This window comes from Nonomuraea sp. B19D2 (assembly GCF_040137845.1).
Lineage (GTDB): Bacteria > Actinomycetota > Actinomycetes > Streptosporangiales > Streptosporangiaceae > Nonomuraea.
In genome coordinates this window covers 1-56,108 of the sequence record NZ_JBEFAK010000004.1, presented here as the reverse complement: position 1 = coordinate 56,108, position 56,108 = coordinate 1, and the positions used below count along the sequence as shown (strand labels likewise).

The 56,108-nt window shown below is 69.8% G+C and carries 53 protein-coding genes and 1 pseudogene (1 of these 54 running past the window's edge); 21 read left to right on the top strand and 33 right to left on the bottom strand.

The features are described from left to right. A protein-coding gene (pip, locus tag ABN273_RS09565) for a prolyl aminopeptidase (protein ID WP_349448314.1) crosses the window boundary here: on the bottom strand, positions 1-661 show its 5' portion. Its footprint begins 299 nt before the window's first position; 661 of the gene's 960 nt are visible here — the first part of the coding sequence; it begins with the start codon at positions 659-661; the stop codon falls past the left edge of the window. Positions 662-718: 57 nt separating this feature from the next. After that, entirely contained in the window at positions 719-1,474 is a 756-nt protein-coding gene (locus tag ABN273_RS09560) for a neutral zinc metallopeptidase (protein ID WP_349448313.1), read from the bottom strand. Positions 1,475-1,611: 137 nt separating this feature from the next. Here ABN273_RS09560 and ABN273_RS09555 point away from each other — a divergent pair, with 137 nt between their 5' ends. Continuing rightward, complete coding sequence (locus ABN273_RS09555) at positions 1,612-2,085, top strand: hypothetical protein (protein WP_349448312.1); 474 nt, start codon at positions 1,612-1,614, stop codon at positions 2,083-2,085. A 75-nt stretch (positions 2,086-2,160) separates the two neighbouring features. Here the strand turns inward: ABN273_RS09555 and ABN273_RS09550 are convergent, their stop codons facing one another. Beyond that, positions 2,161-3,393, bottom strand: a complete 1,233-nt coding sequence (locus ABN273_RS09550) for a cytochrome P450 family protein (RefSeq protein ID WP_349448311.1) — start codon at positions 3,391-3,393, stop codon at positions 2,161-2,163. Between the two features lie 116 nt (positions 3,394-3,509). After that, positions 3,510-4,349 carry an NAD(P)H-binding protein gene (locus ABN273_RS09545; protein ID WP_349448310.1) on the bottom strand — a complete coding sequence of 280 codons (840 nt, stop codon included), beginning with the start codon at positions 4,347-4,349 and terminating at the stop codon, positions 3,510-3,512. Between the two features lie 95 nt (positions 4,350-4,444). On the opposite strand from ABN273_RS09545, the gene ABN273_RS09540 reads away from it, so the two are divergent. After that, positions 4,445-4,921, top strand: coding sequence for a GNAT family N-acetyltransferase (locus ABN273_RS09540; RefSeq protein ID WP_349448309.1), 477 nt, complete (start codon positions 4,445-4,447; stop codon positions 4,919-4,921). Between the two features lie 51 nt (positions 4,922-4,972). On the opposite strand, the gene ABN273_RS09535 is transcribed toward ABN273_RS09540, so the two are convergent. Continuing rightward, complete coding sequence (locus ABN273_RS09535) at positions 4,973-5,608, bottom strand: TetR/AcrR family transcriptional regulator (RefSeq protein WP_349448308.1); 636 nt, start codon at positions 5,606-5,608, stop codon at positions 4,973-4,975. A gap of 58 nt (positions 5,609-5,666) precedes the next feature. Here ABN273_RS09535 and ABN273_RS09530 point away from each other — a divergent pair, with 58 nt between their 5' ends. Together ABN273_RS09530 and ABN273_RS09525 are read left to right on the top strand one after the other, a co-directional pair. Beyond that, a complete protein-coding gene (locus ABN273_RS09530) occupies positions 5,667-6,299 on the top strand; it encodes an NAD(P)-dependent oxidoreductase (protein WP_349448307.1) in 633 nt (210 codons plus the stop codon). Positions 6,300-6,301: 2 nt separating this feature from the next. Beyond that, positions 6,302-7,141, top strand: a complete 840-nt coding sequence (locus ABN273_RS09525; protein ID WP_349448306.1) for an SGNH/GDSL hydrolase family protein — start codon at positions 6,302-6,304, stop codon at positions 7,139-7,141. A gap of 43 nt (positions 7,142-7,184) precedes the next feature. On the opposite strand, the gene ABN273_RS09520 is transcribed toward ABN273_RS09525, so the two are convergent. Then, positions 7,185-8,129 (bottom strand): GlxA family transcriptional regulator, encoded by a 945-nt coding sequence (locus tag ABN273_RS09520; RefSeq protein WP_349448305.1) that lies wholly within the window; start codon positions 8,127-8,129, stop codon positions 7,185-7,187. A gap of 53 nt (positions 8,130-8,182) precedes the next feature. Here ABN273_RS09520 and ABN273_RS09515 point away from each other — a divergent pair, with 53 nt between their 5' ends. After that, positions 8,183-8,770, top strand: a complete 588-nt coding sequence (locus tag ABN273_RS09515) for a DJ-1/PfpI family protein (protein WP_349448304.1) — start codon at positions 8,183-8,185, stop codon at positions 8,768-8,770. A 36-nt stretch (positions 8,771-8,806) separates the two neighbouring features. On the opposite strand, the gene ABN273_RS09510 is transcribed toward ABN273_RS09515, so the two are convergent. After that, entirely contained in the window at positions 8,807-9,316 is a 510-nt protein-coding gene (locus ABN273_RS09510; RefSeq protein ID WP_349448303.1) for an NUDIX hydrolase, read from the bottom strand. A 220-nt stretch (positions 9,317-9,536) separates the two neighbouring features. Here ABN273_RS09510 and ABN273_RS09505 point away from each other — a divergent pair, with 220 nt between their 5' ends. Next, a complete protein-coding gene (locus ABN273_RS09505) occupies positions 9,537-11,111 on the top strand; it encodes a right-handed parallel beta-helix repeat-containing protein (protein ID WP_349448618.1) in 1,575 nt (524 codons plus the stop codon). A gap of 120 nt (positions 11,112-11,231) precedes the next feature. Here the strand turns inward: ABN273_RS09505 and ABN273_RS09500 are convergent, their stop codons facing one another. Further along, positions 11,232-12,407, bottom strand: a complete 1,176-nt coding sequence (locus ABN273_RS09500; RefSeq protein WP_349448302.1) for an MFS transporter — start codon at positions 12,405-12,407, stop codon at positions 11,232-11,234. Between the two features lie 135 nt (positions 12,408-12,542). On the opposite strand from ABN273_RS09500, the gene ABN273_RS09495 reads away from it, so the two are divergent. Continuing rightward, positions 12,543-13,223 carry a Pr6Pr family membrane protein gene (locus tag ABN273_RS09495; protein WP_349448301.1) on the top strand — a complete coding sequence of 227 codons (681 nt, stop codon included), beginning with the start codon at positions 12,543-12,545 and terminating at the stop codon, positions 13,221-13,223. Positions 13,224-13,239: 16 nt separating this feature from the next. Here the strand turns inward: ABN273_RS09495 and ABN273_RS09490 are convergent, their stop codons facing one another. The 6 genes and pseudogenes from ABN273_RS09490 to ABN273_RS09465 form a co-directional block, all read right to left on the bottom strand. Beyond that, positions 13,240-14,427 carry a S8 family serine peptidase gene (locus tag ABN273_RS09490; RefSeq protein ID WP_349448300.1) on the bottom strand — a complete coding sequence of 396 codons (1,188 nt, stop codon included), beginning with the start codon at positions 14,425-14,427 and terminating at the stop codon, positions 13,240-13,242. Then, entirely contained in the window at positions 14,424-15,323 is a 900-nt protein-coding gene (locus tag ABN273_RS09485) for a hypothetical protein (RefSeq protein ID WP_349448299.1), read from the bottom strand. The genes ABN273_RS09490 and ABN273_RS09485 overlap by 4 nt, the downstream gene beginning before the upstream one ends. Before the next feature lie 138 nt (positions 15,324-15,461). Further along, the gene (locus ABN273_RS09480; RefSeq protein WP_349448298.1) at positions 15,462-15,938 is read right to left on the bottom strand and encodes an iron chaperone; all 477 of its coding nucleotides are present in this window, start codon (positions 15,936-15,938) and stop codon (positions 15,462-15,464) included. A 53-nt stretch (positions 15,939-15,991) separates the two neighbouring features. Then, on the bottom strand, positions 15,992-16,615 hold the full coding sequence (locus ABN273_RS09475; RefSeq protein WP_349448297.1) for a glyoxalase: 624 nt from the start codon (positions 16,613-16,615) through the stop codon (positions 15,992-15,994). Then, positions 16,612-17,084, bottom strand: a pseudogene (locus ABN273_RS09470) (helix-turn-helix transcriptional regulator). The gene ABN273_RS09475 and the pseudogene ABN273_RS09470 overlap by 4 nt, the downstream one beginning before the upstream one ends. A 29-nt stretch (positions 17,085-17,113) precedes the next feature. Further along, on the bottom strand, positions 17,114-17,524 hold the full coding sequence (locus ABN273_RS09465) for a VOC family protein (protein WP_349448296.1): 411 nt from the start codon (positions 17,522-17,524) through the stop codon (positions 17,114-17,116). 189 nt (positions 17,525-17,713) lie between these two features. Here ABN273_RS09465 and ABN273_RS09460 point away from each other — a divergent pair, with 189 nt between their 5' ends. After that, positions 17,714-20,293, top strand: a complete 2,580-nt coding sequence (locus ABN273_RS09460; protein ID WP_349448295.1) for an amino acid adenylation domain-containing protein — start codon at positions 17,714-17,716, stop codon at positions 20,291-20,293. 179 nt (positions 20,294-20,472) lie between these two features. On the opposite strand, the gene ABN273_RS09455 is transcribed toward ABN273_RS09460, so the two are convergent. Next, positions 20,473-21,090, bottom strand: coding sequence for a LysE family translocator (locus ABN273_RS09455; RefSeq protein ID WP_349448294.1), 618 nt, complete (start codon positions 21,088-21,090; stop codon positions 20,473-20,475). Then, positions 21,087-21,836, bottom strand: a complete 750-nt coding sequence (locus ABN273_RS09450) for a metallophosphoesterase (protein WP_349448293.1) — start codon at positions 21,834-21,836, stop codon at positions 21,087-21,089. Before ABN273_RS09450 ends, ABN273_RS09455 begins: the two co-directional genes overlap by 4 nt. Before the next feature lie 98 nt (positions 21,837-21,934). On the opposite strand from ABN273_RS09450, the gene ABN273_RS09445 reads away from it, so the two are divergent. Then, positions 21,935-22,552, top strand: a complete 618-nt coding sequence (locus ABN273_RS09445; protein WP_349448292.1) for a CGNR zinc finger domain-containing protein — start codon at positions 21,935-21,937, stop codon at positions 22,550-22,552. Between the two features lie 238 nt (positions 22,553-22,790). Here the strand turns inward: ABN273_RS09445 and ABN273_RS09440 are convergent, their stop codons facing one another. The 3 genes from ABN273_RS09440 to ABN273_RS09430 are packed head-to-tail and all read right to left on the bottom strand — an operon-like array spanning position 22,791 to position 26,392. Next, a complete protein-coding gene (locus tag ABN273_RS09440) occupies positions 22,791-23,798 on the bottom strand; it encodes an ABC transporter permease (RefSeq protein WP_349448291.1) in 1,008 nt (335 codons plus the stop codon). A gap of 3 nt (positions 23,799-23,801) precedes the next feature. After that, on the bottom strand, positions 23,802-25,283 hold the full coding sequence (locus ABN273_RS09435; protein ID WP_349448290.1) for a sugar ABC transporter ATP-binding protein: 1,482 nt from the start codon (positions 25,281-25,283) through the stop codon (positions 23,802-23,804). Then, positions 25,280-26,392: a sugar ABC transporter substrate-binding protein gene (locus ABN273_RS09430; protein ID WP_349448289.1), complete on the bottom strand. Its 1,113-nt coding sequence runs from the start codon at positions 26,390-26,392 to the stop codon at positions 25,280-25,282. The genes ABN273_RS09435 and ABN273_RS09430 overlap by 4 nt, the downstream gene beginning before the upstream one ends. Positions 26,393-26,703: 311 nt before the next feature. On the opposite strand from ABN273_RS09430, the gene ABN273_RS09425 reads away from it, so the two are divergent. The 4 genes from ABN273_RS09425 to ABN273_RS09410 all read left to right on the top strand — a co-directional run bounded on the left by ABN273_RS09425 (position 26,704) and on the right by ABN273_RS09410 (position 32,076). Next, complete coding sequence (locus tag ABN273_RS09425; RefSeq protein ID WP_349448288.1) at positions 26,704-27,633, top strand: alpha/beta hydrolase; 930 nt, start codon at positions 26,704-26,706, stop codon at positions 27,631-27,633. A 62-nt stretch (positions 27,634-27,695) separates the two neighbouring features. Beyond that, complete coding sequence (locus ABN273_RS09420) at positions 27,696-28,487, top strand: DeoR/GlpR family DNA-binding transcription regulator (RefSeq protein ID WP_349448287.1); 792 nt, start codon at positions 27,696-27,698, stop codon at positions 28,485-28,487. A gap of 101 nt (positions 28,488-28,588) precedes the next feature. Continuing rightward, positions 28,589-30,322: an ATP-binding cassette domain-containing protein gene (locus ABN273_RS09415; RefSeq protein ID WP_349448286.1), complete on the top strand. Its 1,734-nt coding sequence runs from the start codon at positions 28,589-28,591 to the stop codon at positions 30,320-30,322. Continuing rightward, positions 30,319-32,076: an ABC transporter ATP-binding protein gene (locus tag ABN273_RS09410; RefSeq protein WP_349448285.1), complete on the top strand. Its 1,758-nt coding sequence runs from the start codon at positions 30,319-30,321 to the stop codon at positions 32,074-32,076. The genes ABN273_RS09415 and ABN273_RS09410 overlap by 4 nt, the downstream gene beginning before the upstream one ends. A gap of 22 nt (positions 32,077-32,098) precedes the next feature. Here the strand turns inward: ABN273_RS09410 and ABN273_RS09405 are convergent, their stop codons facing one another. The 7 genes from ABN273_RS09405 to ABN273_RS09375 all read right to left on the bottom strand — a co-directional run bounded on the left by ABN273_RS09405 (position 32,099) and on the right by ABN273_RS09375 (position 39,525). After that, positions 32,099-34,294, bottom strand: coding sequence for a polyprenyl synthetase family protein (locus ABN273_RS09405; RefSeq protein ID WP_349448284.1), 2,196 nt, complete (start codon positions 34,292-34,294; stop codon positions 32,099-32,101). Between the two features lie 9 nt (positions 34,295-34,303). Beyond that, on the bottom strand, positions 34,304-35,215 hold the full coding sequence (locus tag ABN273_RS09400; RefSeq protein WP_349448283.1) for a DUF6114 domain-containing protein: 912 nt from the start codon (positions 35,213-35,215) through the stop codon (positions 34,304-34,306). Beyond that, entirely contained in the window at positions 35,206-35,802 is a 597-nt protein-coding gene (locus ABN273_RS09395; RefSeq protein ID WP_349448282.1) for a DUF6230 family protein, read from the bottom strand. Before ABN273_RS09395 ends, ABN273_RS09400 begins: the two co-directional genes overlap by 10 nt. Positions 35,803-35,905: 103 nt before the next feature. Further along, positions 35,906-37,114: an MFS transporter gene (locus ABN273_RS09390; protein WP_349448281.1), complete on the bottom strand. Its 1,209-nt coding sequence runs from the start codon at positions 37,112-37,114 to the stop codon at positions 35,906-35,908. A 266-nt stretch (positions 37,115-37,380) separates the two neighbouring features. Continuing rightward, positions 37,381-37,629, bottom strand: a complete 249-nt coding sequence (locus tag ABN273_RS09385; protein WP_349448280.1) for a hypothetical protein — start codon at positions 37,627-37,629, stop codon at positions 37,381-37,383. Between the two features lie 52 nt (positions 37,630-37,681). After that, positions 37,682-37,819 (bottom strand): hypothetical protein, encoded by a 138-nt coding sequence (locus ABN273_RS09380; RefSeq protein ID WP_349448279.1) that lies wholly within the window; start codon positions 37,817-37,819, stop codon positions 37,682-37,684. A 191-nt stretch (positions 37,820-38,010) separates the two neighbouring features. Further along, positions 38,011-39,525, bottom strand: a complete 1,515-nt coding sequence (locus ABN273_RS09375) for an MFS transporter (RefSeq protein ID WP_349448278.1) — start codon at positions 39,523-39,525, stop codon at positions 38,011-38,013. A 318-nt stretch (positions 39,526-39,843) separates the two neighbouring features. Here ABN273_RS09375 and ABN273_RS09370 point away from each other — a divergent pair, with 318 nt between their 5' ends. Continuing rightward, positions 39,844-40,200 carry a response regulator gene (locus ABN273_RS09370; protein ID WP_349448277.1) on the top strand — a complete coding sequence of 119 codons (357 nt, stop codon included), beginning with the start codon at positions 39,844-39,846 and terminating at the stop codon, positions 40,198-40,200. Here the strand turns inward: ABN273_RS09370 and ABN273_RS09365 are convergent. Continuing rightward, complete coding sequence (locus ABN273_RS09365; RefSeq protein ID WP_349448276.1) at positions 40,178-40,831, bottom strand: response regulator; 654 nt, start codon at positions 40,829-40,831, stop codon at positions 40,178-40,180. The genes ABN273_RS09370 and ABN273_RS09365 overlap by 23 nt on opposite strands. A gap of 45 nt (positions 40,832-40,876) precedes the next feature. Between ABN273_RS09365 and ABN273_RS09360 the strand changes: the two genes are divergently transcribed. After that, positions 40,877-42,307 carry a CHASE3 domain-containing protein gene (locus ABN273_RS09360; RefSeq protein ID WP_349448275.1) on the top strand — a complete coding sequence of 477 codons (1,431 nt, stop codon included), beginning with the start codon at positions 40,877-40,879 and terminating at the stop codon, positions 42,305-42,307. Positions 42,308-42,418: 111 nt separating this feature from the next. Next, complete coding sequence (locus tag ABN273_RS09355) at positions 42,419-43,387, top strand: PrsW family intramembrane metalloprotease (RefSeq protein ID WP_349448274.1); 969 nt, start codon at positions 42,419-42,421, stop codon at positions 43,385-43,387. Between the two features lie 56 nt (positions 43,388-43,443). Here the strand turns inward: ABN273_RS09355 and ABN273_RS09350 are convergent, their stop codons facing one another. The 5 genes from ABN273_RS09350 to ABN273_RS09330 all read right to left on the bottom strand — a co-directional run bounded on the left by ABN273_RS09350 (position 43,444) and on the right by ABN273_RS09330 (position 48,779). Beyond that, positions 43,444-44,307 (bottom strand): fumarylacetoacetate hydrolase family protein, encoded by an 864-nt coding sequence (locus tag ABN273_RS09350; protein WP_349448273.1) that lies wholly within the window; start codon positions 44,305-44,307, stop codon positions 43,444-43,446. 13 nt (positions 44,308-44,320) lie between these two features. Then, positions 44,321-45,499, bottom strand: coding sequence for an L-rhamnonate dehydratase (gene rhmD, locus ABN273_RS09345; protein WP_349448272.1), 1,179 nt, complete (start codon positions 45,497-45,499; stop codon positions 44,321-44,323). Continuing rightward, on the bottom strand, positions 45,496-46,536 hold the full coding sequence (locus ABN273_RS09340) for a zinc-dependent alcohol dehydrogenase (protein ID WP_349448271.1): 1,041 nt from the start codon (positions 46,534-46,536) through the stop codon (positions 45,496-45,498). The genes rhmD and ABN273_RS09340 overlap by 4 nt, the downstream gene beginning before the upstream one ends. Before the next feature lies 1 nt (position 46,537). Continuing rightward, entirely contained in the window at positions 46,538-47,878 is a 1,341-nt protein-coding gene (locus ABN273_RS09335) for an MFS transporter (protein ID WP_349448270.1), read from the bottom strand. Between the two features lie 139 nt (positions 47,879-48,017). Then, positions 48,018-48,779: an IclR family transcriptional regulator gene (locus ABN273_RS09330; protein WP_349448617.1), complete on the bottom strand. Its 762-nt coding sequence runs from the start codon at positions 48,777-48,779 to the stop codon at positions 48,018-48,020. 199 nt (positions 48,780-48,978) lie between these two features. Between ABN273_RS09330 and ABN273_RS09325 the strand changes: the two genes are divergently transcribed. The 5 genes from ABN273_RS09325 to ABN273_RS09305 all read left to right on the top strand — a co-directional run bounded on the left by ABN273_RS09325 (position 48,979) and on the right by ABN273_RS09305 (position 55,374). Beyond that, entirely contained in the window at positions 48,979-50,538 is a 1,560-nt protein-coding gene (locus ABN273_RS09325; RefSeq protein ID WP_349448269.1) for an MFS transporter, read from the top strand. Positions 50,539-50,605: 67 nt separating this feature from the next. Then, complete coding sequence (locus ABN273_RS09320; RefSeq protein ID WP_349448268.1) at positions 50,606-50,929, top strand: alcohol dehydrogenase catalytic domain-containing protein; 324 nt, start codon at positions 50,606-50,608, stop codon at positions 50,927-50,929. 190 nt (positions 50,930-51,119) lie between these two features. Continuing rightward, complete coding sequence (locus tag ABN273_RS09315; RefSeq protein WP_349448267.1) at positions 51,120-51,440, top strand: antibiotic biosynthesis monooxygenase family protein; 321 nt, start codon at positions 51,120-51,122, stop codon at positions 51,438-51,440. A 324-nt stretch (positions 51,441-51,764) separates the two neighbouring features. Next, a complete protein-coding gene (locus ABN273_RS09310) occupies positions 51,765-52,031 on the top strand; it encodes a hypothetical protein (RefSeq protein ID WP_349448266.1) in 267 nt (88 codons plus the stop codon). Positions 52,032-52,512: 481 nt separating this feature from the next. Further along, a complete protein-coding gene (locus ABN273_RS09305) occupies positions 52,513-55,374 on the top strand; it encodes an AfsR/SARP family transcriptional regulator (protein ID WP_349448616.1) in 2,862 nt (953 codons plus the stop codon). Positions 55,375-55,451: 77 nt separating this feature from the next. Here ABN273_RS09305 and ABN273_RS09300 read toward each other — a convergent pair. Continuing rightward, positions 55,452-56,108, bottom strand: a 657-nt coding sequence (locus tag ABN273_RS09300) for an MFS transporter (protein ID WP_349448265.1), incomplete at its 5' end; no start/stop codon positions are given.

Below are 56,108 nucleotides of genomic sequence, written 5' to 3'. Positions count from 1 at the left end.
AGGCGTTCTTCTTTCCGTTGGGCTCCGCGGAGATCACCGCGTCCTCCCAGTCCGTCCAGTCGTGGGCCGCCTTCGCGCGTACCTCCGGGTCGGGGTCGGCCATGAGCCGCGAGTACGCCGCCAGCAGCGCGAAGGTGTCGCCGTCGCGGTCGGCCTCGGGCACGCCCTGCCTGAACCGCTCCCGCGCCTCCGGGAAGAACCGGCCGACGCCGCGGTAGAGCCAGTCGATCTCGGAGCGGCGCGTGGTCGTGACCGCCACGATGACCATCTCCGACACCCGCTCCGGATGGGCCTCCGCGTAGGCCAGCATCAGCGTCGAGCCCCACGAGCCGCCGTACAGCAGCCACTTGTCGATGCCGAGGTGCTCGCGCAACTGCTCCATGTCGGCGATCAGGTGCTGGGTGGTGTTGGTGCTGAGGTCGGTGGCGGGGTCACTGGCGTGCGGCAGGCTGCGGCCGCAGTTGCGCTGATCGAACAGGACGATCCGGTAGCGCTCCGGGTCGAACGTCTTGCGCACCGAAGTCGAGCACCCCGCCCCGGGCCCGCCGTGGACGACGAGCGCGGGCTTGCCCTCCGGGTTGCCGCAGACCTCCCAGTAGACGAGGTTGCCGTCGCCGGTGTCGAGCATGCCGTGGTCGTACGGCTCGATGGGGGGATACATGGAGACGATCTTATCGAGGCGGCCGCGGTGGCCCCGCGGAGCACCGCGGCCGCCGCGCTACGCCACCTTGGACGAGGGAGCCGTCCAGGTGTTGCACGATCCGGGGTCGCCGGTGGCGAAACCGCGCTTGGCCCAGGCGCGCCTGGTGGCCGCCTTGCCCTCGTGGCGGTCCGCACCGCGGGCGTCACCGACGATCATGCTCAGGTAGTATTCCCAGTCCTTGGTGGTCCGCCCCTCCATCGGCCAGACGCTCTTCAGGAAGGCGCCGGCAAGGCAATCCTTCTGGAGCCGGTAGCGGCGATCCTGCTCGAAATACTCGGCGTCGTTGCGGTACCGCACGGCGTCATAGGCGCCCTCGATGCCGGTCAAACTCTGAACGTGATAGCCGTACATATAGGCGGTCAGCTCGAACAGCCAGAAGTCCTCGGGATCGACGAGCCAGCTCTTCCCGATCTGGAGGAACAGCGTGCGGTTCTTCACGCAATACCACGCCTGCGACTCTTCTTTCGTCGGCTTGAAACCGCAGGTCTTGGGGATTTTGGCGACGTGCCGCAGCTTGATCTTGGAGTAAGACAGGCCGGCACCGGTGAGATGCTGTTCCCAGGTGGTTTCCAGGCAGGCGACGATCGCGTCGACGTAGGCGCGGGCCAGCTTGCGGTCGCCCGTCTTGACCTTCGGCTCCGCGCAGGTCGTCGTGGGCAGCGGCCCCGCTTCGTAAAGCGAGTTGGCGATGAGCTTGGGGTGCTTGACGGGATATGCGGCGGCCGTACCGGATAAAGGCACCATGAGGGCGGCCGTCAGCGCCGCGGTCATGAGAAGTTTCACGAGGCGTGAGAATAGGGCCTCCCGCTGAGGGGGGCCAGATCCGGATGAGAAGTAATTAAATCGCCACTTTACGTGCGGCCGGCCACCGGTAGTGTCGCCGTCAGGACGCCAGAAGGGACTTCGACATGGATGGCAGGCATCCCGCACTCGCCCGGCTCGACCTCCTGGTCGGCCGGTGGACGGTGCAGCCCAAGGTGGACGGCCTCGGCAGCGCGTGGACCGAGTTCGCCTGGCAGGACGACGGCCTGTTCCTCCGCCAGTTCACCGACGCCGAGCCGCCGCCGCCCACCGCCCCGCAGGCGTGGCGGGACCACGCGCCGTTCCCCACCGTCTCCCTGTTCGGGCTCGACGACGCCACCGAGGAGTTCACCATGTTGTACGCCGACGCGCGCGGCGTGCACCGGGTCTACCGGATGACGCTGGCGGACGGCGAGTGGCGGATCTGGCGGCACGCGCCGGGCTTCAATCAGCGTTTCCACGGCACGTTCAGCGCCGACGGCGACACCGTGAACGCGCGGTGGGAGAGGTCGGAGGACGGCCGGACCTGGGACCTCGACTTCGAGATCACGTACGTGCGGGCGGCTCAGGCAGGCATGTAGTCGAGCAGGCGGAGGTGCTCGTCCAGGTCCGGGTCGGGGCTGGCGGTCCAGGCGCCCGCCGGCGGCCCGGGGTCGTCATCCCCCGATCTTGGCGGGTCCCAGCGCCACGGGCAATGCGACCGGCCCCTCGGTGATGATCGACGAGCTGTAGACGATCTCGTCCTCCGCGACCGCCAGCCGCAGCCCGGGGAACCGGCCGAACAGCGAGCTCAGCGCGATGCGGGACTCAAGCCGGGCCAGGGGCGCACCCAGGCAGAAGTGCGGCCCGCGGCCGAACGCGAAATGCATCTCCTGGCCGCGCGAGATGTCGAACCGCGCCGCTTCCCCGCCGAACTTGGCCGGATCCGTCCCCGCGCCCGCCACCCCGACCAGGACCGGGACCCCGGCCGGGATCGTCACCCCACCGAGCCGCACGTCCGCCACCGGATAGCGGAACATGATGCTGACCACCGAGCTCCGCGTGCGCAACGACTGCTCGACCACCTGATCCCAGGCGTCATCCCGAAGGGCGAGGGCGAGTTGCTCGGGGTGGGTGCACAGGGCGATGACCGCGTTGGCGATCAGGTGCAGGGTGCTCTCGTGGCCGGCGATCAGCACCAGCCACAGGATCCACAACATCTCCTCGTCCGACAGCCGGTCGCCGTTGTCCTCCTGCGCGCGGATGAGCCCGGTGGTGAGGTCGTCCCCCGGTTCGTCGCGTTTGCGCTGGATGAACGCGCCGAGATAGCCGAGGATGCCGCCCCCGGCCGCGGCGGCCTCCTCGGGGGTGGCGGTGTGCGAGAGGATCACGTTGCTCCACTCGCGGAGCTGCTGCCGTTCCTGTTCGGGCACGCCGAACAACTCGCAGATCACGTTGACCGGCAGCGGCTCGGTGAAGTGGCGGACCAGGTCCACCACGTCCCCCTCGGCCGCCAGCCGGTCGAGCAGCTCGTCCGTCATCTCCTTGATCCGGCAGGCGAGGGCCCGGACGTGTCCTGGGGTGAAGGCGCGGTTGATGAGGCCGCGTAGCCGCCGGTGATCCGCGCCGTCCTTGGTCAGCAGGTGGTCACCCCCGATGAGCTGGCGCAGGGGCCAGTCAGGGGGGATGGTGCCGTCGTTCAGTGCGGTGAAGTTCCGCGGGTTCTTGCTGTAGAGCGTGCCGTCGTTGGCGAGGACCTCGTTCACCAGGTCGTACGAGGTCACGATCCAGGCGTCGACCTTGCCTGGCAGTTCGATGGGCACCACCGGCCCGTTCTCATCGCGGTATCGGCGGATCGTCTCGGATGTCCGCTCGCCGGGGATCGGGATCTGCAGGGGAGGGATGGCCATTTAAGACCTCCGATACATGAGTTTCCTTCTCAACTGTCCGTGATGAGTCGCTTACCAGCCAAGACAGGTCAGTTGTCACCCGAGGCCTTCAATCCCTGCCGATCACGCCACCCCTGTCATCGGAAGTCGTCGGCGTGGTCGGCGGCCCATTGGCGGAACGTACGCGCCGGCGTACCGGTGATCTCCGCCACCACAGAGGTGATCAATCCAGCGTGAGGCCGCTTCTCCGCGCTGGCCAGCAGGGCTTCCACCAGGGCCGGCGGCCTCCCGTCCGCGAGCATCTGCTCGCGTGCGGTCTCCACGGGCACCTCCTCGAAGCGCAGCGGTCGCCCGACGGCCTCCCCGATCGCGCGTACCTGCTGGGCCCTGCTCACCACCTCCGGCCCGGTCAGCACGTACGTCGCGCCCACGTGCCCGTCATCGACCAGCACGCGCGCCGCCACGGCCGCGACATCGCGCGGGTCGACCACGGCGGTGGCCGCGATGTCCGGCCCCCGTACTACCCCGGTGCCGCGGATCTGCGCGGCCCACCCGCGGGTGTTGGAGGCGATGGTGTCCGCCCGCAGGAAGGTCCATTCCAGACCCGACTTCTTGATCAGGCTCTCCATGTCGGCATGGAGTTGATTGATCGGATCGCTCTGCCGCTCGGCCTCGTCGTTCACTCCTGACGACGAGAGGTAGACGACCTGGCGGGCATGGCCTCGGATCACATCCAGGACGGCGGGGGCGCCTTCGGTGGTGAGAAAGGGCCAGACCAGGAACACCGTCTCGACGTCCACCAGGGCCTGCGCCAGCGTGTCCGGCCTGGACAGATCCCCTTCCGCCACCTCCACCCCCGCATCAAGCCGGCGAGCTGCCCTCACAAGCGCGCGCACGGGGCCGCCGACGGACACAAGCTGGGCCAGTACCTCCTGGCCGACATTTCCGGTCGCACCAGTCACAAGAATCTTGTTCATGCCCCATGTCAGCCTCGGGTGCCGACGGCGATATTCCCCGCAAACGTGGGGGGCAGTCGTCGGGGCGCAGAACGACCGCTGCGATACTCCAGCGCATGAGCACGACCAGGCGGCCAGGCGCCCCGACGCGGTGGACGCTGCGCGCCGCCGAGCCGGGAGACGTCGAGCTGATCGCGGAGTTGCGGGCCACGGTGCTACGCGCCGACCTGCAGCGATTGGGCCGTTTCGACGAGCACCGGGTCCGGCAGCGCCTGCGGGATTCCTACTCCTCCGAATACACGTCGATCATCGCAGCCGACGGCGATTTCGCGGGTTGCGTGACGTTGCGGCCCGGCGAGGACGGACGGTGGCTGGAACATTTCTATATCGCCCCGGAACTCCAGGGCCAAGGCCTCGGCTCGGCCGTCCTGCGGGCCCTGCTGGACCGGACCGACGCCGAGAACGTGACCGTCCGCCTGAACGTCCTGCAAGGCAGCGCCGCACGGCGCCTGTACGAACGCCACGGGTTCGTTGTGGAAACTCAGGACCCGGTCGACATCTTCATGGTGCGGCAACCGGCTTTCACGTCGTGAACATCGGTGGAGGCGCTTCGCCTCGCCTCGCCGAAGGCCGAGCTCCCACCCTCATGCGGCGAGCTGTTGGAGGAGGGTTCGGGCGAAGGACGCCGCCGCCTCGTCCTCGTCGCCGCGATCATCCGGCAGCGACATGTGGCTCAGGAACGCGTACTGGAAGCAGGAGCCGAGCAGCAGCCCGGCGGCCGCGGTGACGTCGGTTTCCGGCCGCAGCCGCCCGAGTGCCTGCTCGGCGCGCAGGTACGCGGCGACGGCTTCGTTGGCCTTGTGCGGGCCGGCACCGTGGTGCCGCAGTTCCTCCTTGTGCGCGGCGAGCGTGGCCGGATCGGCGAACATCGAGGCGAGCATCGGAAAACCCTCGCCGTAGAAGGCGATCGCGGCCCGCGCCACGGCGGTGAGGTTGGCCACGAGAGTTCCCGTGCCGGCCCTGCCGTTCACCGCCTGCGCCAGCAGCGTGAAGCCGGGTGAGCGCTCCCGCATCACCGCCACGAGCAGGTCGGCCTTGTTGGTGAAGTGCTTGTAGAGGGCCGCCTCGGTGAACCCGGCGGCCTGCGCGATCTGGCGTGTGGTCACGTTGGCCAGGCCGCGTTCGGCGATCACCCTCGCCGCCGCGTCGAGGATCACGTCCCTGGTGCCCATCTTCGTCCCCTCCTTGTTCGGATGGCGCTTGACAAGGTTAGTGGTCACTCACTAACCTCCCACACCAGTTAGTTAGTGTGCGTTTACTAACCTCTAGGGAGTGTAGATGAAGCTGACCGTCTTCGGTGCGACCGGCGCTACCGGGCAGCACGTCGTGGAGCAGGCTCTCGCCGCGGGCTGTCACGTCACCGCGGTCGTACGCGACCTCGCCCGGTTGCCCCAAGCCGGTCACCCACGGCTCGAACCGGTCGTCGCCGATGTGATGGGCGCCGAGGCCATCGTCGAGAGCGTGACCGGCCGGGACGCCGTCGTGTCGGCTCTGGGGCCGCGCCCCGGGAGTGGTGAATCGGTGTGCGCGGACGGCGCCCGTGCGATCATCACCGCGATGGGCACCGCCAGAGCGCGCCGCCTGATCGTCGTCACGGCCAGCGGCCACATCGTCGACCAGGGCGACGGACCGGCCAGCCGCCTGGTGGTCAAGCCGCTGCTGCGGCGCCTCCTCCGGGAGGGATTCGCCGACTTCGCCCGCGCCGACGAGGTGGTTCGCACCAGCGGTCTGGATTGGACGATCATGCGACCGCCTCGGCTCACCGACGGCGGGCGCCGGCCGTACCGTACCGCTGTCGACCGCAACGTCCGGGGCGGCATCACGATTGCCCGCGCGGACCTCGCCCACGCCATCCTCGCCGCGCTGACGGACCCGGCCGCGGTCGGCCGCAGCATCTCGCTGGGGTACTGACCATGAAGAGACGGATCATCATCGGTCTGTGCCTGCTGCTGGCCGCCGTGCTCGGCCTCACCGGCGCCGTCGGCTACCTCACCTTCCTGCGCCCGGCCGACAACCCGCCGGCCGACGCCTGCGCCGGCGGAGCAGGCAAACGCCCCCGGGTGGTCGCCGCCGGCGCCAGCATGACGCAGGGCGCGCTCGGCGCGAACTGGGTGGCCGCGCTGCGCGCCCGGCCCGAATTGCGCGGGTATGAGGTCGTCAACGCGGGCGTCAACGGCAACACCACCGCCGACCTGCGGCAACGGGTCGACACCGACATCGTGGCCTGCCGGCCGGCCGCGGTGACGATCCTCATCGGCACCAACGACGTCCGCAACGGCGTCCCGCTGGAGCAGTATCGCGCCAACCTGGACGCGATCGTCGACCGCGTCAGAACCCGCACCACCGCCCGGATCGCGCTGGTGTCCTTGCCCCCGCTCGGCGAGGACCTGAACACCGACCTCAACCGCCGGCTCAGGGCATACAACGCCGCGATCCAGCAGGCCGCCGCCCGAGCAGAGGTCGACTACCTGCCCTTGCACGAGCGCCTGATCGACGGCCTGCAAGGGACGGGCGGCCGCATGCCGTACGACTTCAGCTTCCCCCTCGCCCTCGCCGTCGCCGCCCAGCACTACCTGCTGGGGCGCAGCTGGGACGAGATCGCCCATGACGGCGGGCGTGAACTGCTGGTCGACCACGTCCACCTGAGTGACCGGGGCGGCGCGATCGTCGCGGACCTCGTCGGCCAGTGGCTCACCTCACGCCTCGACGACGCCGTTCGCGATCGGACAGCGCGGCTCGCCCCACCGGCCTGAGGCGCGGTGAGGTCTCAGGGGGCTGCGGTCACAGCGCCGGGCGTCAGGGAGCGAAGGCTCGACGGTAGGCGGTGGGAGTGGTGGCGAAGGCTCGGTGGAAGTGCGCTCGCAGATTGGTGGCGGTGCCCAGCCCGGTACGCCGGGCGACTTCGTCGACGGTGATGTCGCTGTCCTCCAGCAGGGTGCAGGCGGCGCGCAGACGCTGCTGGATCAACCAGGCTCGCGGACTCATGCCGAACCGGGTCTGGAAGTTGCGGTGCAGGGTGCGGGTGGACTGCATGCCCCTGCGGGCGAGATCGGTGACGGTGAGGGGCAGGTGCAGGTTGGCGTTGGCCCACGCGGTGACGTCGGCCAGCTCCGCGTCTTCGACGGACTCGCCGGACGGGATGAACTGCGCCTGACCGCCGGCCCGGTGCAGTGGTGTGACCATGTGACGGGCCCGCTGGATGGCCGCGGACTGACCGTGGTCCCGGCCGACCATGTAGAGGCACAGGTCCAGACCGGCGACGAGTCCCGCGCTGGTCAGCACCTGCCCCTCGTCGATGTACAGGGCATTCGCGTCGACCCGGACCAGAGGGTGCTCGCGGGCCAGCGCGTCGGCGTGCACCCAGTGGGTCGTCGCCCGCCGGCCGTCGAGCAGGCCCGCCTGCGCCAGCGCGAACGCGCCGGTACAGATCGATGCGATCCGAGCCCCGCGGCGATACGCGTGGGCCAGGGCGTCGAGTGCTCTCTCCGGGGCGCGCCCGCGGGCGAACCCGGGCACGATGACGGTGTCAGCGTCGTCGAGAGCGTCGATCCCGGCCTCGACAGTCAGGCCCAGGCCGGCAGTGGTGGTGGGAAGCGGGCCGCCGTCCAGCGAACAGACGGTCATCGCGTATCGGCCCTGCCCCTCATGCCCGAACACGTGTGTCGCGATCGTCAGGTCAAAGGCCACAGCCGATGGCAGAGCGAGTACGGCGACGCGATGCGTGGCCGATTTCTTACGCATGATGGCAAGCATGCCACTCGTTGCTGGCGACCACGCAACGGAATCCTGGCTGTATGCGAATTGAGATAGTGGTCTTCGACGGCTTCGACGAACTGGACGTGTTCGGGCCGTTCGAGGTGTTGTCCATGGCGGGGTTCACCGTTGAGCTGGTCGCCGCCGAGCGGCCTGGTCCGGTGACCAGCATGCGTGCCGTCAAGTTCGATGTGCCCGCCGTGCTGGGGCAGGCTGACGCGGTGATCGTTCCAGGTGGCGGATGGCTGGACCGGGCCCCGGCGGGCGCCTGGGCCGAGGCGCAGCGCGGTATGCTCCCGGCCCGGCTGACGGCGGTGGCGCCGTCGATCCGCTGGATGGCTTCGGTGTGCACCGGTGGGCTGCTGCTCGCCGCCGCCGGTTTGCTGGCTGACCGGCAGGCGACCACCAACCACGGCGCGTACGACGAGATGCGGTCCTACGGTGTGGATGTCGTGGAGGAACGTGTCGTCGACGCCGGTGACCGCATCACTGCCGGCGCCCTCAGCGCCGGGCTGGATCTGGGTCTGTGGATCACTGAACGAGAGTTGGGTACGGCGACCGCCGACCGCGTCGCCACCGCCATCGGGTACGCGCGCACGGCCCGGGTCTTCCACTCACGAGGACGGTGACGAACCGTGGGCAAGACGTACGAACGCGCATAGGACCTACGCGTACAGGGCTCGCGGTTCATCCGGCAGACGTTCTCCCGCGGCCAGCAGATCGGCCAGCAGCCCCGGGAGTCCGAGAGGTCGCAGCGTCTCCGTGGCCTCGGCTGCGACAAGCTCCGCCAGGGACCACCATCGATGCCCGGTGATTCCCTGCCGCTCCTCCGGCTCCAGGTGAGCGCGGCTGATGACCTCCGTGCCCCGAAAGCGCGCCAGAAAGTGCCGTTCGTGTACGTGCACGGGCTCGCCGCCCCACTGGACCTCCCCGTCGAGAGTCCACACACACGGCCCCCACTCGACGTCCGTCAGCCCGGTCTCCTCCAGCAGCTCCCGGCGGGCGGCCTGGCGGAAGTCCTCGCCTTCCGCCAGGCCCCCGCCAGGCGTTACCCAGAACAACTCCCGGACAGGAGAGCCGGGGACGACGATGACGCCGTCGTACCTGTGCTGGATCATCAGGATCCGGTCGTCCTGGTCCAGCAGCACGATCCGTGCGCCTCGTCGAATTCGCACCGCTGACTCCGCCCGCCTTGATAGGGAAACTCCCCATTTCATAGCGCAAATCATGAAAGTTTCACAGGCAGTCGAGCGAGCGGTTGATCCCTGGCCAGCGGCGATGCCGTCCAGCCCGATGGGCGAGCGTAGCTCACATTGACGCGGGGAAAGCGCTTTCCTACTGTGGCCGTCGGTTTCATCGGCAGCGCCGCCCGACCGACACCATTGGAGAAGGATGATGCGCCTGAAAGCCGTCCTCGCGTGCGCCGGCCTGTCAGCCGGTGCATTCGTCGCCCTGTCACAACCCGCCGCGCAGGCCGCGGCGACGCGGTATGAGGCGGAGAGCTCGCCCGCTGTCTGCAGCGGAACCATTGACAACAACTGGTCCGGGTACTCGGGCAGTGGGTTCTGCAACGGCAACAACGCCGCCGGCGCGTACGCCCAGTTCACCGTCAACGCCGGCACAGCCGGGACGGCGACGCTGGGCGTGCGGTTCGCCAACGGCACCACGAGCGCCCGGTCCGTCGATCTGGTCGTCAACGGCTCGACCGTGCAAAGTGTCTCGTTCGAGGCCACCGGCGCGTGGAACACCTGGGTCACCAAGACGCTCACCGTGTCGGTGAGCTCGGGCAGCAACACCATCCGGTTCAACCCGACCAGCTCGAACGGCCTGCCCAACATCGACTACATCGACGTCGAAGCGGGCGGCACCACGCCCCCGCCGTCAGGTGGCGCGCTGTACGTGGCGCCGAACGGCAGGGACGGCGCGGCCGGAACGCAGTCGGACCCGACGACGCTCACCTCGGCGATCACCCGCGTCACTGCCGGCGGGACGATCTACATGCGCGGCGGGACGTACAACTTCGCGCAGACGGTCACCATCGCGCCGGGCAACAACGGCACCTCCAGCGCCCGCAAGAAACTGTCCGCCTATCCAGGCGAGACTCCGATCCTGAACTTCTCGGCCCAGAGTGAGGACCCGGCCAACCGCGGGCTTGCCGTGAACGGGGCGTTCTGGCACGTCTACGGCATCGTCGTCGAGCGTGCCGGCGACAACGGGATCTTCGTCGGTGGCAGCAACAACATCTTCGAGCGCACGGTGACGCGGTTCAACCGTGACACCGGCCTGCAGCTCTCCCGGATCGCCTCTGACACCCCCCGCGACCAGTGGCCCGCCAACAACCTCGTCCTGAGCGCGCTGTCGCACGACAACGCCGACTCCGACGGCGAGGACGCCGACGGCTTCGCCGCGAAGCTCACCGTCGGCTCCGGCAACGTCTTCCGCTACGCCGTGTCCCGCAACAACATCGACGACGGCTGGGACCTCTACACCAAGACGGACACGGGGCCCATCGGCCCGGTGACCATCGAGGACTCCCTGTCCTACAACAACGGCACCCTCAGCGACGGCAGCCAAGCGGGCAACGGTGACCGCAACGGCTACAAGCTCGGTGGCGAGGACATCGCGGTCAACCACGTCATCCGGCGCAACATCGCCTACCGCAACGGCAAGCACGGGTTCACGTACAACCGCAACCCCGGCACGATGTCGATATCGAACAACGCCAGCATCGACAACGCCGAGCGCAACTACTCGTTCGACGCCGGCACCTCGGTGTTCCGCGGCAACGTCTCGTGCCGCAGCAGCAGCGGAACCAACGACCGGATCGTCGGTGACGCCGACAGCTCCAACCAGTTCTGGTCCGGCTCGAACGGGTCCCGGTGCTCCTCCTACACCGGCGCCCTGAACTGGTCCTTCGCCGCGGACGGCCGCCTCGTCGTGACCTTCGGCGGCAGCCCGGTAACGCCGTAACCGACCTCGCCGCCGGGCGTGGCGCCGCCCGACCGGCACCCGGCCGGACCATGCCGCCGAGCCCGCCCGGCGGCGTGGTCCGCACCGTACGGACGCCGAGGACGGCGGCCGGTCACGGGCTCAGCGGGGTTCGGCGAGTGACCACAGGGATGCCGCCATGAGGAGGGCGGTCAGCCCGCCACAGATCATCACGGTGGACACCGAGAAGGCGTCGACCACGCGGCCGCCGAGGAACGCCCCGAGGGCGAAAGTCGCCTGGAACGAGGAGGTGAAGACGACCGTGGCGGCTTCGGGCGCGTGGGGGGCGGCGGTGATGAACGATGCCTGTGAGCAGACGGGCACGGCGCCGTAGGCGAGGCCCCAGACCATGAGCAGCACCACGGCGCCGACGGTCGTTCCGCCGGCCGAGGGCAGCAGCAGGGTGGTGGCCGCGATCAGGCAGCCGCAGGTCACGAAGGCGCCTCGCAGGCGTGTGGCGGTGGCCTTGCCGGCCAGGAAGTTGCCGGCGATTCCGGCGATCCCGTACATCAGCAGGACGGCGCTGACGGCGGCGGGATGCAGGCCGGTGACGTCCTGGAGGAAAGGCGTGACGTAGGTGTAGGTGCCGAAGTGGGCCAGGACGATGAGAAAGGTGGCCAGCAGGGCGATCTTGCTGCCTCGGTTGCGCAGCAGGTCGAGCAGGACGCGAGGGCTGGTGACCTGGTGGGCGGGCAGCCGCGGCAGCAGCATCAGCAGGGCCGTCAGGACCAGGAGGGCCAGCGCGGCCAGGACCAGGAAGGCGGTTCGCCAGCCGGCGAGCTGGCCGATGAAGGTTCCGGCCGGCACGCCGAGCACGGAGCCGAGCGGCACGGCGGAGAAGATCACCGCGGTGGCCGTGCCGACGGCCTGCGGCGGTACCAGGCGGCCGGCCAGCCCGGCCCCGATCGACCAGAAGCCGCCGATCGTGAGGCCGACGAGCACCCTGGAGGCCAGCATCACCCAGTACGAGGTCGCCACGGCCGCCAGCACGTCGGCCACGGCGAGCACGGCCATGAGGACGCACAACATCACGCGGCGGTCCAGGCGCGCGGTGGTCAGCGTGACGGCGGGCGCGGCGACCGCGGCGACGATGCCGGGCAGTGTCATGGTCAGCCCCGTGGTGCCGTCGGAGATGCCGAAGTCGGCTCCGATGGCGGTCAGCAGGCCGATGGGCAGGATCTCGCTGGTGACGATGGCGAAGATGCCCAGCATGAGCGAGATGACCGCGAGCCAGCTGATCAGTGGCGAACGCGATGAAGTGAGCGTGGTCGTTGACATGGTTCCCGTTCGGGCGAGAGCGCGTGATCTATGGGCAACCAGCCAAGCAGCGATGAGGCGCCGGGCACCGGCAGGTTTCGGACCGTACCGTCGCTGCGACACCGCGCTCAGGCCCTCTGTGCGACCATGATCCCCATGATCCGGGTGACGGCGTACCGCTTGATGCTGATCCTGGCCGCGGTGGTCGGCCTGATCTACACGTGGCTGGCCCTGGCCGACCCGCTGAACCCGCTCGTGCTCTTCACCGTGCAGAGCAATCTGCTGCTCACGGCGTTCTACGCCTGGCAGGTGGCCGGCAGATGGCGCCCTCCCACCGAGCTCAAGGGGGCGGTGACGCTCTACATCGTGATCACTGGGCTGGTCTGGCACTTTCTGCGCATGCGCGGAGCCAACCCCTTCGAGCACCTCTCCCTTCACGGTCGCGGTCTGGGCAACTTCCTCCTCCACTACGTGACGCCCGTCATGGCTGTGATCGACTGGCTGTGCTTCGACCGGGTCGCCCCTCGGCCGAAATGGGCGGCCGCTCTCAGATGGCTGGTCTACCCGCTGGCCTATCTGGTCTTCGCCCTGGTCAGAGGCGCCCTGCTCCCTCCAGATGCGTGGAAGCGGTATCCCTATCCGTTTCTGGACGTGGACAAGTTCGGGTACGGCGGGGTGGCGCTCATGGCGCTGGCGCTGGCCGTCGGCTTCTTACTGCTCGGCTATGGGTTGATCGCCCTGCACCGCCTGGTCAACCGTGCCGGTCGTACGGCTGCGGTCTCCACGCCTTCACCCCCCGCCGACACCGCGGACCCCACCGCTCCAGCGACGCGTTGAGATCACAGGCGGGATCTCATGCTCGTGGCCGGCGCATCAGCAGCGCCGCGCCCAGCAGGAACAACAGCCCCACTCCGGCGGCCGCGCCGCCCACGGCCACGTAGGACATGTCGATCGGCGGGTTGGTGGTCGGTGGGGCGACCGGTCCGCCCCCGAAGTACTCCTTGCCCTTGTACGGGGCCGCCGCGATCTTGGCGTCCTTGGCGGCGCCCGCCGCCTGCACCGCCTCCGCCGCGTCGATCAGCCCGAAGCCGAGGAACACGGTGTAGCCGGCCGGCGGCTTCTTGGCGGTCCGCACCAGGATGTCGCGTACCTGCCGCGGCGTCAGGTCGGGATTGCGGGACAACATCAGTGCCGCGGTGCCCGCCGCGAGCGCGCAGGCGGGCGAGGTGCCGTCCCCCGTCCGGTAGCCGCCGCGGTTGTCGGCGGCGTAGATGTCCACGCCGGGTGCGGCGATCGTGTTGTACGTGTGCACCTGCGAGAAGTCCGCCCGCACCCCGTTGGGCGCCATCGCCGCCACCGCGATCACTCCCGGGTACGCGGCCGGGTAGGAAACGACGTTGTTCGCGTCGACCTCCAGCGGGTCGGTGGATCCGCCGTTGCCCGCGCTGGCCAGCAGGATGGCCCCCTTGCCGACGGCGTAGTCGACGGCCGCGGCCGTGTCCTCACCGTAGTCGCTGCCCAAGCCCCACTCGTCGGTGCCGAGGGACATGGAGATCACCCGGGCGCCCTTGTCGACGGCGTACCGGATGCCCTTGGCCAGCGCGGTGCTCGCCTTGATGGTCTCCTTGTCGGCGGCGACGCTGCCGGACTTGGCGGCGGCCTCCGCGCGCTTGCGTGCCGGGTCCTCCCGGTCCCAGATCACCCGTACCGAGAGCACCCGCGCCTGGGGGGCGACCCGCAGCACGCTGGAGGCCATGGCGGTGCCGTGCGCGCCCCAGTACGACTGCCCGGGCCGGGCTCCCCCGCCGATGAAGTCGGGACCGTTCGTCACCCGTCCCCGGAACTCCGGATGGTTCTTCACGACCCCGGTGTCCAGGACCGCGACGGTGACCCCCTTGCCCTGTCCGAGCCGTTGCGCGGCGGGCACCTTCATGGCCCGCAGTTCCCAGCCCTGCGGCGTCCCGGCCACGGCCGGTGCGGCGGTGGTCGCGACCAGGCCGGCGACCAGTACGGCAGCGCAGGTCAGCCTGCGGATCATCATGCCCCCACCTTCCGGGCTTCGGCGTACAGCCGGGTGGCGAGGCTCTCCGCGAGCCCTCGCGCGGTGTACGCCCACGCCCCACGGTCCTCCTCCTGCTGGTAGTTCCTCTTGCCCCACGGTTCGGGCAGCCGTCCGGGCCTGCGGCCGTCCGCCGGCCCCGTGGTGACCGCCACGAATATGGGCGCTTCCCCGACGAGCCAGCCGCCGTTCCCGGTGCGCGCGGAGTCATTCCACTGGATGCCGGGCGCGGCCAGGGCACGCACCGCGTGGTCCGGCTTCTCCTGCGCCTCACGGACGATGTCCGACAGATCGATGCTGGTCTTGGGGTCGCGGAAGGCGACCAGGGCCACGGTGGCGGCCGTCCCTCCGGTGTCGTCCACGTACGTGGCACGCATGGCCGCGACGCAGCCCCGCTCGGCGGCCATCTTGGCCAGCTGGCCGGAGAGCGCCGCCCGGCAGGAGGTGTCGGAAGAGATGGCGGCTCTGGTCCAGCCGCGTTCGTCGTTCGGGGAGGAGTATCCCTTGTCGGGATGCTCCCGGCCGAGCTGCGGCGGGAACAGCTTCTCGACGGGCACATTGCGCCACAGTTCCCGGGAGTACGCCGGGTTGTGGATGATCTGCTGGCTGTTGGAGTGGGCGTGCGCGATGAGCGCGCCACCGCCGAGCACGGCCAGCAGGCCGAAGCCCGCGACGACGAGCCCCACGGCGACCCGCCAGGCGCTGCGCCGGGGCCGCGTCGGCCCCGCCGGTGGCTGTGCGTGCTGGTACTGGTGCTGGTAGAACCCGGCCTGCGGGTCCGGCACGGGCATCTGCCCGGGTGCGTACGGGTGGGGATGCCCGGAGGGCGGCTGAGGGGGATGGAACCCCGGCCCGGAGCCGGACGGGGGGTGCATCATCGTCTCTCCTGTCGTGCGAGCCGGCCGATCAGGGAACGGAGCACGGTTCCGTTTGAACCCCTCTGATCGATTTGCGCGTTCTGACCCTATCGGTCTGCCGCGCGAACCGGGCCCACACCCGCCCCAGTGGCCTCAATCTCAACTCGCGGCCTTCTTGATGAGCGCGGCGATCCGTTCCTCGTCGGCGGCGGTCATCTTGGTCAGGGCGAAGGCGGTCGGCCACATGGTGCCGTCATCGAGGTTCGCCGGGTCGTTGAAGCCGAGCGTGGCGTACCTCGCCTTGAACTTCTGCGCGCTCTGGAAGAAACAGACGACCTTGCCGTCCCTGGCATACGCCGGCATCCCGTACCAGAGCTTCGGCGAGAGTGCCGGCGCGCTTGCCTTGACGATCTCATGGATCCGCTCGGCGAGGACGCGGTCCTCCTCCTCCATCTCGGCGATCTTCGCGAGCACTTCGCTCTCCGCGTCCGGCTTGGCGGCGCGCGAGCCGCGCCGCGCGGACGCCTTCAACTCCCGGGCGCGCTCCTTCATCGCGGCCCGTTCCTCTTCGGTGAATCCGTCGTACTTCTCGTCGGCTGCGCCGGTGTTCTTGGCGGACGTCTGCGTGCTCTTCATGACAATTTCCTCTCTTGCACTGCTTGATCAGGACAATCTCGGGCGGTGGCGACTCAGGGCGTGGTCGCCAGCGACGCAGCCTCCCACGCGAACCCGTCCGGGTCGGTGAAGGACCCCGCATCGCAGCCGAGCATGAGCCGGTGCGAACCGGTGCCGTCCATGGGGACGCCGACATCCTTGGCAAGGGCACGGCGCCCGTACAGCGCCAGCTTGACCGGACTCGACGCGGAGGCGAACTCGACGTACTTGCGGCCGAAGCTCTTCGCCACGACGAGGCCGCGGTCGACGTAGAACCGCCTGCTCGCGGCCACGTCCGCGGCTCCCAGCAGGAGCACCATCTCGTCGAACTGCTGGGTGGCCGGCCCGGTGTCCTTCTTCTGCGACGTCGCGACCTTCCAGATCGTCCCGTCCGGGGCCTGTACGACGCCGCCGTAGCCCCAGAACGACTTCGCGGCAGGCTTCAGCGGCGTGGCGCCGGCGTCGAGCGCGGCGCCGATGAAGGCGTCGACGGTGGCCGGCTGGGACACCGTGAGCGACAGCGCGAAGCCACGGAAGCCGGTCGCCGGCGCCTCCGAGGCCCGCAGGCGCACGTGAGCACCCAGACCGAAGGCGGTGTAGAAGCGGTCGGCGGCCGCGGTGTCGGCCACCTCGAGGGTGAGGGACTGGATCGAAGTCATGGCCGTAACGCTAGTTGTGGCTGGTGGACCGGTGCTTCTTGATTCCTGACCGGTCTCGTCACCCGCTCGCCACGCACGACGGCATCCCCGCCGCAGCGCCCGCCGCGCGGCGCTGGTAGGCGCTGGGCGGAATGCCGACCAGCTCGGTGAAGCGGGTGCTGAACGCGCCCAGCGACGTGCAGCCGACCGCGGAGCAGACCTCGGTGACGCTGAGGTCGCCATGACGCAGCAGCGCCATCGCGCGCTCGATGCGACGTGTCATCAGATAGGCGTACGGCACCTCGCCGTAGGCGAGGTGGAACTGCCGGCTGAGGTCCCCGGCCGACATGTTCATGGCGCGGGCGAGGGCCTCGACGTCCAGCGGCTGCGCGTACTCCCGGTCGATCCGATCGCGGACACGGCGAAGTCGCGCAAGATCGTTCAGGCGCTGTGCCGCGGTGAGCGCGCGCCCCCATGCGGGATGACACATGGGAGAACTCCTTTCGACTGCTGAACGGGTCAGCGAAGTTCTTGGATGCGGACCAGGTTGCCCGCGGGATCGCGGAAGGCGCAGTCGCGGACGCCGTACGGCTGCTCCGTCGGCTCCTGGACGACCTCGGCGCCGCCGGCCTGCACCTGCTCGAAGGTGCCGTCGAGGTCCCGGGTGGCCAGCAGGATCCAGCCGTAGGTGCCCTTGGCCATCATCTCGGTGATGGTGCGGCGCTCGTCATCGGTGATGCCGGGGTCGGCGGCCGGCGGCGCCAGAAGGATGGACGTGCCGGGCTGGTCGACCGGGCCGACCGTGATCCAGCGCATCATGCCGTGTCCGACGTCGCTGCGTACCTCGAAGCCGAGGGTGTCGCGGTAGAAGGCCAGGGCGGCGTCCGGGTCGTCATGCGGGAGGACGCTCGTATGAATGGTGATGTCCATGGCCGTCACGTTATCTGCAGTCGCCTCCGCCAAGGAGCTAACCCGTCACCAGGGACTGGGACTTCCTGAGCGGCTCGAATAGGGCGAAGTCCTCCGTAGCGCAGCGAACGGGACATCGCTTGACCCCGGCTCGAAGCCCTCAGCATGATTGCGTGATCAACGGGGGCCTCGACAATCAAAGGGCTGGTCATGGGAATTCAGGAAGGCGGCGGGGGCAAGCCGTCCGGGTTGAGGCTGGCCCCATTAATCCTGCTCGTCACCACGGTGTTCGCCGGGCTCGGCTTATGCGCGTTCTCCCTGAGCGACGCGGGGGTGCGCCACGCCGTGGAGACCGCTCCGCCGCGGGCCGTCGGAGTCACGGTCGCCGGGGCGATCAACGCAGGGAACTTCGCCACGTATGACCGGGTCGTGCGGGAGCAGACCGCTCTGGCGTTCGGCGGCGTGCCCAGCGAGGTGACCACCTTGCTCCGCTCGGACGGCTACGCGATGCCGGGCCAGGAGAAGGTACGGTTACGGCCGCCGGAGCGGCTCAGGTTCGACAGTTTCGACGGGTTCCAACGGCATGCCCGGCTGATCTCAGGTTCCTGGCCGCGGTCGCGTACCGAGCCGGTCGAGGCGGCGATCTCACAGGCCGCCGCCTCGTTCAGCGGTCTCGAGGCCGGGAGGACGTTCACCACGATCGGCCGCATCGACGCCGAACCGGTGCAGGTCAAGATCACCGGGGTGTTCGTGCCGGACGACCCGCTCAGCCCGCGCTGGGCCGGCGACCTGATGTTCGGCCGTGGCGTCGAGCGGGACGGCTACACGACCTACGGCCCGCTCATGGTGGATCAGGCCACCTTCCTCGACCACTTCGCCACGACGGTCAACGCCACCTGGACCGTCGTCCCGGACCTGCGCGGCATGTCGGTCGGGCAGTTGCGCGAGGCGGTCGCCCGGCTGGCGGACCTGCGGGAGCGGTTCAAGGCGAACGGCTGCCCCGACTGCACGCCGCTCAGCGCCCTGCCCGGCACGCTGTCGCGGCTGGAGGCTGCCTCGTCGGCGGCCCGCTGGACGGTACTCGGCCTGGCGGCGGTCCTGGCTCTGGCGCTGCTGCTCCTGCCCCGGCCCAGAGGGACGGGGTGGCGGCCGGGCACGGCGGCGGTGGTCGCAGGCTGCGCGGTCGCGGCACCTTTCCCGGCCCACCTGCTGTTCTCCCTGGCCGGCGCGGTGCCGTGGTGGCCGGCCTCGGGACTACGGCCGCCGGCGGCCTTCGACGCGGGGGCGCTCCTGGCGGCGATCTCGATGGCGCTGCTCGCGGCCGTACTTCTGCTCGTCGAGGTACCGCGGCCGGGCATCCGGGTGCTCTCCGTGGCGATCGCCGCCGCGGTGGCCGTGGTCGCGGTCTGCGGCGCCACGACCTGGCGTACGTCGCAGGCGGCTCGGGCAGGCCACCAGGCCGGCGCCGACCTGCGGCTGACCGGCCCGCCGGCAGGAGGCAAGCCGGACGTCCTCGGCCGCGGCACCGCCTTCGCCGCGCTGCCGGGCGTCACCGCCGCCGTGCCCGGCCACCGCGACCGCATCGAGGTCGACCTCCGGTACAGCACCCTGCTCGGCATCGACGCCTCCCGCCTCGCCGAGGTGTTCCGCCTGCAACCCGACCTGTCGGATCGGTCGGTTGCGCAGATGGCGACCGCGCTGGCCGCCGGCCGGCCGAAGATCGGCGCCATGCCGCTTCCCGGCGCCCCCCGTACGCTCACCGTCGAGGTGGAGGCGCCCGCCGCCCCTCCGCGGCTGCGCGTGGTGGTCTCCGACGCCCTCGGGGTCTGGCACGACCTGCCCGTCGCACCGCTGCGCCAAGGCGCCACGAAGGTGGACGTGGACCTCGCCGGCCTGGCCGGCCAGGACGGGAAGATCGCCTACCCGCTCTCCGTCCGTGGTTTCCTGGGGGACTCGATCGACGACTCCCCCCATGTGGTCACCGTGACCGCGCTGCGCGCCGATGGCCGGGAGGTGGCCCTGCCGGCGGATCAGCGCTGGTCGGCAGGCGTGGAGGGTGGCGCGGGGCTGTTCTCGCTCAAGGTGCAGGCCGCCGCGGCCGTCGTGCGGCCCGTACCGGTGGGTGCCGCCGCTGACCGGCCGCTGCCCATCGTGCTCACGCCCGAGCTGGCCGCCTCCGCGAAGCTCACCACGGGCCGGACCGGCTCCATCGCGCTGGGCCGTCAGCGGGTCCAGGTCCAGCTCGCCGGCGTCGTCAAACGCATGCCCGGCATCCCCATCGACCAGGCCGGCGCCCTCGTCGACTTGCCGTCCTTGCAGGCGTGGAACCTGGCCGCGGCACGTCCGCCGCTGCCCGCCGCCGACTGGTGGCTCGCCACCGGCGACAGGAACCGGGTCCGCGCAGCGGTGGCCAGATCCGGCTGGGATGTCACGGTGATCGACCCGCAGGACCTGGCGGCTCCGCCGCCTGGCCTGCTGCCCGAAGCGCTCGGCCTGGCACTGGTGACCGCGCTCGGCCTCCTGCTCGGCTCCGCCGCCACGGCCCGCCGGCGGTCCCTGTGGCACGCCGCCGGCGGCACGGTGCTCGGGCTGGGGTTGGGGCTGGGGCTCTGCTACGCCGCCGTGCCCTGGCTCGTACGCGCCTGGCAGGGCGGGAGCGCCACGCCGGACGTCGCGCTGGAGCTGCCATGGACCGCGATCGTCGCGCTGCCGGTGCTGTACGCGGCCGTCACCGCCGTCGCACACCTGATCCGCGGACGGACGGATCCGCCGCTGCCGGTTCCTAGATGAAAAGGAAAGGCCGATCGCCTGACGAGGCTCACTGCGCCGGTCGATCTCGCCGACGTCGCTCAGGCATATGTCCGTTCCATTGAGGGCGCCCAAACCGGGCAGGTCTACAGTTTGTAGAGACGACAGGACGCCGATCCGCCGGCGGTCGCTCAGCTGCTGCCGTCGGACACGCCGGCCTCCTACGTCGTGGCGGCCCGGACGCCGAGGACGACGAGCACCACCGCCGTCACCTTGCCGACTGCACGCTTGAAGCGGGCCTTACGCACGATGTGCGCCCCTTGGTGAACAAGGGCCGTCCAGGTCAGCAGCCACACCGCCATCAACAGGGCATGGGCGGTGGCCAGGGTGAGGATCTGCCCGCCGAAGGGACGGCCAGGCAGGATGAACTGCGGGACCAGGGTCAGGTAGATGGAGGCCGCCTTCGGGTTGAGCACGTTCGCGAGCAGGGCTTGGGTGTAGACAGAGCCGGCCTGTTTCGGCCGGTCCGTCAGCGCGGGAGGGGCGAGCAGGGTGGTGGAGCGCCAGGTCCACAGACCCAGGCCGATGAGGTAGGCCGCGCCGATGAGTTTGACCGCGGTGAAGGCCTGGCTGGAGTGCATGACCAGCGTCGACAGACCGGCGACGGCCAGGGTCGCGTGGGCGTACAGGCCGGTGACCGTACCCAGGATGACGGGGAGAGCCTGGCGGCGGCCGCCGGCTGTGACGTGCTGGATCAGCAGGGTCAGGCTGGCGCCCGGGGTGGCGATGATGGGCAGGATCGCCAGGAGGAACGCGGCGACCGCGTACGGGTGGATCATGCCTGGAGCACGACGCGGTAGTGGGTGGTCAGGCGGCGGTCGTCGTCCAGGATGTGGAAGGCGAGGCCGGGCGGTTGCTCGCGGTCGGCGGGCTGGTCGCCCTCCCACGGCAGGCGCAGGGTCCAGGTGATGGCCGGTGCGACGATCAAGGGGCGGCCGGCGAAGGTGGAAGCGGCCGCGGTGTGAGCGTGGCCGGTGAGCACGGCGACGACCTGCGGGTGGGCGTCGAGCAGTGCGGCCAGATCGCCAGGTGACTCCAGTCGTCCGGAGTCGGGCAACGGGTGGTGGAGTTCGACGGGCGGCTGGTGGAAGGCGATCAGCGCGGGCGTGTCCGGGGCGAGCCCGTCGAGGGTGGCGTGCATCCAGGCGAGGGTTTCGGGGTCGAGGCGGCCCTCGTCGTGGCCGGGGATGGTGGAGTCGCACATCAGGATGGCGGTGCCGGCGATGTGGTGCACCTGGTTGATGGGGCCGGGGCCGGGCGGCTGCCGCAGCAGTGCCTTGCGGTAGGCCGGGCGGGCGTCGTGGTTGCCGGGGCAGGTGAGCACGGGGAAGGGGCCGGCCAGGATCTGCGCGGCCTGCTCGTACTCGGCCTCCTCGCCATGATCGGCGATGTCGCCGGTGACCAGTACGGCGTCGACGGGGCGGGGAAGTGCCCGCAGGTAGTCCATGACCCGGGTGGCGCGCCGGATCGCTCTGTCGGTGCCGTCGAGGTGCAGGTCGCTGATCTGAGCCAGCAACAACGCCATCGGGTGCTCCATTCATCAAGGCATCTAATGGTTAAATTAGATTTAACGTTAGAGACCATAGGGTGTGAAGAGGACATAGGCAACCGGGAGGAGTTGGTGTGGAGCGCTGGCCGGCCTTGGAACTGGCGAGCACGATCCGCCATGACGGCCACGGCGGTGTCGCCGACGACCTGGCCACGCTGCAGAGCACGGCCCGCTGGATTCATCAGCAGGCGGAGCTACTGGCCGGCCACGTCGACGTCGCCGGGCTCACGGTGGACGAGGAGGTCAGGAGCGAGATCGTCGAGCTGCGCCGGGCCGTGCGGGCGCTGTTCGCGCAAGCGGTCAGCCCGGCGCCGCCAAGCCGGGCCGACGCCCACCGGCTGATGCCGGTCGAGCAGGCGCTGGCTCACCTCAACGCGGCGGCCGCCCGTGAAGCGATCGTCCCGCAACTGGACTGGCCCGCGGGCGCGGCACCTCAGATGGGGGTGCTGTCGGCCGAACCCGACGCAAGCGTCCGGCTGGTCGCGGCCTTGGCACGGGCCGCCATCGACTTCCTGAGCGGTCCGCAACGTGAGCAGTTGCGAGCCTGCAACGCGCCGCGCTGCGTCCGCTACTTCGTCAAGAGCCACGGGCGGCAGGAGTGGTGCAAGCCGTCATGCGGCAACCGGGCCCGGGCGGCACGCCACTACCAGCGCCACAACGCCACGCCCGCCCGGGACCTGCCCGGGACCTGACCCGCCCCTTCCGACAGACAGCCACGTCTGTGGGTCCCGCGACTCAAGAGCGACTGCGCCGATCGCCGCGATCAACGGGCGGCTGTGACCACGGACCCGGTCGGCACGACAGCGACCACGGTGGCGACCTGCAGGAGACCGTCGGCGGTGGTCTCGAAACCGGAACCGCCGGATGCGTGACGGCCGGCGCACCCGGCGGCCGGTCAGACCGAGCGGCCTTGCTCGGCGCGACTGCAGGTCAGACTGAGCGGCCTTGCTCGGCGCGACTGACGCGGAGCGCGTCGACGGCGATGGCGATCAGGATCATCGCGCCGCCGATCATCTGGATGTAGTAGGCGGACACGTTGACGAGCTGCAGCCCGACCTGGATGACGCTGATCAGCAACGCGCCGCCCAACATTCCCGAGACGCGCGCCCGACCGCCGGTGAGCGAGACGCCGCCGATGACCGGGGCGGCCACCGCGTACAGCAGGAGGCTGTTGCCGACGGTGACGTTGACGCCGCCCAGATAGGTCGAGGAGAGGAAGCCGGCGACGCCGCCGAGTGTTCCGGCGGCCAGGAAGGCGCTGAGCCGGACCCGGCGGACCGCGATCCCGGCGACGATCGACGCCGGCAGGCTGCCGCCGGTCGCGTACAGGTTGCGGCCCCACTGTGTGCTCCGCAGGAGGACCGCGACCACCGCGAAGGCCAGCAGCAGCGCGACCGGCATGAGTGGCCAGTCGCCGATGGTCGCGCTGCCGAGGTAGCCGTAGGTCTCGTCGTTGATGACCAGGGTCCGCGCCTTGGTCAGCGCGAGCACCGCGCCCTGCAGGAACAGACCCATGGCCAGCGTGGTGATGAGCGAGTTCATGCGCAGCAGGGCCACGAAGACGCCGTTGATGAGTCCGATCACCGCGCCGGTCGCGATGACGCAGACGATCGCCAGGATCCCCGGGACGTGCAGGTGCTGCATGAGCAGCGCGCCGACCATGCCGCTGAACGCCAGGTTGCCGGTGACCGAAAGGTCGATCTCGCCGATCAGCAGCGCGAAGGACACCGCCAGCACGAGCAGGCCGAGCGGGGTCGCCTGGATGAGGATGTTCTGCAGGTTGGCCGTGGTCAGGAAGAACGCGTTGAACAGCCCGGTGACCAGACTGAAGACGATGATCAGCGCCCAGACGATGTTGTCGAGGCCGAATCTGAGCAGGCTGAAATCAGCGTGCCGTGGCACGCGTATCGTCTTCTCGGCGTCCGCTGTCTGGGTCATCGGTCACTCTCCAATGTGTTGTGCGGTCGCGACAGCGGACACGGTCAAGTCGTCGCCGGCGAGCTCCCCGGTGATCGACCCGCCGGCGAACAGGACGGCGCGGTCAACCAGGCGCGCCGTCTCGTCGGGGTCATACGCCCGCAGGATCACGGCCACACCGTTCTCCGTCACCTGGTCGACGAGCCGGTGGATCTCCTCCTTGGCGGCGACGTCGACCCCCACGGTCGGCTCGTCCAGGACGAGCACCTTCGGGTCGCGCGTCAGCAGGCGGCCGAGCAGCACCTTCTGCTGGTTGCCGCCGCTGAGCTGGCGGATCTCCTGCCGCGGTCCCGTCATCGCCACCGACATCGCCTGCCGGATCCGCTCGGACCGCACGGCCATCCGGCCGGTGTCCAGGAACCGGTACCGGCGGCGGGGCCAGTGGCCGAGATGGATGTTGTCGGCGATGGACATCTGGGCTGCGACACCCTCGCCGATCCGGTCGTGGGTGAGGTAGCCGATGCCCGCGTCGAGGCTGGCCCGCGGCCGGCTCAGATCGACGGCGCGGCCACCCATCCGCACCTCGCCGCCGGTGGCAGGCGTGAGCCCGGCGAGCACCCGCAGTAGCTCCTGGGCACCCGACCCGGGCAAACCCACCAGGCCGACGATCTCGCCCGCGCGTACGGTGAGGTCGACCGGCCCGCAGTCTCCGTACCGCAGGCCCCGGATGCTGAGCAGTTCGTCGCCGTCCAGACGGCGACGGCGGCGGAACTCGGTGACGTCCTCGCCGCTGATCAGCGTGGACAGCCGTGCGGCGGTGAGACTCTCCATGGCGCCGCCCGCGACCACCCGGCCGTCTCGCAGGACCGTGTACTCGGTGCAGAGCTGGCGCACCTCGTCGTTGTGGTGGGAGATGTACACGAAGGTGCGGCCCTGGTCGGCGAGACTCCGCACCCACCGCATGAGGTCACGGCGTTCCTTGAGGGTCAGCCCCGTGGTGGGCTCGTCGAGGATGACCAGCCGGCCGTTGCCGGTCAGTGCCTTGACGATGCTGAGCCGGCGTCGCTCGCTGAGCGACAGGTCACCGGCGCGGCGGCGGGGCGGGATGCGCAGCTCGTGCTCGTCCAGGATCTCGCCCGCGCGATCGAGGGCGGTACGCCAGTCGACCAGCCCTCGCCGCCGCGGCAGCGCGCCAAGCAGCAGGTTTTCTGCCACGCTCAGGTCGGAGAGCACCTCGGAGTGCTGGTCGAGCAGCCGGATCCCGTGCCGCTGCTGCGCGGCGGCGGACTCGTGCGTGACGTCCCGGCCGTCGAACGTGAGCGTGCCGTGGTCGGGCCGGATCACCCCTGCGATGATTCCCGCCAGGGTGGACTTGCCCGCGCCGTTCTTGCCGAGCAGGCCGTGGATCGCCCCGCGGTTGATGGTCACGGTGACGTCGTCGAGCGCGTGCGAGGCGCCGTAGACCTTGGTGACTCCGTCGGCGACCAGCAGTGACGTGGAGGTCACGACTGGGTCTCCTTGAGCTTCCACTGGTCGGTGACGATGTTCGCCCAGTGGCGGGGGTCGCGGGAGTTCTCCTTGGTGACGAAGTACGGCGGGATCGTCATCAGCGGGCCGGAGGGGCTCTTGGCGATCGTCGCCTTCTCCCAGAAGTAGTTCTTGTTCTGGTACGGGCCCAGCGGCACGGCCTCGCCCTTGACCGCGTATTTCTCCAGCAGCTCCATGCAGATCTGCACGTATGCGATCGGATCCTGGGAGATGTCCGCGTCGAGCTGCCCGTTACGGATCCACTCGTGCGCGGTCGGCGAGCCGTCGATGCTGGTCAGGACGATGTGCTTGGGGTCACCGACGGGGAACAGCCGGCTCTGCGACTGCATCGCCTTCTGCGCGTCCGGCAGGAAGATGTCGGTGGGCACGTGGATGGCATCGAGGGCCGGATATTCGCGCAAGGTGGTGTTCACCACGGACAGCGCCTGCGCGTGGTCGTTGTTCTGCGGGCGGGAGACGATTTCGATCTGGGGGTACTTGGACTTGAGTGTCTCTTCGAACCCCTCCTTGCGGTCACGGAGCGCGACGGCCGTCAGGCTGCCGTAGGCGTTGAGCACCGTGCCCTTCGCCGAGCCGTTCTTCGCGATGAGCAGCTCGGCGGTCTTCTCCGCGGCCATGATGCCGGCCTGGCGGTTGTCGAACGTCACCGAGATGTCGACGTCGCCACCTGTCAGCGGCGTGTCCACCATGCCGATGGGAATCTTCTTGGTCTTCGCCGTCCGGGTGAGCGGGACGAGGACCTCGGAGTCCAGGGCGTCCGATATGAGGTATCGAGGCTTCTGCAAGAAGAGGCTGTTCCAGTCGTTGACCTGGGCCGAGGAGTCGCCGTTGGCGTTCTTGCCGACGAAGTCGAGTCCGAGCCTCTTCGCCTCGCGCTTCACCGTTTCCTGGAGGACCACGAAGAAGAAGAACGACAGGTAACCGGTCTCCCAGGCGACGGTCTTGCTCGACGCGGACCCACTCGTCGACGAGCACGCGCCGAGCAACGGGGCCGCCGCGAGTCCGGTGAAACCCAGTGCTCCGGTCTTGAGTAGGTGTCGGCGGGAGACGGCGGGGGTGGGGGACATGGCGAGGCCTCCTGCAGATAGTTCACAGGTTTTGGTGTTAAAAACTCATCCCTGGAGTTAGATTGTTAACACAGAAGACCTTCCCGTGAGAAGATCCCGCAACGAGATCGTGCTCATCAGAGGGAAGAGACACCCGCTCCGACATCATCAACGATCGCCAAAGACCCGTCTGAGCAGCAGATTTTCTATCAGTTACGAGGTCGGCAGCGCCTCGGTGGCGAGCCGGAGCCTAGGCGAGCACGATCTTGATGAGTTAACAGTGAACATGTTAATTTCTGCCTCACCGTTGCCCCCACGGACGGAGACGCGTGATGGCACTTGCTCCCGACATCAGACGGCTCATCGATCGGCTCGGCAAGGGGACGCCCTTCCCGGAGCTCGGCCCCGCGAAGGCCCGCGCGGAGTACCGCGCCAGGATCCGCGAACTCGCCGGACCCGGTCCCGCCCAGATCTGCCCCGCCGAGGACACCGAGCTGGCCGGGGTGCCGGTACGCGTCTACCGCCCGCTCGGCGTGACCGGCCCGACGGCACCCGGCGTCGTGTTCCTGCACGGGGGCGGTTGGGTCATCGGCGACCTCGACACCCACGACATGCATGCCCGGGCCCTCGCCGTGGCCGCGGATGCCGTCGTCGTCTCGGTTGACTACCGGCGCGCCCCCGAACACCCCTATCCGGTCCCGCTCGACGATTGCTGGGCGGTCACGGAGCACGTCGCGCAGCACGCCACCACCCTGGGCATCGACCCCACGCAGCTGGCCGTCGCGGGTGACAGCGCCGGCGGGAATCTCGCCGCGGCCGTCGCGTTGCGCGCCCGCGACGCCGCGGTGCCGTTGCGCGCGCAGCTGCTCGTCTATCCGGTCACCGATCCGACCATGAGCACCACGTCGTACACGACGTACGCCAACGACCACTACCTCACCGCCGACGCGATGCGCTGGTTCATCGACGCGTACCTACCCGACCCGGCCGCCAGGACGCTGCCGCTTGCCGCGCCGCTGCACGCGCCGGACCTCGCCGGTCTCCCCCCGGCCATCGTGGTGACGGCCGAGTACGACCCGCTGCGCGACGAGGGCGCCGCCTACGCCGACCGGCTGCGCAAGGCGGGCGTGCCGACGACGGAGATCGGCGTGCCGACCGTCCACGGCTTTCTCGAGTTCGTGCACGAGATTCCGGCCGCGCTGCGGGCGAGGGACAATATTCTTCGCGAGTTCGCCGCCCTCATCCGAGCAGATCGAGGGTGAGCGTTAACAACCAGGACGAACCTGCGTTCGGCCGTAACTGACCCAGCGTGGAGGAACACGGCATGACCAGCCGTAACGGTCGGCAGCGCAGCGGCCCGGCATGGAGGCAGCACGCGATCGGCGAGTTCATCCTGACGCATGGCTCGGGGACAGCGGCCGATCTCGCCGAACGGTTCAAGGTCAGCCTGATGACGATCCACCGGGACCTGGACGAGCTCGAGCGGCAAGGCCTGGTCCGCAGGTTCCGCGGCGGGGTCACCGCGCAGCGCTCGGGCGTCTTCGAGAGCAGCATCGCCTACCGCAGGAAGTCCATGCAGGCCGAGAAGGACGTCATCGCGGAGAAGGCGGTGGAGCTGGTCGAGCCGGGGATGTCGATCATGCTCGACGACTCGACGACGGCCCTGGCACTCGCCGGACGCCTCGAGAAGATCACTCCACTGACCGTGGTCACGAACTTCCTGGACGGGCTCAACCTGCTGTCGACCGTGCGCGGGATCCGGCTGGTCGCCTTGGGCGGTGACTACGACGCGCTGCACAATTCGTTTCTCGGCGTCTCATGTGTCAACGACATCGCGGACATACGTGTCGACCTCTGTTTCGTGTCCACATCCGCAGTCTCCGGCGGCCGCGCCTACCACCAGGAGCCCCACATCGTGCTCATCAAGCGCGCGATGCTGCAGAGTGCGGAACGCAACGTCCTCCTGGTCGATCACAGCAAACTCGGCCGCATCGCGCTGCACAAGGTGGCTCTGCTGACCGACTTCGAACGGGTGATCACGGACGACGGCGCCCCGCCCGGCGCCCTGGCCGACCTCGACCACCACAAGGTCGCATATGACGTGGCCGTCCGCTGACGCGCGACGAACCGGGTAATCGCCGCGAAATGCCGCAGGGTCCCTCAGCGCGCGGGCAATGAGATCACGGAAGGAGCGTGTTGACCCGTAGGGTGCGGTTTGTGCCTTCATCCCCCAAGCGCCGGCTCCTGGGTTTTCTCGTGCTGGCCGGCTGGCCGTGGCTGGCGGCGCTCTCCCTCCTCGAACTGTTCCTCTTGGTGGAACCGACCGCCGTGGCCCTGGTTACCGGTGAGTTGGTGGGCCTCCTGGCACAGAGCGCAGCTCGGCAGGGTGCCGCCGCGAGCGGCATCGGGACGATGCTCGCACTGCTCGGCGCGCTGCTGGTCACCGGTAACGTGCTCCGCTCGATGAGCCGGCCGCTGGCCGAGCGGGTGGGGCGGCGGATCGACGCCGCGGTCCGAGAAGAGCTGACCTCCCGCGTGCTGGCGCTGCCGACCCTGGATCGGGTGGAGGACGTCGCGGTCCAGGATGAGCTGACCACCATGCGTTCGCCGCTGCTGACCTGGACCGACGAGGGCATCGGTGCGGCGGCGGTGGGCCGGTTCCGGGCCGGGCTGACCATGGCCGGACTGGTCACGGCGATGCTGGTGCTCTCCCAGGTGGTGTGGTGGTGGGGTCCGGCGACGGCCGTGGCAGCGCTGTTGCTGGGCCGTTACCGAGCCGGCAGGTGGCGGGAGTTCTTCAGGGTGGTGTCGGGCACCATGCCGGCCGCGATGCGCGGGCGCGCGTGGTCCGCGATGATGTCGGACAACCGGGACGCCAAGGAGGTGCGGATCTTCGGGCTGACCGACTGGATCGAGAAACACTCGCAGGAGAACATCGCCGACGCCATGCGGCGGGTCATCGAGTCAAGGGTGGCTCTGCTCCGGCGCGAGATGTCGGTCTTCCTCGGTTGGGCGGCGACCGCTTCGGTGGTGTACGTGGCGGTGGCCACCTCCGGTGAGGTGTCGGTCGGCCGGATCGCCGCGACGATCGGCGCGGTCTCCGCCATGTTCGTCATCTCCATGTCGAGCCAGGGCGAGGACATGGACGAGGTCGCGATGCCCGCCGTGGACGCGGTCACCCGGATTCGCGCGCTCGCCCCCGGCCTGGAGCCGCCGCCCGGACCGGACGGCACCGGAGAGATCGCCCTTCGGGACGTGGACTTCGGGTACGGAGAGGTCCGCGTACTGACTGGCGTGACATTGACCCTCCGGCCCGGCGAGGTGGTCGCGGTCGTCGGCGTGAACGGGGCGGGGAAGACCACCCTCGCCAAGCTCCTCACCGGCCAGTACCGCCCGCGGAGCGGCACCGTGGTCACCGAGCCCGCGGCGTATGCGGTCTATCAGGACTTCAACCGGTACGAGCTGAGCGCGTACGAGAACATCAGGATCGCGGCGCCGGATGCCACGCGGGAGCAGGTCGAGGCGGCGGCCTCAGCGGTGGACGCGACCAAGATGATCGAAAAGCTGGCCAAGGGCTGGGAGACGGTGCTCTCCCCCAAGTACGCCGACGGCGGCGACCTGTCCGGTGGCCAGTGGCAGAAGATAGCGCTTGCCCGGGCGGCGCTGGCCGCCGCCTGCGGAGCGCGGCTGCTCGTGCTGGACGAGCCGACCGCCAACCTGGACATCGAGGCCGAGCTGGAGGCCTTCGACCGCATCCGCCACGTACGCGGCCAGGCGACCGTCGTCCTGATCTCGCACCGGTTCTCCACCGTGCGGAAGGCGGACCGGATCGTCGTGCTGTCCGGCGGGCGGATCACCGAGGACGGGACCCACGACGAGCTGCTCGCCGCCGGCGGGGAGTACGCGCGAATGTTCCATCTCCAGGCCCAGCAGTTCAAGGAGAGCGCATGAGGTTCGCCGAGATCCGTACTCTGGTGACCGAGTGCCTGCGCCATGCGCCGGGACGCACCTGGCTGCTGTTCGTCCTGACCCCGCTGGGCGCGATCACCCCCGGGCTGACCGCCCTCGGCCTGCAATGGATCGTGGACGGCGTGCTCACCGGGTCCAGGCCGCTGCTCATCGGCGGGGCGCTCTGCGCGGCGACGGCGGGCGCCTTCGTCCTGGCCGGCGGCCGGGTCATTCAGGTCCAGGCCGGCCTGCTGGGCAGCGAGGTCGGCACCGTACTGGACCGGCGGATCATCCGGTGGTGCGCGACCCTGCCGACCACCGCGCACCTGGAGGACACCGACTCGCTCCGCCGGCTCGAGCAGATCCGCGGGCTCGGCCAGCGAACCGTCACCACCGGACTGGCCGCCCTGAGCGTGGTGCAGAGCGGGCTCTGGCTGGTCATCACCACGGTCCTGCTGGCCAGGGTCCATCCAGTGCTGCTCGCGCTGCCGCTGTTCGCGGTGCCGTCGATCCTGCTCACCCGGACCACTTCGCGCAGGACCGAGGCCGCCAGGGCGGAGACCGCCGAGCGCAACCGGGCCGAACAGCACCTCTTCACGATGATCACCGAGGCGAACTCGGCCAAGGAGCTCCGGCTCGGCACCTCCGGCGCCCATGCCGCCGCGATCGCGCGCCGCCTGCGCGAGGAGCGGACCGCGATCCTCTGGCGGGCCACGCTCGCCACCGGTGGCCTCACCCTGATCGGCTCGCTCATCTTCGTGGCGGCCTTCCTCGGGGCGCTGTTCCTCACCGTCCAGCTGGCCCTGTCCGGCGCGGTCAGTCCGGGCGCGCTGCTGCTGGTGGCCACACTCGGCGGCCAGATCAGGGGCCAGCTCGACCTGCTCACCCATGCGCTCACCCTCGCCGGCCGCGGCCTCACCATGGCCGGCCACTACCTGTGGTTGCGCGACCTGTACGCGGCGAGCTCCAGCGGCACGCTCTCCCCGCCCGACCGGCTCCGCGACGGCATCACCCTCTCCGGCGTGGACTTCTCGTACGGCGGCCCGCCCGTGCTGCGCGGCATCGACCTGCATCTCCCGTCCGGGGCCACGGTGGCGCTGGTCGGCGACCACGGCAGCGGTAAGACGACGCTGGTCAAGCTGCTGTGCGGGTTTCACCGGCCGACCAGCGGAACCATCACCGTGGACGGGGCGCCCCTCCCCGAGATGGATCCCGCGGCCTGGCGGGAACGCGTGACCTCGGCCTTCCAGGACTTCAGCCGGTTCCCGTTCCTGGCCCGCGAGGCCGTCGGCGTGGGCAACCTGCCCAGGATGCACGAGATCGCGGAAGCCGCCGAGAAGGGCGGCGCCGCCCAGGTGTTCGCCCGCCTGCCGGAGGGCGAGGCGACCCGCCTCGGCAAGGCCCTCGGCGACGGCGTGGAGCTCTCCGGTGGCCAATGGCAGAAGATCGCCCTGTCGCGGGCCTTCATGCGATCCACACCGCTCCTCGCCGTACTCGACGAGCCGACAGCCGCACTGGACGCGGCCAGCGAGTACGAGGTCTACCAGCGGTACGCGGAGGCAGCCCGGGAGTGGCAGCACGCCACCGGCGGCATCACCCTGCTGGTCTCGCACCGATTCGCCACCATCCGGATGGCCGACCTGATCGTCGTGCTCGACGGCGGGCGAATCATCGAGTGCGGCACGCACGCCGAGCTCATCGCGCTCGCCGGCCGCTACGCCCACTTGTACGACCTCCAGGCATCCGCCTACCAGTGAAGGCGCTTGGAGGAAGGCGGCATCACTCGCGTTCCCGGCGGGCCATGTACGCGCCCAAGGCGCAAACCATGATCGATTCATGGGTCACCGGTAGCAGGCCCTGCAACGACTCCCACGCCCGCGTGACGTACCCGTTCGCCTCCCTTTCGCAGGCCTGGACCGCCCCGCAGTCCTCCAGTGTCCGGGCGATCTCCGTGACGGCCGCGGGGTGTGCGTCGCCGTCGCGTACCGTGTGCCAGATGCGCCGGATGTCCGTCGCGGGGAGCAGGGCGACCGCGTGGGCAAGCGGCATCGTGACCTTGCCCGCGCGCAGGTCCTCGGCCACGTGTTTGGTCGGCCGATGGCCGCCGCCGGACAGCGGCGCGGTGACGCCGCGCAGGTCGGCCACGTCGTCGGTGATCTGGTACGCCAGCCCGATGGCCTCGAAGTAGTCGGCCATGGCCAGGAGCTGGCCGGGGGTGGCACCAGCGAACAGGCCGCAGATCTGCGCCATGCCGCGCGGGACGCTGGCGGTCTTGAGGCGGTGGACGGCACGGATGCGGCGCAGCAGCGGCTCGGCCTCGCCGGTGGCGACGGCTTCGTCCATCGCGGCCCGGTGCCCGGCGATGTCGAGTGCCTGGCCCGCGTGTGCGGCGTGCATGACCTGCAGGAAGATCTCGTGGATGCGCAGGCGCAGCGACTCGTCGTCGGGCACGGTACGGCGCAGCAGTTTGTCGTAGACGAAGTAGGCGGCGGTGCCGGCGTTGATGGCGGTCGCCTCCCCGAACACCATGTGGACGGCCGCGCGGCCGCGGCGTACGGGCGAGCGGTCCTCGACGTCGTCGACCACCAGGCAGGCGGTGTGCATGATCTCGAACGCGCCCGCCACGGACTGGTGGTGTGCTCTGGTCTCGGCGCGCAGCATCCCCAGGGCCGCGAGGGCCGCGTAGGTGCGCCAGCTCTTGCCGGCGCCCTCCACCGCGTAGCGGATGGGACGGACGAGTGTGTCGTGGAGGTCTGTGAGGTTCACGCCCTCCAGGAGCTCGGGGCGATCTTCCACTCCCGCCAAGCCGGCCAGCATGGACGCCTCGGGCGATTCGGGGTAGATCTCGTCGATCGAGGCGTTGGCGAGGTCGCGGGCCCGCAGGACGAATCGTTCGATGTCGGCGATCCGGTTCGCGGGCCACACTTCGAGGCAGCCCTGTCCGGTCACGGGCCGCCCGGCCATGGTCCCTTCGACGCTGACGTAAGCCTCCAGGATTCCCGAGCCGAACAGCAGCGACCGGATCTCCTGCTCCGGGAACCACGTGCGAACGCGGAGGCTCAGCTGGTGCGAGGCGATGTCCACGTCCCAGACGGTGTCGTAGGTGTTGAGCGTGGACAGCGACGTCCAGGCCGCCGAGCCGCGCAGGACGGCGGGCACGCTGAGGCGTTCGCCGTCCGGAGAGCTCAGCACACCGTGCACTCCGGCGGGCATGCTCGTGCCCTTGACGGCGTCGACGAGCATGCCGCGCAGCACCGACACGTCCCACCCGTTGTCGAGGCGCAGGCCGACCCATTCCCAGGCGGGTTCGACGTCGCTTCGCCAGTGGTCGCCGGAACCGTGCCGGTACCAGGCGTGGCCGCGTACGGCGGACTCACGCTCGCCGCTGACGGATCCCGTCACCGTCAGGCGTGTCAGGCAGTAGGCGCGCACGTCCCCGTCCACCTGCGCGATCACGGGCTTGTCCGGGGTCAGGCGCAGGTGGAAGCCGCTCCGGTCACCGTCGGCTTCGAGCAGGTACGTGCCGTCGCGCTCCTTGCGGAGGCGGGCGACCCCGCCGAAGTCCAGGTCCAGCCCGTCCTGCCCGATGCGGACCGGATGGGGCAGCCGCCGATCGGGCAGGGGCAGGTCGCCCCGCGCCAGCGCCTCGATGAACGCCCGCTTGATCCGCGGATCCGTGACCTCGTCGGCGTGCAGAAGCACCTGTGCAAGCTCGCCGGACCCCTCGTCCAGCCAGGATTCGCCCTCGTGAGACGTTGTACGGGGATCGCTGCGGTACCAGAGCACGGCATGGGACTCGAGCGGCGTGCCGTCAGGCCGCCGGATTTGGTGACGGACGAAGAAGACGGTCAGCCCGAACTCGCCACCGTCGTCGCGCAGATGGATGGTGAAAGTCCACCACTGCGTGCCGGGCCGGATTTGCGGCAGGTCGTCGATGCCGCTTTGCGCCGAAGTTTCGCGCCTTGCCGGGTGCATCGGGAACTCCTAGGGATGTGCTGAGACGTCGGGCGCGACGAGCCGGGCCGTTCCCGCCCGGACGATGGGCTCGCCGACCACGACATGGGTGAGAGTGATCCGTGGCAACGTGGGCAGCGTCCGCAGCGCCAGCGTGACGAGGGTGGGATGGTCCGCGCTGAGCTGCACCGGCGCCAGGCCCGCCGGGCGGCCGTAGAGGGTGCGCATGTACACCACGACATGGGGGCCGAGCGTCAGCCGCGCGGCCCGTGACGCGACTCCGCCGCCCGTCTGCCTGGGGGCGTCGAGCACGGCGTGGTCCACGGTGAACCGGAGCATGTCCCGGCTGCCCGATCCTGTCCGCAGCCTGGTCACGCCGTCGAACCGGGCGCCGGTCAGCGTCATCCTGGCCGCCGTCAGCACGACCGGCTCGCGCACGGTCGCAGGTCCGGCGCCGGACGGGGCGATCGGCACCGCGAGCAGCACCGGCACCACGGCCAGGACCCGCCTGGCCGGGGGCGGTTCAGGGCTCGCGGCAACGGGCCTCCAGGCGGTGCCGAGCGCGCCGCCGACCAGGCCGAGGAGCAGGCCCAGCCCGAACCCGCCGAGGTTGGAGTAGACGAACGACGCCAGCGCCAGCAACGTGGCCACCAGACCGTAGAAGACACGGTGCGCGGGTTGCGCCCAGAGCAGCACGCCGAGCAGAGCCAGCACCAGCCCGAGCAGGTACGTCGCCCCGGCCGAGCCCGCGCGGACGACCACCGGCAGGCTGCTGGTCGCCCACGGGACGGCGATCAGCTCGACGCCCGCCAGCAGGACCAGACCCCCGCCCCAGAACGGCCGCGCCCGCCGCCACCGCCCGAAACCGCCCCAGAGCCGCGCCCACCGCGCCGGGCCGCCCGGCTGAGGCGGCCCGCCCGCCGGTCCGCGTTTCAGAAGCATTCGCGCCTGCCACGCTCGACGTCCACCGTGAGGCCGGGCAGATCGAAGGTGGCCGTGGCGGTCCCCCAGGTGACCTGTCTGAATCCACGGATGACGACCTTGTCGGCCCGCTGCCCGTACGTACCGGGCGTACCGGACACGCCCGGCACGGTGGAGACGACACCGGCGTCGACGCCGCCCTCGAATCCGACAAAAGTGGTGTCGCCGCTGACGCGGGTCGCGTCGGCCAGCATGTCGGTGGCGACGGCAGGCTTGCCTCCGTGTCCCGCGCGCAGCTTGAGCGTGACGGTCCCGACCGGTGTGTCCATCAGCATGCTCTGGCACATGTCGTAGACCAGCCCCGACTTGGCCTGCACGGTCATGACGGGCACGCGGGAGCCGGTCCCGGTGGTGAGCGTCCGCCCGTACTGGGCGAACCCGTTGACCTTGAACGTCTTCGCGGAGATCTTGTACGACCTCCCGGAGACGACCATCGTCGCTCCCACGGCCCCGTGGGACATGGCGGCCGCCAGCAGGCCGGCGACGGCGATCGCCGGGCCCAGCACGAGCAGGAACCGCTTCCAGCAGATACGCCCTGAGGTGAGCACGATCCTCCTGGCAGGTCAAAGCGCCACCACCTGATGGTGACGTACAGCTAATGGCAAGCAGCAAAGAGTAGTCAAATTATGGCCAAGGCACGACGCCTTCGTTTCAACGTCCTCGGGCTCCGCCCGGCCGCCGGGCACCAAGTGACAGGACGAGCGAGCAGACGAGGAGGACGAGCCCGGCCGCAGGGGCCTGCGCGAGGGCGGCCGAGGCGCCCCACGCGTCGGCGGCGCGCCCGGCGAGGGACGCCGCCAGTGCCGAACCGGCCGCACTGGCGGAGTTGTTCCAGGTGAAGGCCTGGGTGAGGACGGCTGGGTGGACGGCCTTCTCCGTGAGCACGTTCAGCAGGACGAGCGTGGGCGGTACCGCCGCCTCCGTGACCACCACCGCCGCGCCGAGCCAGACGGCGGACGGCGCAAGGGGAAGCAGCAGCGCCCCGCCCGTCAGACAGGCGGTGGCGACGACGAGTTGGCGACGTGGTGGGGCGGGGTGCCGTCGCAGCCCGTAGAGCCAGCCGGAGAGCAGCCCGCTGAGGCTGGAGGCGGCGATGATCGGCGCGGCCGCGCCGGGAATCCCGTGGCTGATGGCGAAGGAACTGACCGCGACCCCCATGGTGCCGAAGTACAGCCCGATGGCCAGGTTGAGCAGGGCGAGGAGGAGGAAGGTCGGCTGCAGCAGGGTGCGTCCGGTGCGGGCACGTTCGGCGTGCTCGCGGGCGGGCGGTGGCACGGTGCGGCCCTGAGCGGCCAGCGCCCCTCCCCCGCCGAGGATCAGGGCCGCGGCAATGGTGCTGGCCAGGGCCGCGTCGCCGACCGCGCCGAGCGAGGTGACCAGGACCGGCCCGAGGAGGAAGGCGGTGGCATTGGCCAGAGATTCCAGGGAGAAGGCGGTGGGCAGCTCGTCGGCCCGATCGCCGCGCAGCAGGTGGGCCCAGCGGGCTGCGGACAGGGCGCCGAGCTGGGGGACGACCGCTCCGGCGCAGGTGGCGGCGGTGATCGCGGCGGTGGGGGTGGTGGCTGCAAGGACGCCGGCGATGGCGGCGCCGTGGGCGAGAAGGGAGAACGGCAGGACGCGGGTCTGGCCGAACTGGTCGACCAGACGGGCCAGATGCGGGCCGATCAGGGCTTCGGCGAGGGCGAATCCGGCGGTGGCCAGGCCGGCGGTGCCATAGGAGCCGGTGCGGGCGTGCAGCAACCAGACCAGGCCGAGGCCGGTCATGGCGATGCCGACGCGGCCGACAGCGGCGGCGAAGAAGAAGGCGGCAACGCCGGGGCTGCGCAGCAGGGGAAGGTAGCCGGTAGCGGCGCGGGGCATGAGGGTGTCCTTCATCGCCGCGCGGCGTGGCGAGCCATCTGAGGGGTCGCCGGCGCCTGAGTGATACAGAAGAGGTGCGGCCCCTGGCCCGCCGGGGGACGTCCAGGACTGCGGTGGGACGGGACACGCGCCCTCGCCGCCGCCCCCGGCACCGGGCGGAGGAAAACGTCGGATGCCCAGGCCAAGGCGGGTCCGGGCGACTGGGACAACCCTAGCAGGGCGGTAAGGGGCTGCAGCGGCGTCACCCCATCGGTCAGCCGCGGTACTCACGGTGGCGTGGTGTGCCCCAGGGCGATCACCGCGGTCTTCTTGTCGATCGACAGCAGCGTCACCCACGTCGAAACGCGGAACTGACCCGCCGCACTCTGACCAGGCTTCTTGAGGGCGAGCGTGAACGCCCCGCGGGGCCGGACGTAAAGCTCACACTCGATTCCCCCTGGGCCGACGGCGGTCACGACGAACAGCTCCAGTCCGAACGCGTCAGCGTCGAGCGGGAACCTCGTCCCCTTCTTCACGCGTATCGTGCAGACCCCATCGAAGCAGTCCCGCCGATCCGTCGTGAGCGGCTCAAACGGCGATGGCGATGGCGATGGCGTAGCCGACGTCGTCGCACTCGGAGTCGGAGCCGCGGTGGAGATCGTGGCTGAGGGCGTAGCACTCGGCTGAACCGGAGAAGTGGCCGTGGGCGACCCCGCACAGCCGCACAGCAGCAGAAACAGGGTGCCCACCACAGTCGGGCGTCGCATGGCCAGAGCGTATCCAGGCTCTGGCGGGACCCCTCCCGAGCTGCCCGGTCCGGGACCACCGGCACCTCCGGTCCGCGCACCTCAACGTCATCGGCGCCGTTTTTTGCGCAGGGCGCGGCAGACGGAGACCACGGGCCCGCGGGAGGCGTCTTAGGAGCCGCCGCGCGGGAGAAACGGCGTCGTGGCGCCCGTCGCACGCGGCCCGGCCATGCTGGGGACCGCGGACAGCGGGCGGGCGATCTCCTCCAGCGGTTGGCGTTCGGCGCGGACCCCGAGCAGGATCTCGACGATGCCGCCGACGACCATGACCGCGCCGCCGATGAGGTACCCGGCGAACAGCCGGGACGGGTCGGCGCCGGTGCCGATGAGGTTGCCGTACAGCACGGGGCCGATCGCGCCGAAGCACTGCGCGATGGCGAAGAACACCGCGATCGCCTGGGCACGCACCTCGAGTGGGAAGATCTCGCTCACCGACAGGTAGGCGGAGCTGGCGCCGGCCGACGCGAAGAAGAAGATCACGCACCAGGCCACGGTCTGGGTGGCCGCGGTCAGGACGCCCTGGTCGAACAGGACAGCGGTGATCGCCAGGAGCGCGCCGGACACGATGTAGGTACCGGCGATCATCTGCTTACGGCCGACGGTGTCGAACAGCCGGCCGATGGTGAGGGGGCCGAGCAGGTTCCCAGCCGCGAACCCGATCAGGTAGATCGGCGCGTCGGTCGCGCGTACGCCGTAGAAATGGGTCAGCACCAGTGCGTACGTGAAGAAGATCGCGTTGTACAGAAACGACTGAGTGATCATCAAGGTGGCGGCGAGCACCGAACGCCGCCAGTGGTCGACGAACAGCACCCGCAGCAGGACGCGATAGCCGACCCGCTCCGGCCTGACCTCGATCGCGCGGCTGTCGTCCACGGGCGGCAAGACGCCGGGCGAGCCGTACTGCGCCTCGATGGCGGCCATGGCGCGCTCCGCCTCGGCCGCGCGGCCGTGCATGAGCAGCCAGCGAGGGCTTTCCGGCAGGTTGCGCCGCACGTACACCACGAAGACGGCCAGAACGGGGCCGAGCAGGAACGCCAGTCGCCAGCCGATCGCCGGGGACAGCACGTGCAGCAGGACCAGCGTGCCCAGGGTGCCGAGGATGGCGCCGGCCCAGTATGTCCCGTTGACGCCGATGTCGATCTGACCCCGGTAGCGCGCCGGGATCATCTCGTCGATCGCCGAGTTGATCGCGGCGTACTCACCGCCGATGCCCATGCCCGCGATGAAGCGGGTGGCGAACAGGTAGACGATCCAGCCGGTGCCGTGACCGAACGTGAATGCGGTCAGGCCGCTGCCGACCAGGTACACCAGCAAGGTCACGGTGAAGAGGTTGCGGCGGCCCAACCGGTCAGACAGCCGGCCGAAGACCAGGGCGCCGACCACCTCGCCGACGAGGTACACGGTCGCGATGGCCCCGACGGCGGTCGCCGACAGGTCAAGGGTGTCCGGCTGGCTCAGCACACCGGTCACCGAACTGGCGATAGTGATCTCCAAGCCGTCGAGCACCCATGCCACGCCGAGCGCCACAACGAGCCGAGTGTGAAAAGGCGTCCATGCCAGCCGATCCAGTCGCGCCGGAATCAGGCTGCGGATCACCCCGGACGAAGTGCCAGCCGTCGCTCCCATGGTGCGGCTCCTCCCGGATCGCGGCGACCGCCTTCCCGGTCGCCTGCACCCGCCAATCCCAGCAAGCGGAGGGGAGGGAGTCGTCAACGTCAGCGCCCAATCGCGCTACCGGCCAGCGGTAATCCCGCGCTTGCAGCTGACGTGACCATGCGTGCCTGCCAGCCCTTGTTCCCAGGTCCGGCCACCGCTGCCTGATCCGCCGCACAACACCTCCGGGGGTCGCCGTACGGGTGACGCGCGGCTCATCCGGTGGCACAGGCGAAGAGCTTCCAGCTAGCGGGAATGTCGGACGCCTGACGCGGGTGGCAGCCTGGGGTCGTGGAATTGCGCTGCCTGATCGTCGATGACAGCCGGCGGTTCATGGATGCCGCGCGCCGACTGCTGGAACTGCAGGACGTCCGGGTCGTCGGCGTGGCCACGACCGGCGCCGAGGCCGAGTCCCTGGCCTCGGCACTGCGGCCGGACGTGGCGCTGGTCGACGTCGGGCTGGGTGAGGAGAGCGGCTTCGACGTGGCGAGCCGGCTGGAGGAGGTTCCGGTCATCATGATTTCCACCCGGGACGCCGCCGACCTGGGGCAGCTGGTCGAGGAGAGCCCGGCGATCGGGTTCCTGCCCAAGTCGGGGCTGTCCGGGCCGGCCATCCGGCAGTTGCTCAGCGAGCCTCGAGGAACGTGAGAACGGCCAGTACCCGGCGGTGGTCGTCATCGGTCTCGGCCAGCCCGAGCTTGGTGAGAATGCTGCGCACGTGCTTCTCCACTGTGCCCTCGGTCACCCACAGCCGCCGGGCGATGCCCGCGTTGGAGCGGCCCTCGGCCATCAGCGACAGCACCTCGCGTTCCCTGGCGCTGAGCACGTCGAGGGGATCGTCGCGGCGTCGGGCCGACACCAGCTCCTGGACGAGCGCCGGATCCACGACCGAGCCGCCCTTGGCGATCCGCCGCGCCGTGTCGACGAACTCCTCCACATCGGTCACCCGGCTCTTGAGCAGGTAACCGATCCCACCGCCGCTGGCCAGCAGCTGCATGGCGTGCTCGGCCTCGGCGTGCGCCGACAGCACCAGGATGCCGATCTCGGGATGTTCCTCGCGGATCTGCGCGGCCGCCTGCAGCCCCTCGACGGTGTTGGTCGGCGGCATCCGGATGTCCACGATGGCGAGCTGCGGCCGCGTCTCCCGTACCAGCGCCAGCAACTGCCCGGCATCGCCGGCCTGGCCGATCACTTCCAGACCGGAACGCTGCAGGAGGCTGGCGAGCCCCTCGCGCAGCAGAACGTCGTCGTCAGCGAGAACCACCTGCGTACCGGGCATACAGGCATTATCCCGACCTAATCGTCGTGTCGGTACACTCCGGGAATGTTCCTTGGCCGGTCACTCCGACCAGCGGGCGACGTCAGCCGCGGTCTGACCGTACGCACGGTGGCGGCCGGAGCCGTGCTCGCGCTGATCGTGGGCGGGGCCTTCGCGGTGCTGCTGGCCTCGATCGCCGACCTGCGCGACGTCCGGCTTCGCGAGCAGCGCTCCGCAGCGGTCCTGACGATGGCCAACCGGCTGGAACGTCTGATCATCGACATGGAGGCGGGCCAGCGCGGCTTCGCCCTCACCGATCAGGAGGCCTTCCTCCAGCCCTGGCACGAGGCCATCGCGGCGTTTCCCGGCCAGGCGAGCACGCTGGAGCGGCTCGTGGCGGACACCCCCGCCCAGCGTGCGCGGGCCCGGACGATCACCGCGGCCGGCACTTCCTACCTCAACGACTACTCCGTCCCCCTGGTGGAGGCCATACGTCGCGACCCGGCCAGGGCGCGGACGGCGGAAATCGCCGAGGGCAAGCGCCGCGTGGACGCGATGCGCGCGGACTTCGACGCGCTGGTGGCCGCCGCGTTGTCGATGGCCAGGACCGAGCAGCAGCGCTCCGATGCCGCGGCACATCGCGCGAGCGCCGTGGGAGTGTCGGGCCTGATCGCGTCGGTCGCCCTGATCGGCGCCTACTCCGGCTATCTCACCCGCGCGGTGGTGGTTCCGGTACGGCGGGTGGCCGGAGCGACCCGGCGGCTGGCGGACGGCGATCTCCAGGCACGCGTGTCCGAGCGCGGCGCCGGCGAGGTAGGCGTGCTGGAACGCGGCTTCAACACGATGGCGGTCACCCTCGCCCGGCAGCAGGAGGAGTTGGCCGCCTCCCGCTCGCGTATTGTCACCTCCGCCGACCAGGCCCGCCGCCGCATCGAACGCGACCTGCACGACGGCATCCAGCAGCGGTTGGTCTCGCTCGTGCTGGAAGTGCGGGCCACCCAGGCCGGGCTGCCGCCCGACCGGCACGAGCTCGCCGAGCCGCTCGACCGGCTGGCCGAGGGGCTGGGCGAGGCGGTCGACGAACTGCGCGAGATCTCCAGAGGCATCCATCCGGCGATCCTGAGCGAGGCCGGACTGGGCCCGGCGTTGAAAACCCTGGCCCGCCGCAGCGCCGTACCGGTGGAGCTGGAGCTGGATGTACCCGGCCGGCTGCCCGAACCCGTGGAGGTGGCCGCCTACTACGTGGTCTCCGAATCGCTCACGAACACGGCCAAGCACGCCCACGCCACGACCGTGACCGTGCGGGCGCACCTGGCCGACGGGATGCTGCGGCTGCAGGTCGGCGATGACGGCGTGGGCGGCGCCTCGACGGGCGAGGGCTCCGGGCTGCTCGGGCTCGCCGACCGCGTCGAGGCGCTCTCCGGCACGATCGCGCTGGTCAGCCCGCCTGGCCAGGGCACCACGCTCAGCGCCGAGCTCCCGGTCGACGGCGGCTGACCCGACGCCGGGATTCCAGCCAGCAGGTAGCCGGAATGGCCGCTGGCCAGGACGACAGTGACGGTCGGCAGCGCACATCCTGGACGGGAACCCCCCCGGAAGGAGCCTGCTGTGCAGCCATTGTGGATGATCCCTGCCGACGTCGTACCCCAAGCCTCGATCAGACGGCCGCGGTCCGGCCCGAGCTGGATCCGGATCTTCCTCGGCGGGTCGGTGCTCTGGGTGGCGACCGTGGTCGTCACGTTCGTCACCGGCAACACGAATCTGATCCCGACCATCATCCTGGTCGGCAGCTTCCTGGTTCCAGTCACGTTCGTCGCCTTCGCGTTCCGGCACGGCGACGCCGTGATCACCGCCCAGCGCGTCTTCACCGCGTTCGTGTACGGCGGCGTGCTCGGCGTTCTGGGCGCCTCAGTCCTGGAGTCGGCGTTCCTGGCCCACGCGTCGGGTTGGACCTATCCGGCGATCGGCCTGATCGAGGAGGGTGTCAAGCTGGCCGCTTTGTGGCTGGTCGCCCGGCGCCTGCCCTTCTACACCGCGCGCGACGGCATGGTGCTCGGCGCGACCGTGGGCTTCGGCTTCGCCGCGCTCGAGAGCGCCGGATACGCCTTCAACGCGCTGTTCACCTCCCATGGCTTGTCGCTGCTCGACCTGGTCGAGACGGAGGCCTTGCGCGCGGTGCTCGCTCCCGTCGGGCACGGGCTGTGGACCGCGCTGCTGGGCGGCGTCCTGTTCGCGACCGCCGCACGCAGCCGGAGTGGACGGCCCCGGCCGCGGGCGGCGCTGCTCGGCTGGTACATCGTGGTGGTCCTGCTGCACGCCCTCTGGGACGCCTCGCAGGTCATCGCGGTGTGGCTGACGCTGCTCCTGACCGGCACGCGGTACCAGTGGACGTCGATCGTCCGGCTGGGCGAGCTGCCCGGCGTCACCCAGGCGCAGGTACACGTGTTCACCATGCTGAACTGGGGCCTGCTCGCCGTGGACGGGCTGATCGGGCTGGCCCTGCTCCTGCTGCGGTGGATCCCCCTCCAGCGCGGCCGGGCGACTGCGCCGGTCCTGCCGCCGAGGAACGTGTGGTGACGACCGACCGCACCTGGGGAGCCGCGCTCCACGTTGCACAGGAACCGCACCAGCCATCACGACTGGAACGCCGGCCCGAGGTCCTGGCGTTGGGCGCCCAGGCCGGTGATGTCGAGCTCCATCGTGTCGCCCGGCTTCAGGTAGGGGAACCGGCCGGACAGCGCCACGCCCTGCGGGGTGCCGGTGTTGATGACGTCGCCGGGCTCCAGGACGAGGAACTGGGACAGATGGTGGACCAGCTGGGCCGCCGAGAAGATCATGTCCTTGGTGGTGGAGTCCTGCCGCGGTTCACCGTTGACGAAGGAGCGCAGTCGCAGGTTCTGCGGGTCGGGCACCTCGCCGGCGGGGACCAGCCAGGGGCCGAGCGGGTTGAAGGTCTCGCAGCACTTACCCTTGGACCACTGCCCGCCGGAGTCCTCCAGCTGGAAGGCCCGCTCGGAGACGTCGTTGGACAACGCGTAGCCCGCGACGTACGAAAGGGCCTCGTCGGGGGAGTCGAGATAGCGGGCCCGCTTGCCGATGACGACCGCCAGCTCGACCTCCCAGTCGGTCTTCCGCGAGCCGCGCGGGATGAGAACCCGGTCGTACGGTCCCACCACCGTGTTGGGGTGCTTGAAGAAGACCACCGGCTGCTCGGGGGGCGGCGAGCCGGACTCGGCCGCGTGCGCGGCGTAGTTCTGCCCGATGCAGATCACGGCTGTCGGACGGGCGATCGGGGCGCCCACCCGGAGGGTCTCCGCGCCGGCGAGCGGGGACAGCTCCCCGGCCGCCAGCGCCTCACGGACCCGGGCGATGCCGCCGCCGGCCAGGAAGGCGCCGTCGATGTCCGCGGTCAGCGGGGTCAGGTCGTGGACGAGGCCGTCGTCGGTCCGGACAGCCGGGCGCTCGTCTCCCAGCGGGCCGAGACGCATCAACTGCATGAGGTTCTCCCGATCAATGCGTGTAAGGACGTTCGCGCGGGCATTCCGGATTGAGCTCCACCCCGAAGCCGGGCCGGTCGGGCAGCCGGAGGCGGCCGTTCACCGGCACCGGCTCCCCGAGCAGCAACGGGGCGAACATGGGCACGACCTCGCTCGCCTCCGGATGCATCATGAGGAACTCGGCGAACGGGCTGTTATGCCGAGTAATCACAAAATGGTAGGAGTACACGCTGGAGCCGTGCGGCACCACCAGGGCCCCGTGGGCGTCGGCGAGGGCCGAGATCTTGATCAGCTCGGTGATCCCGCCGCACCAGTTCACGTCGGGCTGGAGGATGTCGGCGCAGCCCATCTCCAGCAACATGCGAAAGCCCCAGCGCGTCGCCTCGTGCTCCCCGGTGGTGACGAGCATCCCGGGCGGTACAGCCCGCCGCAGGTCGGCGTAGCCCCAGTAGTCGTCCGGCGGCAGCGCCTCCTCGATCCACTTGAGTCCGTACTCGTGGGCGCGATGGGCCAGCCGGGTCGCGTAGTTCAGATCGAGCGACATCCAGCAGTCGAACATCAGCCAGAAGTCCGGCCCGACCCGCTCCCGCATGGTCCGCAACGTGGCCAGGTTGGCCTCCAAGCCCTCCTCGCCCTCGTACGGGCCGTGCTGGAGCGGCAGCTTCCCGCCGATGAAGCCCATCTTCCGCGCCAGGTCGGGGCGCGCCCCAGTGGCGTAGAACGTCAGCTCGTCCCGGACCGGGCCGCCGAGCAGGGCGTACACCGGCTCCCCGCGCAGCTTTCCGAGCAGGTCCCACAGGGCCAGGTCGACGGCGCTGATCGCGTTCAGCACGATGCCCTTGCGCCCGTAGAAGAGCGTGCTGAGGTACATCTGGTCCCAGACACGCTCGACGTCCGTCGGGGAAGCGCCCTCGACGAAGCGGGCGAGGTGGCGCTCCACGATGAACGCGCCCGGCTCGCCCGCCGTCGTCACCGCGAAGCCCACCGTGCCGTCCTCGGCCTCCACCTCGACGACCAGTGTGCCCAGCACGTTCAGTCCGAAGGACTGCCGGCTCTGCCGGTAGACCGGATATTTGGCCATCGGGGTGGCGATGTGGTCGTCGATCCAGTGACCTTGCGCCTGGTCGTGATAGTCGGCGCCGCCGCCGCGCACGACGTACGCGCGTACTTCGCGAATCTTGGGCATTTTCATCGCGCTGCCTCCAGACCGTGCGGGAACACCAGGACCTTGCTCGCCTCCGACTCGCCCCTGCCGAGCCTCCGGAACGTCTCCGCCGCCCCGTCCATGTCCACCCGCCCGTCGATCAGGGCGGCGAGCTCGGCGGGTGCTTCCGCGACCCACGCGGCCGTCTCCCGGAAGTCCGCGGCCGAGTAGCAGAAGCTGCCGATCAGCGTGCGCTCCTCGGTGCTGATGGCGTACGCCGAGAGGTCCAGCCGGGGCTCGTGCATGCCGACCAGGACGACGCGCGCGCCGAAGGCGGAGGCGGCGAACGCGTCGGCGAGCGTCGCCGAGGCGCCCACCGCGTCGAGCACCACGGTCGCCGGGCCGCCCAGCAGCTCCGCGCACGCTGTGGGAAGGTCGGCCGCCGTGGGGTTCGCCGTCAGCGCCCCCAGCGTCTCGTTCAGCGTGCGGCGCCTGCCGGCGGGCTCGCTCACCAGGACCTTGCCGGCGCCGCACCGCTGCGCGGCCAGCACGCAGGCCTGCCCGATGGGGCCGCCGCCGATCACCAGGACACGATCATCCGGTCCCACCTGGCCCCGCCGGGCGGCGTGCTGGCCGACGGCGAGCGGTTCGACCAGGGCGCCGTACTCGACGGGCATGGTGTCCGGCAACGGGACCACGTTGGCCGCCGGAGCGGTCATGAGCTCCGCGAAGGCCGCGCTGATGTCCGCGGCCACCCCGATCACGCGCCGCCGCGGGCAGCTCTGCTGGGCGTCCGCCGCGCAGGCCGGGCAGTCACCGCAGGCGACCAGCGGGTTCACCGTGACCAGCGTGCCTGCCCGCGGCCCGCTCACCCCCTCGCCGAGTTCGGCGACGCGCCCCACAGTCTCGTGGCCCATCACCTGGCCGGGGTGGCGGCGACCGTTCTCCCCGGTGTAGCCGTGAACGTCGGATCCGCAGATGCCGGTCGCGACGATCTCCAGGAGGACCTCCCCGGGACGGGGCCGGGGGTCGGGACGTTCTTCGACGCCGATGTCCCATGCCCCCTGGAAGACGAGTGCCCGCACGTCAGCTGACTCCCTTCGCGGTGGTGGTGAGTGCGGGGGCGTCGCGGCCGGACATCCCCAGCGCGACGATCCCCAGGATGAGCAGCGCGCCGAGCAACGTGGTGCCGGCGAGCACGTAGAGCCCGGCGGAGCCGGACCCGAAGGCCGAGTCGGCCCAGGTCTTCACGTTCGGCGCGACGAAGCCGCCGAGCGAGCCGAGCGAGTTGACCAGGGCCAGGCCGCCGGCCGCGGCGGTCCCGGTCAGCAGGCTCATGGGCAGCGTCCAGAACACCGGCTGCACGGCGATGAACCCGGCCGCGGCGAAGCAGAGCGCGATCAGGGCCAGAACCGGGCTCCCGGCCGCCGCCGAGGCCGCGATGCCGGCCGCGCCCACCGTCAGGGTCGCCGCCGCGATGGTGCGGCGTGCCCCGGTGAGGTCGGACAGCCGCCCCGCCAGGAAGGACGCCACGATCGCGCACGTCCACGGGATAGCCGTGATCAGGCCCACGACCAGGCCGACCTTCTCTCCCACCAGCGCGGCCACCTGGGTGGGGAGGAAGAACGTCACGCCGTACACGCTGACCTGGATGCAGAAGTAGACGAGCGACAGGTACAGCACGCGGGGGTTGCGCAGCGCCCGCATCAGCGTCCCGGGGCTGTGGGAGGCCCTCGCCCGCTCGTCGGCGGCCATGGCCTCGACCAGGACGGCACGATCGGCGTCGGCCAACCGGCGGGACGTCTCCGGGCGGTCCTCCAGGTACCACAGCGCCCAGACGCCGACCACCACGGCGAGCAGCCCCTCGACGGCGAACATCCACTGCCAGCCGTGCATCCCCGACAGGCCGTCGAGCTCCAGCAGCGCCCCCGACAGCGGCCCGCCGAAGATGAAGGCGAGCGGTGCGCCGAAGTAGAACAGGCCGGTGGCGCGGCCGCGGTACTGCGCCGGGATCCAGTACGTCAGGTAGAGCATCACACCGGGGAAGAACCCGGCCTCGGCCACCCCGAGGGCGAACCTAAGCACGTAGAACACGGTCTCGGTGTGCGCGAACATCATGGCCGCGGAGATCAGTCCCCAGGTCACCATGATCCGGAACATCCAGATCCTGGCCCCGACCCGATTCATGATCACGTTGCTGGGGATCTCGAAGAGTGCGTACCCGATGAAGAACAGGCCCGCCCCGAACGCGTACGCGGCGTCCGACAGGCCGCTGTCGGCCTGGAAGCCGGCCTTGGCGAAGCCGATGTTGGCGCGGTCGAGGAACGCGAGGACGTACATCAGCAGCAGGAACGGGATCAGCCGGCGCATCGCCCGGCCGACGACGCGATCGAGCGGTGGGGGTGAGGCTGGGACGGCAGCGCTCATGTTCACTCCTGGTTCTTACTCATGAACCTTGTTACATGAATATGAACTATGTGTGAAAGCGAGAATGCCTGTCAAGGGAGTGCCCCGGCCTGGGGATGGTCCCGGAGCCGGGCGCGTCCTGGAGTCGTCCCGGAGGCGGTCAGGCGGCGCCCGGTCGATAGCCGAGGCGGGAGGAGAGCTCGGCGCAGTTGCGCACCAGCGTGTCGAGCATGCGCCGGCGCAGCGCCGGCGACAGGCGCACCTCCGGCACGGACACGCTCATCCCGGCCCGCACGCGCCCGGTGTGGTCGCGGACGGGCACGCCGACGCAGAAGATGCCGGGGGTGTACTCGCCCCGGTCGGTGGCGTAGCCCAGGCGGCGGACGGACGTCAGCTCGGTCACCAGCTCCTCGATCGAGCCGATCGTGTGGTCGGTGAAGCGGGTGAAGGCGACTCCCTCGAAACGGCGCCTGACCTCGGCGTCGTCCAGCCCGGCGAGCAGCGCCTTGCCGAGCGCGGTGGTGTGCGCGGGGATCCGGGCGCCGACCCGCGAGGCCAGCATCAGCGCCTGGTCGGGGTCCACCTTGGCCACGTAGAGGTTGTCGATGCCGTCCAGGATCGCGAGCTGGACGATCTCGTTGAGCTCGTCCCGGATGCCCTCCATGATCGGCAAGGCGGCGCGTTCCAGGTCGACCGTCGCGAGGTACGCCTGCCCCGCCTCCCAGACGCGGACGCCCAGCGAGTAGCGCCGGGCGGTCTCGTCGAACGCCACGAAGCCGCGGCCGACCATGGTGCCCAGAAGCCCGTGGGCGCTGCTCTTGGGCAGGTCGAGCACGGTGCAGATCTCGGCGAAGGTCATGCCCCGATGCCGCTGGGTGAGCACCTCGATGATCTCGAGGGCGCGTTCCGCCGACTTCACCATCTGATTCACAGCATCGCTCCCGGTCTCAGCCTCAGCCAGTTCATGTATGCGAACTCATGTGATGCTACCGCCTACCTCACCCCGTCGCCGCAGGTCCCGTCGGCTTGGCGGCCGCCAGGTCATGGATGCGCTCGACCAGCACCCTTGTTCCTCTAACCGGTTGACCTCAATCTAAGTTGAGTTTCTAGGGTGGCCGAGCATGAACGATTCTTCGCGGCCACAGGCCGGACGGCGGGAGTGGGCCGGACTGGCCGTGCTCATCCTGCCCACTCTGCTCCTCTCGATCGACATGTCCGTGTTGCACCTGGCTGTGCCCTCGCTGACGGAGGATCTGAGGCCCACCGGTGCGCAGTTGCTGTGGATAACTGACATCTACGGATTCCTCATAGCAGGATTTCTGATCACGATGGGGACGCTCGGCGACCGCATCGGTCGCAGGCGGTTGCTGCTGTTCGGTGGCGTCGCGTTTGCGGCGGCCTCAGCGCTCGCGGCGTACGCCACCACTCCCCTGCTGCTGATTCTGGCCCGGGCACTGCTTGGCGTCGCGGGGGCCACGCTGATGCCATCCACGCTCTCCTTGATCAGCAACATGTTCCTGGACCCGGGACAGCGGACCAAGGCGGTCAGCCTGTGGATGACCGGGTTCACCGGCGGCATGGTCGTCGGGCCGCTGGTCGGCGGGCTGCTGCTGGAGTGGTTCTGGTGGGGGGCGGTCTTCCTGCTGAACGTGCCGGTCATGGTGGTGTTGCTGGTGGCCGGGCCGCTGCTGCTGCCCGAGTACCGCGCGCCGGGCGCGGGCCGTGTCGATCTGGTGAGTGTGGTGCTGTCGCTGGGAGCGGTCCTGCCGACGATCTATGGAGTCAAGGAGTTCGCGGCGTACGGGCTCTCCTGGCCGTCCGCGCTCGCCATCGTGGTGGGACTGGCCCTGGCAACGGTGTTCGTACGGCGGCAGCGCCTCCTGGCCGACCCGCTGCTGGACCTGAGCCTGTTCGCCAACCGTCAGGTCAGCGCCTCCCTCGGCACTCTGATGCTGGTTACCCTGCTGGGCCCCGGGCTCAGCCTGCTCACCGGCCAGTATCTCCAGCTCTCCGAGGGGCTGTCCCCGCTGTCGGCCGGGATGTGGATGGTGCCGATGACAGCCGCGGTGATCGTCGGTTTCGTTGTCACCCCCAGGCTCGCCGGCCGGTTCCGTCCGGCTCACGTCATCGTCGGCGGGCTGGCCGTGGCCGTCCTGGGCATGGTTCTGCTGGCCCAGGTCGAGCCCACCGGCGGGCTGGTGTACGTGGTGGTGGGGCAGTCGCTGTTCTTCGCCGGGACCTCGCCGCTCGTGGTTCTGGGGATCGACATGGTGGTGGGCGCGGCGCCGCCGGAGCGGTCGGGCTCGGCCGCGGCGCTGTCGGAGACCGGGCAGGAGTTCTCGGCCGCCCTCGGGCTCGCCGTACTCGGTAGCTTGTCGGCGGTGGTCTACCGGACGAGCTTCACCGCGCCGGGCAGCCTCGACGGCGCGGCCGCCGACACGGCCCGCGGCACCTTCGGCGGCGCCTTCGCGGTCGCTGCCGACCAGCCCGCCGAGGCCGCCGCGGCCCTGCTGACCGACGCCAGGGCCGCGTTCGCCGATGGCCTGGCCGCCGTCGCCGGCGCGGGCGTGGTCATACTCCTGGCCGCCGCGGTCCTCGTGGTCACCGCGCTCCGCCAGCTGCCGCCCCTTGGCTCGCCCGTGACCGTCGCCACCGAGCACGCCGAGGTCACGTCCACGTGACGCCGCCACGGCGTCGTAGAGCCGGCACGCAGGCCGATCGGAGTACACGGACGCCTTGACCTCAACCATGGTCGATGTCTCAGTCGCCGGCATCACGTTCGTCGAGACGCAGATCCGGCGCGGCACCGACCAGTGGCACGACAAGCCCGAACTGCCGTACGTACCGGGCAGCATGGTGGCCGGACGCGTGAGCGCGCTCGGGGAAGGGGTGGACTCGAGCTGGTCAGGTCGGCGTGTGCTGGCGGGTACCGGGGAGACCGGCGGCTTCGCCGAGCGTGCGGCGGCGTTGACGGAAGACCTGATCCCGGTACCGGACGAGCTGGACCTCACCGACGCCGTCGCTCTGCACACCGACGGCGCAGCGGCGCCGAGTCGAGGTGATCGGGATTGAGCAGCTCTTCGGCTTCGGGCCGCACATGAAGAGACGGGCCTGGAAAGACTCTGCTGCTGATCTGAAAGTCCACGTGCGGATGAGGCTGCTTGAGCCGCGGCGGCGCCCTCGTCATCTCGACTGAACGCAAAGCGTGCCGGGGCGAGCGCGATGCGAGCTCCGAGCGGGAAACCGTCAGTAGCATACGTGCATGACGCCTATTACACCCCCTTACTATGCGGTAATCATCGCTCAGAAGCTGAAGGACACGGACCTGGAGGGATATGACGAGATGGCCGCTCGGATGGTCGAGCTCGGCACCAAGTGGCCGGGCTATCTGGGCCGCGAGTCCGTCGCCAGAGCCGATGGCCACGAACTGACGGTGATCTACTACGCCGACGCCGAGTCGATCGCCAGTTGGAAGGCCGACGTCGAGCACCTGGAGGCGCAACGGCTCGGACGCGAGCGCTGGTACGAGTACTACGACGTTCAGATCGCCCGCGTCGAGCGCGCCTACAGTTTCAAAGCCTGAACCTGGCCGCCCCGTCCGGGGAAATCACGCTGCCCGTGTTGCAGCGGTCCAGGGACATGTGATCTTCGTCAACGCCTCACCCGGGATGACCGGTGTCTCCCGCTGGTCGGCGTTCACCGGCAGTAAGGCGGCGCTGCGGGCGCCCGGAGATCGGCAACTACGGCGCCCGGTCGGCCGGGGCGGGATCGGCCCAGCCCGCACGTCCGGCCCAGCCGCACGCCGGGTACTGGGATGATGTGGAGCTTGATGACGGATCTTTATGTACGCCAACCGCGGCGAACGGCGTGGGCCATCCTGAAGGCTGCGCTGCTCACCGTCCATGCAGTGTTGTCGGGAGTTGTGGGCCTCCTGGTCGTGGTCGGCTTCACTTCTACGTTCATCTCAGATGGGAGCAACAACAACGGCGCCGGGATGCTGCTGGGCTGCTTGACCGCCTTCGTGTGCGTGGCCCAGTTCCTGCCGTTGCTCCTGGCCGTCGCCGTCCGCCGGATCAGTCCGTGGTGGGCGGCCGCCCACGCCGTGCTCTTCACGGCCTCGCTCGTCCTCATCGCCTGCGCCGCCATGTTCGAGACGGGCTCGGCGGACAGATAGCAGCCCGCCAGGGCAGTGTGGCTCGATGGGTCCGGCCCGACCACTCGTACCGGCCCAAAGTGCCGGCCGGCGTCTTGGTCTGGTGCGCGACGTAGTCGACCACCTCGTCAGGGAGCTCCGACCGGCCGCGCAAGACCTGCGGGACCTCGCGATGAGGACGGCGGTCCAGGCCCGGCCGACATCGTCGCTCTGCAGCGGCGGGCTGCGGCGACGGCGTCGGAGACCGACGAGCGGGCGCTGCCCAAGACACGCCGGCGCCGGTCGGACCTTGCGATTGCCCATGACCCGATAGGTATAGCGCCATATGCCACCGATCGCGTAGTTGAGTGCAAGCTGTGATCTTTATCACCTCCGTCCCTCTCGACCCCGAGCGGTTCGATGATCGAAAATCAACGCCACCCCCAACAAATTCACCTACCGTGCTCATAGGCGGGATGAGACTTTGGGCGAAGCGACTTTCAAGGTTTTGGGGCCGGTACAAGTGCGCTGGTCGGAGAGACGGGAAGCCCGCTTGAGCGGGAAGCAGCGCGCAGTGTTGACGAGCCTGCTTCTTCACGCCAACACCGTGGTTCCCAGGCAACGGTTGGTCGCGGCCTTGTGGGAGACTCCACCCACCTCGGCCGTCTCGAATCTGCAAACCTACATCGCCCAGTTACGTCAAGCGCTGCCGCCCGGTACGCGCCTTCTTACCAGGGGAACGGGATACCTCTTCGAGGCGCTCCCGGAGGAGGTGGATCTGCTTGCCTTCGAGCAAGCGGTCCAGTCGGCGAGGGCCGAGCACGAGCAGGGCAACGCCTGGGGCGCCGTACACCAGTATGAGACGGCGCTGTCGCTATGGCGGGGCGGGCTGGCTGAAGGCACCGAACTCGTGGGCCCGGTGCTCGCCCGTGCAGCCCAAGTAGAAGAGCAGCGCACAGCCGTACGGCTGGACTGGTCCGAGGCGAAGCTCGGCCTGGGCCAACCCGCCGAGGTGATACCAGAACTGCGTGCCGTCGTGGCGGAGCAGCCGCTACGTGAACGCGCGTGGCATCTGCTCATGCTCGCTCTTTCACAAACTGGACAACGCGACGCGGCGCTTGAGGCCTTCGGGCACGCCCGCGCGACCCTCATCGACGATCTGGGTATCGAGCCCAGCAGGAAGCTTCAGCAGCTCCAAGCCGACATCTTGGCCGACACCGTCACCGTCGGCAAGGTGGAAACGTGGCGTCGGATATGCCAGCTTCCCCCAGACATAGCCGACATCGTGGATAGACCCGAGGAACTCCACCGGGTGACCACGGCATTGCGTCGGAACACCGACCGGACAACACCAGCAATCGCGGTGCTCCTCGGGCCTTCCGGGATAGGGAAGAGCACCCTGGCCGTGCACGCCGCGCATCAGCTTCGCGAGGACTTTCCGGATGGCCAGCTCTACCTGAACCTCAAATCGGGCGGCACGGCACGCGAGCCTGCCGCTCTCCTCGCTGAAGCGCTTCGCTCACTGCAGTGCCTTGGATCGGACATCCCTGATTCGACCGAAAGCAGAGCAGCGCTGTACCGCTCATTGCTGGCCGATCGGGCCGTGCTCGTCGTGCTCGACGACGCTGAGCATGAGCAGCAGGTGCGTTACCTGCTGCCCGGGACACCGCGTAGCGCGGTACTGGTTACCAGTCGCAGTCCGCTCCCCATACTGGCGGGCGCCACCCGCATTTCGGTCGACCTGCCGTCCGAAGCCGTGGGACAGATGATGCTGGCGCAGATCGCCGGAGAGGATCGGGTTCGGTCCGAACCCGATGCGGCCCGGGCCATCGTGCTGGCCTGCGGGCGGCTTCCGTTGGCCATCAGGGTGGCGGGGGCCAGGCTCGCGACGAGACCGACCTGGCCCTTGCAGGAGCTCGCCACACGATTGACGGGCGGGCAGCCCCTGGACGAACTGGTCCTCGGCGAGTTGGACATCCGCCGGACTTTCGCCGCGAGCCACCAGCTGTTGCCGGATCTGGCTGGACGCGCTTTCCGGCTGTTGGGGTTGGCCGGGATCGACGATTTCGCGGAATGGGTCGTGGCCGCATTGCTGGGTGCGTCTCCACGTGAGACGGACACGACTCTGGAAACGCTCGTGGCAGCCGGCCTGCTGAGCATGGGCGAAATCGATCAGAGCGGTCAGCCGCGTTACCGCATGCACGATCTTCTGCGGAAATTCGCCCACGAACGTGCGGAGGCCGATGATTCGCCGGAACAACGGGATGTGGCGATACGGCGGTTCGTGGACGAGTCGCTGGCGAGAGTGCGCGTCGCCGGGTTGGAGTATCCGCCACCGGTGGTCCCGATGGCGGCACCTGGGACTTCCGACGGACGGTCTCATGGAGGAGCCGCATGGTTGTCGGCGGAGCGTGAGACGCTGTTGACCGCGGTTGGACTCGCCCATGCCGATGCCGCAGCCGAGCTGGTCCTTCGCCTCACCCCGTTCCTCGTCGTCACCGGTTTTCGGGTGGAGGCCACGCGTCTCCTGCAACAAGCGGCCCAGCGAACGGCTGATCGCGACAGAGCAATTCTCGCGCAACTGGCGCAGGCCGACATCGAGTTGGACCTCGGGCGGTTGGAGACGGCGCGCGACATGTTCCGGACTGTGTTCGACCACTTCGATTCGAGCGATGACGCTCATTCGGCCGCCTACGCACTCACCGGACTGGTCGCCTGCGACCTCTTGGAGACAGAGCCGGAGAGCTGGCGGCAGATCGGAGTCAAGAAAGTCTTTTCCCGATTTGAGTCGGCAGACGGAATCGGCGACCTGCTGGATGGCCTGTTCGCCGTGTGCGCAGCTCACCAGCAGGATCACCAGGAAGTCATTCGCCTTTTCCGGCAGGCGCTGTTGCTCATCAAGGAGCAACAGTACGGCGACCCGATCGCACGGTTCCTGCGTGCCCTGCTCACCGGGATCATCTGCTTCCGCAGTGACGATGCGCAAGGGGCCATCAAGTGTTACCAGGAGGGCCTCGACATCAGCCACGATCTGGGATGGGGACCGGGCGAACGCTACACGTTGCGTCGGCTGAGCGAGGCTTACCACGCCGCCGGGCGGCCCGGAGACGCGGTGAAGTCACTTTACGGACTGTCGCTTCTGTCCGCGCAGACCGGTGATACGTACAACGAGGCGTTGTCCGCCTACTTCCTCGGCGAGATCAGCCTTGAACACGGGCAGTCGCAGGCCGCGGCCGACTATTTCATACGCTGCCACGACCTCATGGACAGACACGGAAATCCGGTGTGGCGTGCCCGTGCCCGGCAAATGATCGACACAGTCCGAGCTGAGTCTGGATCTGCCCGAGTCCAACCTGCCGCGGATGCCACGAACCAGGCGCCCTGAGAACCGGGATCGGTGCGGCCGGAACGCGCCGCAGTAGACCTTCTTGATCGTGACGGGCTGCCGGCCGCGGCGAGACGTCATCTGACCTGCGAAGGCACGCGTGCCAGCGTGGCGAACACGGCGATGGCCGCCATCGCGACCGCGGCAACGAGCAGCACGGGTTGCGGCCCCCACAGCTCCACCAGGTACCCTCCGGCCAAAGCACCGAGCGGGCTCACCCCCAACGCCAGCATCGCCGGAACGCTCGTGACCCGCCCCATCAGGTCCTTCGGCGTGCTGGAGATCACGTAGGTCATGGTCGCGACGTCGAGGACTCCGGCGATCAAGCCGACGCATCCCCATCCCACCGCCAGCATGGGCGGTGCCGTGGCGAACGCGACGATGGCGATTGCACCCAGCCAGAGCCAGCAGGCCAGCCTGAGCACTGTCACCGGGCCGACATGCTGAAGCACCCGTGGGGCGACCATTGAGCCCACGACGCCGCCCAGACCGGTGGCTCCGAGAATCAGCCCGACGGCCGCAGGTGATGCCCCCGCCGACGTGGCCAGCACGATGAGCAGGATGCCGAGCATCTGCCAGAGTACGTTCGTGGTGGTGAAGACGGCGACCGCCAACCGGAGAAAGGCATCGCGCCAGATCCATCGCGCGCCCTGGGCCATGTCGTGCACGGCGCCCCGCACACCGCGCCGGCGGTCGTCGCTCGCGTCTTCGCTCGCGTTTTCGACGCCCACGTG

Coding starts and splice junctions, on each gene's coding strand:
- ABN273_RS09560 (WP_349448313.1), bottom strand. CDS start 1,474: ATGACCGCGGCGCTGACGGCCGCCCTCATGGTGCCTTTATCCGGTACG.
- ABN273_RS09555 (WP_349448312.1), top strand. CDS start 1,612: ATGGATGGCAGGCATCCCGCACTCGCCCGGCTCGACCTCCTGGTCGGC.
- ABN273_RS09550 (WP_349448311.1), bottom strand. CDS start 3,393: ATGGCCATCCCTCCCCTGCAGATCCCGATCCCCGGCGAGCGGACATCC.
- ABN273_RS09545 (WP_349448310.1), bottom strand. CDS start 4,349: ATGAACAAGATTCTTGTGACTGGTGCGACCGGAAATGTCGGCCAGGAG.
- ABN273_RS09540 (WP_349448309.1), top strand. CDS start 4,445: ATGAGCACGACCAGGCGGCCAGGCGCCCCGACGCGGTGGACGCTGCGC.
- ABN273_RS09530 (WP_349448307.1), top strand. CDS start 5,667: ATGAAGCTGACCGTCTTCGGTGCGACCGGCGCTACCGGGCAGCACGTC.
- ABN273_RS09525 (WP_349448306.1), top strand. CDS start 6,302: ATGAAGAGACGGATCATCATCGGTCTGTGCCTGCTGCTGGCCGCCGTG.
- ABN273_RS09520 (WP_349448305.1), bottom strand. CDS start 8,129: ATGCGTAAGAAATCGGCCACGCATCGCGTCGCCGTACTCGCTCTGCCA.
- ABN273_RS09515 (WP_349448304.1), top strand. CDS start 8,183: ATGCGAATTGAGATAGTGGTCTTCGACGGCTTCGACGAACTGGACGTG.
- ABN273_RS09505 (WP_349448618.1), top strand. CDS start 9,537: ATGCGCCTGAAAGCCGTCCTCGCGTGCGCCGGCCTGTCAGCCGGTGCA.
- ABN273_RS09500 (WP_349448302.1), bottom strand. CDS start 12,407: ATGTCAACGACCACGCTCACTTCATCGCGTTCGCCACTGATCAGCTGG.
- ABN273_RS09495 (WP_349448301.1), top strand. CDS start 12,543: ATGATCCGGGTGACGGCGTACCGCTTGATGCTGATCCTGGCCGCGGTG.
- ABN273_RS09490 (WP_349448300.1), bottom strand. CDS start 14,427: ATGATGATCCGCAGGCTGACCTGCGCTGCCGTACTGGTCGCCGGCCTG.
- ABN273_RS09485 (WP_349448299.1), bottom strand. CDS start 15,323: ATGATGCACCCCCCGTCCGGCTCCGGGCCGGGGTTCCATCCCCCTCAG.
- ABN273_RS09480 (WP_349448298.1), bottom strand. CDS start 15,938: ATGAAGAGCACGCAGACGTCCGCCAAGAACACCGGCGCAGCCGACGAG.
- ABN273_RS09475 (WP_349448297.1), bottom strand. CDS start 16,615: ATGACTTCGATCCAGTCCCTCACCCTCGAGGTGGCCGACACCGCGGCC.
- ABN273_RS09465 (WP_349448296.1), bottom strand. CDS start 17,524: ATGGACATCACCATTCATACGAGCGTCCTCCCGCATGACGACCCGGAC.
- ABN273_RS09460 (WP_349448295.1), top strand. CDS start 17,714: ATGGGAATTCAGGAAGGCGGCGGGGGCAAGCCGTCCGGGTTGAGGCTG.
- ABN273_RS09455 (WP_349448294.1), bottom strand. CDS start 21,090: ATGATCCACCCGTACGCGGTCGCCGCGTTCCTCCTGGCGATCCTGCCC.
- ABN273_RS09450 (WP_349448293.1), bottom strand. CDS start 21,836: ATGGCGTTGTTGCTGGCTCAGATCAGCGACCTGCACCTCGACGGCACC.
- ABN273_RS09440 (WP_349448291.1), bottom strand. CDS start 23,798: ATGACCCAGACAGCGGACGCCGAGAAGACGATACGCGTGCCACGGCAC.
- ABN273_RS09430 (WP_349448289.1), bottom strand. CDS start 26,392: ATGTCCCCCACCCCCGCCGTCTCCCGCCGACACCTACTCAAGACCGGA.
- ABN273_RS09425 (WP_349448288.1), top strand. CDS start 26,704: ATGGCACTTGCTCCCGACATCAGACGGCTCATCGATCGGCTCGGCAAG.
- ABN273_RS09420 (WP_349448287.1), top strand. CDS start 27,696: ATGACCAGCCGTAACGGTCGGCAGCGCAGCGGCCCGGCATGGAGGCAG.
- ABN273_RS09410 (WP_349448285.1), top strand. CDS start 30,319: ATGAGGTTCGCCGAGATCCGTACTCTGGTGACCGAGTGCCTGCGCCAT.
- ABN273_RS09405 (WP_349448284.1), bottom strand. CDS start 34,294: ATGCACCCGGCAAGGCGCGAAACTTCGGCGCAAAGCGGCATCGACGAC.
- ABN273_RS09400 (WP_349448283.1), bottom strand. CDS start 35,215: ATGCTTCTGAAACGCGGACCGGCGGGCGGGCCGCCTCAGCCGGGCGGC.
- ABN273_RS09390 (WP_349448281.1), bottom strand. CDS start 37,114: ATGCCCCGCGCCGCTACCGGCTACCTTCCCCTGCTGCGCAGCCCCGGC.
- ABN273_RS09375 (WP_349448278.1), bottom strand. CDS start 39,525: ATGGGAGCGACGGCTGGCACTTCGTCCGGGGTGATCCGCAGCCTGATT.
- ABN273_RS09365 (WP_349448276.1), bottom strand. CDS start 40,831: ATGCCCGGTACGCAGGTGGTTCTCGCTGACGACGACGTTCTGCTGCGC.
- ABN273_RS09360 (WP_349448275.1), top strand. CDS start 40,877: ATGTTCCTTGGCCGGTCACTCCGACCAGCGGGCGACGTCAGCCGCGGT.
- ABN273_RS09350 (WP_349448273.1), bottom strand. CDS start 44,307: ATGCAGTTGATGCGTCTCGGCCCGCTGGGAGACGAGCGCCCGGCTGTC.
- rhmD (WP_349448272.1), bottom strand. CDS start 45,499: ATGAAAATGCCCAAGATTCGCGAAGTACGCGCGTACGTCGTGCGCGGC.
- ABN273_RS09335 (WP_349448270.1), bottom strand. CDS start 47,878: ATGAGCGCTGCCGTCCCAGCCTCACCCCCACCGCTCGATCGCGTCGTC.
- ABN273_RS09330 (WP_349448617.1), bottom strand. CDS start 48,779: ATGGTGAAGTCGGCGGAACGCGCCCTCGAGATCATCGAGGTGCTCACC.
- ABN273_RS09325 (WP_349448269.1), top strand. CDS start 48,979: ATGAACGATTCTTCGCGGCCACAGGCCGGACGGCGGGAGTGGGCCGGA.
- ABN273_RS09320 (WP_349448268.1), top strand. CDS start 50,606: ATGGTCGATGTCTCAGTCGCCGGCATCACGTTCGTCGAGACGCAGATC.
- ABN273_RS09315 (WP_349448267.1), top strand. CDS start 51,120: ATGACGCCTATTACACCCCCTTACTATGCGGTAATCATCGCTCAGAAG.